The following is a 57,671-nucleotide window of genomic DNA, read 5'->3' as shown; positions in this document are numbered from 1 at the left end:
GCAGAGATAATATACCCCCTAACGCCCCGGCGTTTACTGAACAATTGCATAATCAGCCCTGTAATAGTTTTCACATGAATAAAAATCACCTTTTTTTTCATCTAAATATATGCAGTGCGCTAAAAATACCCGTCCCGGATTTCCTTTTAGTACCGTCTCTGCAACATTAAAGTAAAAAACACTGTTATCTGAACAGCGCATGCCCTCTTTTACGATGAGATCTTTGGCCATCGCAATAACCTGCTTTCTGTATTCCATCGGTACGATGCTAAAACTCTGAATCCGGCATTTTCCTGTATCCCCTAAAGAATAGACCTGAGCCTGCCCCGTCAACAAACGCGGATGATAAAAATCCGTTTTAAAACCGACAAACAACAACGTAAACAGGAGCAGTGCAAAGCACATATACGAGGCGGCTTTAATCACCGCGACCGATACGCTGCTTTTTTCTTGGTCAGGGCGGTTTTCATGGTGATTAACACTGTCGCTGCCATGCTCTTTTTGCGCGTTAACCTCATGGGCAGGGGGCGTTATTCTCTCTATCACAATACGTTCAGACACCATAAATCCAACCCTGGGCACAGTAACAATAACGTCCTCGTCACAGCCCATATTCCTGAATACGGCTCTCAGATCCGAAATATACTTATTGAGACTATGGCTGGAAGTCCGTAATCCATGTGCATCCCAGACATTTTGCAGTATCTCATCCCGATAAACCACACGTTCTTTGTGGTCTAAAAGATATTTAAGCAGACGACTTGTTGTTGCCGTCAACGTGACGCCCGATTCATCATCGAGCCATAGCAGTCCATCATCACTGCGGAAATGAATCGTATCTTGAATTTTGTAGATCATATACTAGCCTTAACAATCATCCTCAGAAGCACACCCCCTCTATACACCTTGGTATATCAAGCATTTTATGCTGAAATTGGTTATATTTTTCTTATAATCCAGATTATAACACCTAAAAAACAAAAAAACAAAATACATATAACCAAATGAAAATGCGATGGTATTATTGTCCTCAGCAAAACGACGGGCTACCTGCCATCCTGTGCAACGCACAGCAGGCATGTCAGCGCAGCGACGCGTTCAACGTATCCGGACGCATTGGCAGTATCTGTCACCATGATGAAAATGAGGACAAAGACATGATCGCATAATAGTCACTCAGGCAATTAACGGCCTGATACAAGAAAGTGTTGCTAATGAGATTTTCCTTAGTGGAATAAAAGAACTAAAAGCAGTGCAAATACTCTTGCGCAAGCATTTTTATCGGGATATTTAAAATTGAGAAAAAGAAAATCTGACATGTTAAGGATAAAAAAATACAGGTCCAGCAGAGAATGTTCCCTAAGAAAAATCCAATATAAAGAGTGTGCCTATTGTTCTGGTTAAAATGATAACCAGCCCCTATCGCATTTTTTATAAAAAACACCAACTTAAGGAAAAATTACGATAGATATATCTGTTTTTTATATAAAAACAAGATTATAACACCACAATAAACCACTCATGCAGACATAAGAACTTTTAGGGCTTCTACCGCATGTGTCATTGATATGGGCGATGATAGATTACTCTCAATTCGCTGAATGGTTTTATTAACGATGAGTTAAAGGTCAACCCAAGGATGAGATTGCGTTCAGATATGAATCTATCAAATAATATTTTATCTAAGGATAAATATTTTACTCTGGGCCTTATTGAATTGCTCGGGGTAGAGTTTATTGACAATTTCTTCCTGATTATAGACCTGGATTGCAACGATCTTACGGGGGCGGAATGGATTTATTTTTCAAATAAGAACATTGTCGCCTTTGCATCCAATGACTTAGCTTTTTATAAGTCTGAACTATTTGAAAAAATAACCGTACTGGACAAAAAGAGTAACACGAAAAGTATCCTGAACTTTTTCCTGAAAAAGGAAATGTCGGGCAATTACCATACAAAATTCCATCTGAGTCTGCGCGAAAAGCAGATGTTAAATATGTTGAGTAGAGGGGAAAGCAACCAGGAGATCGCAGAAGAGTTTGGCGTGAAACTTAAGACTATTTATACGCATCGCCGTAACCTGATGAATAAATTAGGTTGTAAAAACAGGATTATGTTTCAAAAGCTATTTTTTAACAACAAGTGTTTTATTAAGTGAAGCACCGCTTCCGAATTATTTAGTTAACAGGAGATTTATCATGAAAAAATTAGCACTCATCGTTGCTTCAGCACTGTCCCTGAGCTCTGCAGTCGCCCTGGCCGCCGAGTCCACGTCTACCACCGTCAATGGCGGTACGGTGCATTTTAAAGGAGAAGTAGTGAACGCCGCCTGTGCGGTTGATGCTGGTTCTCTCGACCAGACCGTACAGTTAGGCCAGGTGCGTTCGGCAAAACTGGCAAAAGCGGGCGCCACCAGCTCCGCTGTCGGTTTCAACATCCAGCTGGATGACTGTGATACCACGGTTGCAACCAAAGCTTCTATCGCGTTCGCCGGTACATCTATTGACAGCACCAACACCACCGTACTGGCGCTGCAAGGTTCCGCGGCGGGCAGCGCGACGAACGTCGGCGTACAGATCCTTGATCGCACCGGTACTCCGCTGGCGCTGGATGGCGCAACATTCGGCGCTGCCACCACGCTGAACGACGGTACTAACGTCATTCCGTTCCAGGCTCGCTACTACGCAACCGGTGCCGCCACTGCCGGTACTGCTAACGCTGACGCCACCTTTAAAGTTCAGTACGAGTAATTCATCAGGCAGGGAAGCATGTGGGGCCAGGATGGCCCGCTATCCGAATAAACCTGAGGTGATAAAGATGCAAAGGATGAAATCAGGTCTGTTGCTATTTTTGCTGCCACCGCTGGCGCTGGCCGGCAACCAGTGGAACGTCATGCTGCCCGGCGGCAGCATGCGTTTCCAGGGGATTGTCATTGCCGAGTCCTGCCGCGTTGAAGCGGGCGACCGCCAGATGACGGTCAGAATGGGGCAAATCAGCAGCAACCGCTTTCATTCCACAGGGGAAGATACCAATCCCATCCCCTTTGATATTCACCTGCAGGAGTGTAGTACCACCGTGAGCCAGCGCGTTGGCGTCGCGTTTCACGGCATCGCCGATGGTAAAAACCCGGACGTGCTCTCGGTTGGCGAGGGGCCGGGTATCGCTACCGGCATTGGTATCGCGCTGTTTGATAAAACCGGCAGGCAAATCCCGCTGAATGCGCCGCCTGCGTCATGGACACAGCTGCACACCGGCCCGACCACGCTGCACTTTGTCGCCAAATATCGTTCCACCGGGAATCAGGTCACCGGAGGCGCTGCAAATGCTCAGGCCTGGTTCTCCCTGACCTACCAGTAATCAGTACCGGTAACAGGAAATAACAGTGAGTAAGAAAGAGGTAAGCATGAAAAATACACTGGGTACCCTGCGTCGGATGCGCGGTTTACTGGCAGGTCTTTTACTGGCCGCCACAGCGGGCTTCAGCGTTCAGGCGGAAGCGGGCGTATCATTGGGCGCAACGCGCGTCATTTACCCGGCTGGACAAAAGCAGGTTCAGCTGGCGGTGACCAATAATGATGACAAAAGCACCTTTCTGATCCAGTCATGGGTGGAAAATGCCGACGGAGCAAAAGACGGCAGCTTTGTCATCACGCCGCCGCTGTTCGCCATGCAGGGGAAAAAAGAGAGTACCCTGCGCATCCTCGATGCCACCAGTAACCAGTTACCCCAGGACCGGGAAACCCTGTTCTGGCTGAACGTTAAAGCGATTCCGTCCATGGACAAATCAAAGCTTAGCGACAACACCCTGCAACTGGCGATTATCAGCCGTATCAAGCTCTACTACCGCCCGGCGAATCTGCCGCTGCCGCCGGATCAGGCTGCGGAAAAACTGCGGTTTCGCCGCAGCGCGGGCTCGCTGACGCTGATCAACCCTACGCCTTACTACCTGACGGTCACCGAACTTAATGCCGGTACCCGGGTGCTGAAAAATGCACTGGTTCCACCAAAAGGGGAAGCCAGCGTTAGTTTACCGTCCGATGCGGGTAGCGACATTACGTACCGGACGATTAACGACTACGGCGCGCTCACCCCGCGAATGAAAGGCGTAATGCAATAACTGTCCGGGGAGCAGCGTTCTCCCCGGAACGAAAAAATACCGAATGCCGGGCGATTTTGGACCGGAGGGACTATGTCACATCTTAAATATGGACCTGAGCGTTTGGATACCCGCCGTATGACCCCAGGATCTGTTCACCTTTTAGCTCAGATCCCCATTGCTCTTCTGCTTGCCTCCCCGGCTTTTTTCGCCCAGGCAGATCTCTATTTTAACCCTCGTTTTCTGGCGGACGATCCCGCAGCCGTGGCAGACCTGTCCGGCTTTGAAAAAGGGCAGGAACTCCCGCCAGGCACCTATCGTGTGGATATCTATCTGAATGATGGCTATATGACCACCCGCGATATCACCTTTAATGCCGGAGAAAACGGGCACGGGCTGACGCCCTGTCTGACCCGCGGACAGCTTGCCGGTATGGGCGTCAGTACGTCTGCCATTCCGGGAATGAACGCACTGGCGACTGACGTCTGCCTGCCATTAACTGAGCTCATCAAGGACGCAACCACCCGTTTCGACGTCGGTCAGCAGCGGCTCTGGCTGACTATCCCACAGGTGTTTATGGGCAACCGCGCCCGCGGCTATATTCCGCCCGAACTCTGGGATAACGGCATTAACGCCGGGCTGCTGAACTACAACTTTACCGGCAACAGCGTCCACAGCGGCGCAAACGGCAACAGCAACTATGCGTATCTGAATCTGCAGAGCGGGCTGAATATGGGCCCGTGGCGTCTGCGCGACAACACCACCTGGAGCTACAGCAGCGGCGGCAGCGCATCGACCAGTGAAAACAAGTGGCAGCACGTCAATACCTGGCTGGAGCGCGACATCACGTCGCTACGTTCCCGCCTGACGCTGGGCGACAGCTACACCAACGGCGATGTCTTCGACGGCATCAATTTTCGCGGGGCGCAGTTAGCGTCTGATGACAATATGCTGCCGGACAGTCAGAAAGGATTCGCACCAACGATCCACGGGATTGCCCGCGGCACGGCGCAGGTGTCGGTTAAACAAAACGGCTACGAGATTTACCAGAGTACGGTGCCGCCCGGCCCCTTCACCATCAACGATCTCTATGCCGCCGGTAATGGCGGCGACCTGCAGGTGACCATCAAAGAGGCGGATGGCAGCAGCCAGGTCTTCACCGTGCCCTACTCCTCTGTTCCGGTACTCCAGCGTGAGGGACATACCCGCTATGCCCTTACCGCCGGGAAGTACCGCAGCGGCAACGGCCAGCAGGACAAACCAGCATTTTTCCAGGGCACAGTGATGCGCGGGCTTCCCGCGGGCTGGACGCTGTACGGCGGCACGCAACTGGCGGATCGTTACCGCGCGTTCAATGTCGGCGTGGGTAAAAACCTGGGAGAACTGGGCGCCCTGTCGCTGGATATCACCCAGGCGAACGCCACCCTCCCCGATGACAGTGAGCATCAGGGGCAGTCGGTGCGCTTCCTCTATAACAAGTCGCTGACCGATACCGGCACCAATATCCAGCTGGTGGGTTACCGTTACTCCACGCGCGGCTATTTCAGCTTCGCCGACACCACGTATCACCGGATGAGCGGCTACAGCGTCGAAACCCAGGACGGTGTCATTGACGTGAAGCCGACCTTCACCGATTACTACAACCTTGCTTATAACAAGCGTGGAAAAGTACAGCTAAGCGTCACCCAACAACTGGGGCGTACCGCCACCTTCTACCTGAGCGGCAGCCATCAGACTTACTGGGGAACCGGCAAAGCGGACCAGCAACTGCAGGCCGGGCTGAACGCCGCCGTCGACGACATCAACTGGACGCTGAGCTACAGCCTGACCCGAAACGCCTGGCAGCAGGGGCGCGACCAGATGCTGGCCGTCAATGTCAATATTCCGTTCAGCCACTGGCTACGCTCGGACAGCAAATCCGCCTGGCGACACGCCAGCGCCAGCTACAGCATGTCGAACGATCTGAACGGGCGGACCACCAGCCTCGCGGGGCTGTACGGCACGCTGCTGGAGGGCAACAACCTGAGCTACAGCGTGCAGACCGGCTACGCGGGCGGCGGCGATGGCGACAGCGGCGGTAGCGGCTACGCCGCGCTGAATTACCGCGGCGGTTACGGCAATGCCAACATCGGTTACAGCCACAGCGACAGCATTAAGCAGCTTTATTATGGCCTCAGCGGCGGCGTGCTGGCTCATGCCGATGGCGTCACGCTGAGCCAGCCGATGAACGATACCGTCGTGCTGATCAAAGCCCCCGGCGCCGACAATGTGAAGGTGGAAAATCAGACCGGCGTGCAGACTGACTGGCGCGGCTACGCCGTACTGCCCTACGCCACCGAATACCGTGAAAACCGGGTGGCGCTGGACACCAACACGCTGGCCGATAACGTCGATCTGGACGACGCGGTGGCCAGCGTGGTGCCGACCCACGGCGCAATTGTCCGTGCTGAATTTAAAGCCCACGTCGGCCTCAGGCTGCTGATGTCGCTTACCCACAACGGTAAGCCGGTTCCCTTCGGCGCGCTGGTCACGTCAGACAGCAGCCAGGGCGGCAGCATCGTGGCAGACAATGGCCAGGTCTATCTCAGCGGGATGCCGCTGGTCGGCAAAGTACAGGCGAAATGGGGTGAAGGCCCGGGCGCCAGTTGCGTGGCTGACTACCGGCTGCCGCCAGAAAGCCAGAATCAGACGCTGAGTCAGTTGTCAGCCACGTGCCGCTAAGGAAACCCTAATGATGAAAAAAACCTTCTGTCTGTTGAGCGCCCTCGTATCACTGGCGATGGCCAACGCCAGCGCGGCGGACAGCACCATCACCATCAGCGGCTACGTGCGGGATAACGCCTGCGCCGTCGCCGGCGAGTCAAAAGATTTTACCGTCGACCTGATGGATAACGCTGCAAAACAGTTCCATGCGGTGGGCGCCTCCACGCCGCTGGTTCCCTTTCGTATTGTGCTGTCTCCCTGCGGCAGAGCAGTCACCGCGGTGAAAGTGGGCTTTACCGGCGTAGCCGACAGCATCAATACCGATCTGCTGGCGCTCGACAGCGGGGCTTCAGCCGCGGCGGGCATTGGCGTGCAAATCCTTGATGGTCAACAGTCGGCGCTGCCGCTCAACGCCGACTCATCGGCCATTCCGTGGACCACGCTGACGCCGGGCCAGAGTAACACGCTGAACTTTTATGCCCGGCTGATGGCCACTCAGGTACCGGTCACCGCCGGGCACGTTAATGCAACCGCCACCTTCACCCTCGAATTTCAGTAACCGGAGACGCTAATGAAATGGACCTGTACCGGATGGCTTCTGGCAGCCATGCTGGCAACCACCCCCCCGGCGCTGCATGCCGCCGACGTCACCATTACCGTTAATGGCAAAGTGGTGGCAAAGCCGTGCACCGTTTCCACCACTAACGCAACCGTCGATCTCGGGGATCTCTACACCTTCAGCCTGGTCTCCGCCGGTTCTTCCTCGGCCTGGCACAGCGTGGCGCTTAACCTGAGCAATTGCCCGGTGGGTACATCGCGGGTCACCGCCAGTTTCAGCGGCACAGCGGACGCTACCGGCTATTACAAAAACCAGGGCACCGCCGGGAATATCCAGCTGGAGCTGCAGGATGACAGCGGCACCACGCTGAACACCGGCGCGACCAAATCGGTGCAGGTGGATGAGGCAACCCAGTCCGCCAGTTTCCCGCTGCAGGTACGCGCGCTGACGGTTAAGGGCGGCGCCACTCAGGGAACCATTCAGGCAGTGATTAACGTCACCTATACCTACGCCTGAACCAGGAGAAATATGTTATGAAAAAGATAATAACTCTGCTGATTACGCTGTTGCTGGGTGGCTGGTCGCTTAGCGCCTGGTCTTTCGCCTGTAAAACCGCCACTGGCGTGACGATCCCCATAGGAGGGGGCACAGCAAACGTTTACGTTAACCTCGCACCAGCAGTCAGCGCCGGACAAAACCTTGTCGTGGATCTCTCGACGCAAATTTTTTGCCATAACGACTATCCGGATACCATAACCGACTATGTGACGTTGCAACGCGGCTCAGCCTACGGCGGTGTGCTATCAAATTTTTCCGGCACAGTTAAATACAACGGTGTCAGCTACCCATTTCCGACCACCAGCGAAACGGCGAGAATAACGTATGATTCCCTCACGGATAAACCGTGGCCAACCATTCTTTATCTGACTCCCGTCAGCACCGCGGGCGGCGTGGCGATCTCTGCTGGTTCATTAATTGCCATATTGATCTTGCGTCAGACCAACAACAAGGATAGCGACGACTTTCAGTTTGTCTGGAACATTTATGCTAATAACGATGTGGTTGTGCCCACCGGAGGCTGTGACGTCTCTGCCCGCGATGTAACGGTAACGCTGCCGGACTATCCTGGCTCAACGGCAATCCCGCTGACGGTTTACTGTGCTCAAAGCCAGAAGCTGGGCTATTACCTCACCGGCACCACAGCAGACGCCGCCAGCACTATCTTTACCAATACCGCGTCGGCCTCGCCCGCCCAGGGAATTGGCGTTCAACTGACGCGCAGCGGCAGCGTCGTTCCCACCAACAGCATGGTGTCGTTAGGTACCGTGGGCAGCTCGGCGGTCAGTCTGGGTTTAACCGCGAACTACGCGCGGACCAGCGGGCAGGTTACGGCAGGTAACGTGCAGTCGATTATCGGGGTGACCTTTGTTTACGAGTAACCCTTCTGCCCCCGACCGCAGCCCGCCAGTGGACTACATTCTGTCACCCTGCGCGCTGGTCGCCGAAGGCGTAGCGCGAATAATAGAGGAAGGGGGAACGCCAGCCATCGTGCTGCCAACAGAGGCCCCCACACTCTTCACCTGTCCGCGCCGCATGGTGGTATATCTGCCCGATGCCCCCGGCCTGCTGCTCGCAACCCTGCAACAAGCCGCCACATTGCTGGAACAATCCGCAACGCCGCTACCGGTGCTGATCCTTAGCCGCTGCCCGACAAGTTGGCTATGGCACACGCTGTTGCACCAGGTTACGGACTGCCACCGGCTTTCCGCCGTGCGTGCCGTCGCCTCCGATCTGCCGCTCCCTTACCTTTCAGCATTACTGCGGGATGCCCTCTTTGAGGGATATCCATCGCTTGAACAACTGTCAGGCGAAGAGACGCGAATGGGCGGAAAGCGCCCTGCCGGGCTTACCCGGCCTGAGCTGAACGCCATCCTCGGGTTGTTCAACGGATACAGCGCCTTCGAACAGGCAAAACGCCGCGGTATCAGCCATAAAACGCTCTACAATCAAAGAACCGCAGGACTGAAAAAAATGGTGCAACATCACCCTCACATGCGCCCCCGTTTTCCCGGCAGCCAGATAAGAGAACAGAAAAACGCGGCGTTTCCCGCCCTTTCCGCTTTCGAACGCGAATTTGTCCACGCCATTCACAGTCGACACGTTTTCCCGGTCTTTCAGCCCATTACCAGTCAACACCTGCGGCTTCAGGGAATGGAAATCCTCTGTCGCTGGGCGCGCAACGGCGACGTTCTGCTTCCCGGTGATTTTTTACCGCGGATACATTCCGGATATGCATGGCTGGTACTGACCGCGTTTATGCTCCAGCAGGCGGTACAGCATATCAACCGCTATCCTGGCGAGTTTTATTTCTCGGTGAATATTGCCGCCGCTATCGCCGGTCATGAGAACCTGCTCCCCATGATGGAAACCGCGCGCAAACAGATCCATCAGCCGCGAATGGCAGACAGGCTGGTACTGGAGCTGGCCGAAACCACCGACCTCAACCGTCATAGCAAAGCCAGTGAAAATATTGTCCGGTTACACAAGCACGGTTTCCGTATTATGCTCGATGACTGCTTCTCGCAAAGCAGCGTTCTGTTTCCGGTACGCACATGCAGGTTTAGCGCCTACAAGCTGGATATGAGCATCGTGAATGATATGCAGCGCGATCCCCATGCCCTCGCGCTGATTAAGAGCCTGCTTTACTATTGCCAGTTGACCGGCAGCGACTGTATTGCTGAAGGCGTGGACAGCCTGGATAAATTCAATAAACTGAAAGCGCTGGGGATCGCGCATTTTCAGGGATTTTATCTCTCTATGCCCGTGGGCACAGAGGCGATAGCCGGGCTTATACAAAAACTCTCGCCCGGGGTTAATAATCAGTCCAGCGCCGTGATAAACAGTGCGGCACACGATTACCAGCCGCAGACGTTGGTCTCTTCATCAGACTCATAGCCACGAACAATATTAATAAGGTCTTTTACCGCATCAGCCGCCGTTTGCGGTTCCTGAAGCGCGGCCAGGGTAGCAAACTCGCTATCCACCGATACGCCATTATTATTATTCGTGACCGTCAATATAAATCCTTTTTCTTTGGCGTTGTCCGCTGACAGCGTGGAAATAAGCGCTGTCACAGCCTCCACGGCAACATCGGGAATATAAAGCGCCATTGGCTTAAGATACACTTTCTCTTTTTTATCGTTATTATTACAGTTAATAACCGCTAATGAATAACCTCTATTTTCACTGTCCATAATATCCCTCAACCCTCAATCAAAATTGAGGGGTCGACATAAAAATCCACATTAAAAACGGTATCTTCCGTTAACGCCTCAATGCAGTGCCATGTCTCCGGCGGGAAAACGCCAAATTCACCTTCTGCAACCGTCAGGGTGTCCACCGGATCCGGGCTGGTCTCATCAGCATAGCCAAGATAACGTATCGCCCCCCTCATCACCGACAGGCGCGGGTAGACCCCCTGCCGCGTACCGGCATCCAGATGCCGCTTCCAGATTGACGCCGGAGCCGTCTTTGTCGTCCACAGCGGGGTAGTACGTGTATGGACATAGTGGGTTGGAATAATGATTCGCTGCATGATTCTGCCTCTCTCTGCGCACCATCAATACAATCGGAACAAGAATATATGTTGCATATCATATACCCTTTTTAATCCAGAAAGGTATTATTTTTTGGTAAACGTCAATTCTACTCCTGTTTATACCCTAAATTATTCGAGTTGCAGGAAGGCGGCGACGCAGTGAATCCCCGGGAGCGTACTCCAGTACGTGACTGGGGTGAACGAGGAAAGCCAACGCACATGCAACTTGAAGTATGACGGGTATATACTCCATAAGTGTTATATCCGACATACTTTATATTGCATATATATTGACAACGCTCGCACACCGCAGCGAGCATAGCTATCTCTGCTGCCGGGGAATAATTTTATTAATAACAAAAATAATTTTTTTCGCTTTCTGACATATCAGAATCGACTAAAAAGATGAGGCCTATTATTTATTTTCAGACCCGATCAGCGGCTCCGGTTTGCCAATTAAATATCCCTGAACCAAATCGCAGCCTAATACCTGCAATGATTTCAACTGTTCTTCCGTTTCGACGCCCTCAGCCACAATACGCATATGCAGGCTCTTGCCCATACTGATGATCAAACGAACAATATCGAGGTCATCTTTCTGACCCGGGATATTCACGACAAATGAACGATCGATTTTTATCTTATCAAAGGGAAAATAGCTTAAACGTGACAGCGACGAATACCCGGTACCAAAATCATCAATCGAAATTTGCACTCCGAGCGCACGCAGTTGGCTAAGGATCTCCAGCGAACTGGTATTTTCGTTAAACACGTCTGACTCGGTAACCTCCAGATCGAGACGATGCGGATCGAGCCCGGTGCTTTTCAGTATTGAGATAACGGAATCGGTCAGCGAATGGTCAATCATCTGAACAGGTGAAACATTAACCGAAACCTTTAACCGCGATGGCCAACGGGCAGCCGCTTCACAGGCGGTTTTCAGCACCCACTCTCCCAGCGAATTAATCAGGCCGATTTTCTCCGCCACCGGAATAAATTCCGTCGGTGCAACAGTGCCACGCACGGGATGAAACCAGCGAACCAGGGCCTCATAACCGTAAATTTCGCCATTACGCGCATCGGCAATCGGCTGGTAGTAAACCCTGAACTCATCTTTAGCAAGCGCATGTAGCAGATCATCCTCAAAGGATTTATTCTCCTGGAGACGCTCAAGCATACCGGGGCGAAATATCTGCACGTTAGCGGCGCTCTCCTTCTTCGCCTCATACAGCGCCAGATCGGCGCACTTGTACAAATAATCAGTACGACACTCTCCAGTGGAAATCACAATCCCGATGCAGGCATCAATATGGATGAATGAATCGTAAATCTGATACGGCTGGCCGATCTTTTCGCGAATAACGTTCGCCCGTTCCAGGGCCATCTCTTCGCTCAAATCATATGAAATCAGCGCAAACTCATCTCCTCCCAGCCGATAAAGCATCTCAGGCGTTTTGCGGAAAAACGAGAGACGGCGCGCTAGATCCTGCAGCAATTTATCCCCGGCATCATGACCATGGGTGTCGTTAACGTCCTTGAAATTATCCAGATCGAACAGCATCACCACCGCCGACCCCTTATCGAGCCGCGCCTGGTTGACAATTTCCTGCAAACGCTGCCAGAAAGAGAGTCGGTTGGGCATACCGGTCAACGAATCGTGATAGGCATCGTACTGCAGTCGACGGTTCTGTACCTGTAACGTCTCTTTCGACGCCTGAAGATCGTCCGCCAGCAACTTCATCCGCACATGGGCCCTGCGCAGACTGTTATTTTGCCTTAACATCAATACGCCAAGGGTAATGCTAAGAACAATCAACAGAACAGAAATAACCGAATAGATGTAATACAGATTCTGTATTTTATCATGGGTCAGATTAATCGTATTAATGTCATGAGTCAGCGATATTGATGCCATCGAGGTCATCGGCCCGTCGAGGGTGCTCATCTCCTGCAGAATCGCTTTTAACTGCCCGGGATCCATCGTTTCCAGTTGTTTATCCAGTTTGTTCAGGAGACGAATTAAACTGGCAACCGTCGCCTTACGCTGGGCATCTTTAGCAATAAACTTCCCCAGATCGCCCTGCTGAAGCAGCGGAATCTGGCTCATCATGATCTCAAGGCGCAGGCGTACCTCATCGTGGTTGCTGCCCTCAACCCCGAGTCCCATCGCACTTAGCCGCGCTTCAAGACGCATATACTCTGAGACTATCTGGGAAACGGACCACGAATCCGTATAACGGGTCAATTTTTGCAACTCACTTTGCCGCTCATGTACCAGATAAGTAATGTAACCAGTAACAATAAAAAGTGACAAAATAATAACAGTGAGTATTCGATTCAAGATCAAACCCTTACTCAATGATAATCTTCGAAACCTGCCATACCGATCGGGAATAATAAATCTGATTCTGCAATTCCGGGCTGCTGTCATACGGATAAACAATAAATAAAGGCCCTTTATCGCGAATGCGCATATATTCACCGTTCATTTTTAACGCCAAAACAACCGGGAATTTATAAAAATCGTCCAGCGGGATGACTGAGATATAATCATTAAGCGCCACCACCCTGGCTGACTTGCCTTTAGCGCCAACTAACTTCATGAGTTTATTGAGGGAAATACCATCAAAACGAACCTTTCCTGAATACCATGGCGTGGTTGTCACGACCGTTTCCATACCCAGTTTTTCTAATGTCGCCACGTCAAAAATGGCAGTATCACCCTGATTCGTATTCTCAATCTTGCCGGAAATAGTTAAAACGGTTTTACCTGCTGGCATCGGCAGTTTTTCTGCAAATGCGGAAGGCAAAACCATGGCACAAAATAAAACTGCAAAAATTAACCGCATTTAACTCACCATTCCGAAACTGGAGACGCGTTAATTGTAAACCATTTAAGTCATTTGTTAAAAGGCGTCCCTCCCCGATTCAAAAATTAAAATTAAAACAATAAGAGAACGCCGATACTCACCTGCGCGCGAACCGGCAGACCGTTATCCCGCGCAGTCAGGCAGGGGCCAGATCTCGTTATACGCGCAGAACAGGTAAAAATCTTTTCTCTTGCCCTCCGGCGAGGTAGTCTCACTGCAGCCCTGAATCAGGAAAAAATCTCATTCCAATAATTAAACTCAGCAACAGACAGGACAGCTATGGACTCAACGCTTATTTCTAATCGCCCCGGCAAGGAGGCATATTCACTTAATCGCGCCCGCAGGGCGGCCTGGGGCAGCTTCGCCGGGGCTGTCGTCGACTGGTACGATTTTCTTCTCTATGGCATCACCGCCGCGCTGGTGTTTAACCGGGAATTTTTTCCGCAGATCGGCCCGGCGATGGGTACCCTTGCCGCCTTTGCTACCTTTGGCGTTGGTTTCCTCTTCCGCCCGCTGGGGGGCATTATCTTCGGCCATTTCGGCGATCGCCTCGGGCGTAAACGCATGCTGATGATGACCGTCTGGATGATGGGGATCGCCACCGCCTGCATCGGTCTGCTGCCCTCATTCAGCCAGATTGGCTGGTGGGCCCCGGTTCTGCTGGTTCTGCTGCGCGCCGTACAGGGATTTGCGGTCGGTGGTGAATGGGGCGGCGCGGCGCTGATGGCGGTTGAAAGCGCCCCCAAAAATAAGAAAGCATTCTACAGCAGCGGCGTACAAGTGGGATACGGCGTCGGGTTACTGCTCTCCACCGGCCTAGTGTCGCTGATAAGCGCCAGCACCACTAACGAACAATTTCTGAGCTGGGGCTGGCGTCTGCCGTTCTTGTTCAGCGTCGTGCTGGTACTGGTGGCGGTGTGGATCCGCAACGGTATGGCGGAATCCGCTGAGTTCGAACAGCAACTGCGCGAACAGCAGCGGCATCCGCAGAAAAAACGCCTGCCGGTGGTGGACGCGCTACGTCGCCATCCCGGCGCGTTTGTATTGATTATCGCCCTGCGCCTGTGCGAACTGCTGACGATGTATATCGTCACGGCTTTCGCCCTCAACTACTCCACGCAGAATCTCGGCCTGCCGCGGGAACTGTTCCTCAATATCGGCCTGTTAGTCGGCGCCATAAGCTGCCTCACTATCCCCTGCTTCGCCTGGCTGGCCGACCGCTTCGGCCGACGCCGCGTCTACATTACCGGCGCATTGATCGGCGCGCTCAGCGGCTTCCCGTTCTTTATGGCCCTTGAAAGCCAGTCATACTTCTGGATCCTGTTCTTCGCGCTGATGCTGGCGAATATCGCTCACGATATGGTGGTTTGCGTCCAGCAGCCAATGTTCACCGAAATGTTTGGCGCCAGCTATCGCTATAGCGGCGCCGGAGTAGGATATCAGGTCGCCAGCGTCGTCGGGGGCGGATTTACGCCATTTATCGCCGCCGCGCTGGTCACCCTTTCCGGGGGCGCCTGGCACAGCGTCGCGATCTATTTAACTGCGGGCTGTCTGCTCTCGGCCTTCACCGCAATGCTGATGAAAAAAAGCCGCCACGGCAATATAGACGCAGTTTAAGGAGACAGGATGACTCAGCTTCCCTGCTGGCCGACGCGTTTTGATCACCATTCGTTGCCGGTGCAATATTGCGCCGATCCAACGCTGGCTGAGCAACCGCTGCTCGACCGGGCGCGCGCCGGTGACGCTGTCGCTCAGCTCTGGCAGGCCCCGCGGGGGTTTGTGGTGCCCGGAAGCTACCGCAAATTTGCGGCGCTTTCGACGGTGAGCGAGCAGTTTTCCCGTCGGGGATGGCCGATCTGGCTGCGCCGTTCCGGCGGCGGACTGGTGCCGCAGGGACCGGGGATTATCAATCTCAGCCTGGCATGGCCGCTTTATCAGTCGCTGGGAGAAGCCGCAGAGCCGGTTTATCTTTTCCTCTGCGCGCTGCTCCAGCGTACGCTGGCAAGTTTCGGCGTCGCCAGTCATTTCCAGGCAGTCAGCGGTTCATTTTGCGATGGCCGCTATAATCTGGCCTGCGGCGAAGGAGAGCATGCGCGGAAAATCGCCGGTACCGCTCAGTACTGGCGGCCAATGCCGGGCGGTAAAGGGCATGTGGTTCTCGCCCATGCGGTGATATTACTCGACGCCGATCTCCAGGCGGCCCATCTGGCGGCCAACGCTTTTGAGGCCCGGCTCGGCAGCGGCCGGATCTACCGTGCCGATAAAACCGTAACGCTGGCTGAGCTGGCGCCTGCGGCGCCCGCGTTACTTCCTCGCTTTCGCGAGGCGCTGGTGCAACAGTTGCAAAATATCAGCTGAAGGTCGCCTTCAGATAGCGGCTAAAGGTCTCTACCGCCCGCGATACGCGCGGCGCATAGGGGCGAATGACGTAAAGATTTTCGGCAAAGACATCCACCGGTCGCCAGTCCGGCAGCAGTTCCTGCACCAGCCCACGGCCAATCGCCTCTCTGGCGCTGAAATCCGGCAGCAGCGCAATCCCCAACCCCGCCAGTACCGCATCCCGCAGGGATTCGCTATTGTTGGTGGCAAACGGCCCCTGCACCTTCACGCTCACCCGCTCATCGCCGCGTTCAAAGGTCCAGTGCGGGCTTTGCGGCCCGCGCGGATAGGTCAGGCAGTGATGCTGCCGCAATGCCTCAGGCGAGTCCGGGCGGCCAAAGCGGCGAATATAATCCGCCGATGCGACAACCAGCGTCGCCGTCCGGCACAGCGGCCAGGCGACATGCGTTTCCGGCAGCAGTTCACGGCGACAGTGCCGAATGGCGAGGTCAAACCCTTCGCTGGCCAGCGAGATCAGACGGTCAGTGACCTCCAGCTGGAGATGAAGCTGCGGGTGCTGATGCAGAAAGGGCGTGATCGCCGGGACCAGTTGCTGGCGCGAAAATGCTACCGGCGCAGTCAGGCGTAGCGTCCCGCGCAGCGGCCCGCCCTCTTCATCGCAGGTGCCGGTAAAGATCTCACGAATTTGCCCAAAAGGCTCATTAAGCTCCGCCACCAGCCGCAGGCCATCATCGCTGAGGGTGACGCTGCGGGTCGTGCGGTGCACCAGCGTTTTACCGGTCACCCGTTCCAGCTCGCTAATTTTCTGACTAATGGCCGATTTGCTGACCGCCAGCTTTTCTGCGGCGCGGGTATAGCTTTTCTGCTCCTCCAGTACCGTAAGCCAGTACAGATGAGTCCAGTATATTTCAGGACGAATGTCGCTCATATGGATTGTTCACACAGGAAAACAATGAATTCAAATATAGCGGTTTTTACCCGCGTCAGCATTGGTTAGCATCACTTTCAAGAATTATTAACCCGACAATAAGGCGCATCTGCTATGCCATTACTGACATTTGATATCATTGAAGGCCGTACCGAAAGCGAAATCAAAACCCTGCTTGATGCGGCGCACCGGGCTGTCGTGCAGGCATTCAACGTGCCGGCGCGCGATCGCTACCAGATTGTTCACGAAAATAAAGCTCACCATATGATCATTGAAGATACCGGTCTGGGGCTGACGCGGAGTAAAAACGTGGTTGTGGTGAGGGTCTATACCAGCCCACGCAGCGAACAGCAGAAGCAGACTTTTTATGCCGTGCTGCAGGCTGAGCTTCAGGAACACTGCGGGATAAGCGGCGAGGACCTGATGATTTCGGTGATAAGCAACCACAAGGGCGACTGGAGTTTTGCCCACGGCGTTGCACAGTACATCACCGGCGAGCTTTAGGCGGTTTCGTCACTGCGCGCTGGCGTAGCGCCGCCGGGCGATCGCGGAACAATGCACTTTGTCAGCCGTCTGACGGGCACGATGTGCCCTGAGGCTGATGACAAACCTGTATCAGACATTCTTCCCGCGCTTACGCCGGATGGCGGTTAACGCCTTATCCGGCCTGCACCCCCTTCGGCATTCGGCGACGCAGGCCCGCGCCAGTAGCGCCGCGCGCAATTCCTGAAAAGTCACCTTGCCAGCCATCTGAATTCACTCGGTGAATATAATAATTCGCCCGCCTGCCACTCCAGGCTAAACTCACCCTCTTCCACCGGGATTTCCCCACTCTCTGGACTGAAGGTTAAACACATTGAATTACAAAACACACTTAGAAAAAGAAGTGGCATGGGCCTGTCAGAACATGCCGCGCACTCTGCGGCAGGTCGCTGCGCTTCCCGATCTCAGTCAGGTTCGTCTGGCCTGCTGTATGCACCTTGACATGAAAATGATCCCGCTGGTGCAAGGCATTCTGGCAAAGGGAGCCCGGGTTTTCCTCACCACCTGCAACCCAACGACGGTGCAGGATGAGGTGGTTGCCTGGCTGGTGGAACGCGGCGCAGAAGCCTGCGCATGGCGCAATATGAGCGACGCCGACTGGCGACAATCCTGGGAAAAAGCGATTGCCTGGCAACCAACGCACCTGTGTGAAATGGGCGCGGATATTACCACCCTGCTACATCAGCGCGGAGAGTTCGGTAACGTCGTGGCCGGGCTTGAAGCGACCGGCTCCGGCGTCAGTCGCCTGGGCGATATCCGTCCTGGCTATCCCATTTTTAACTGGGATGATTTGCCGGTTAAAGAAGGGCTCCATAACCGTCATATGGTCGGTCTGACCGCCTGGCACACCTTCTTCCAGACGACCCACCTGACCCTGCACGAGAAAAAAGTGCTGGTCATCGGCTATGGTCTGGTCGGCCAGGGCGTCGCGGCGGCGGCTAAAGCCTTCGGCGGTCAGGTGATGGTGGCGGAAATCGACCCGGCGCGGCGATTACAGGCGGCCTACGATGGCTGGCATGTCATTGAACTACAGCAGGCGATTGCCCTGGCGGATGTCGTCGCCACCGCGACCGGCGGCAAAAAAGTGGTTAATCGCGAGGCGCTGGATAAAACTAAAGATGGGGTCTTTATCCTCAACGTGGGTCACGTGGCGGAGGAGATTGACTGCGGGTATCTGCATCAGTTCAGTCATACCGAGGTGATGCCGTATATTAACGCCTACCGGATGGACAATAAAACCCTGTATCTGATGGCTAACGGTTCGATGCTCAACCTGACAGCCGGTTTTGGCGATAGCCTGAACGCTTTCGATGTCACCCTGGCGGTGATGGCCAGCGGCATTCAGCATATCGTTACCGATGGGATGAACGTGCCAGCGGACGTTTATCTGCTGCCGCAGCGCGTATGGCAAAACGCGCTGTAAGCGTACGCCCGGACAATGCCCCGGAAGCGGCGCCTGACACACCGCATCCGGGCGCGTCTGATACTCTCTCCTGCCGCGCCTACAGCAGGGCCAGCAGAAATATCACTTCGCCCAGTTCAATCGCCGCGCCCAGGGTGTCGCCAGTTTGCCCTCCCAGGGTGCGCTTCAGCGCCATGCCCAGTCCCCAGACCAGCACCAGCGTGATCATTGCCGCCCGCAGACCGCTGACCCCAAGCAGCAGCGTCGCCAGTACCACAGCTATCCCCAGGGCGATCAGCGTCTGACGCAGCGTAATTTTGCCGATAAACAGATTACCCAGTCCCTCTTCCCGGGCATAACGCTGACGATACATCAGCGCCACCACCATGCCGCGCCCCACGGCGCAGGCGGACGCCAGCGCAAAAACCGCCGATGTACCACGCAGAGACACTTCGGCGATCGCCAGCACTTTCGCGACCAGTACAAAGATCAGCGCCAGGCCGCCGTGGGTACCTAATCGGCTATCGCGCATAATTTCCAGCATCCGTTCACGACGACGGGCAGAGAAAATGCCATCGCAGGTGTCCGCCAGGCCATCAAGATGGAAGCCGCCGGTCAGCAGCGCCAGCGTCAGCACGCCAAGCAGCGCGGCAAGCGGTCCGCCGCACCACGGCTGGAGCAGCATCGCCACTGCGCCGCTGATGGCCCCCAGCAGCAAGCCGACAAAGGGAAAAGTGACGATACTGCGCTGATATTGTTCGATCTCCAGCCCCTGGGATAAACGTGCCGGCACCGGTAATCGGCTGATAAACGATAATGCGACAAAAAAAGACTTAATCATTGAAAGAGGACCCCCGTCGATAAATTCCACGGTCAGCGGTTATTTATCACCGACCACAATCTGCGTTATCCGCGTTGCGGTTACGCGGAAAAATCTGCGCTGCGCTCTTCCAGACGCCAGTGGGCCAGACGGGTATCACGATGGTGCTGAATGCGGGCGGCGATTTGGTTATCGGAAATCCAGGACGTCGCGATATAGATCGCCGAGACAAAAGAATTGAGTAAAGATTCGGCATCACGGCGTTGGCCGCTACGCGCACCGCCGGTAATCAGTATCATCGCGGCGGGACCTGTTGCAGGAACAGCATAAGATAAACCCTTCCGATATCAATATGTTTACGGCGGGAGTATACCAAATTCCGGCGAAAAGGTTCAGCGCTTGAGGGCGGCTTTTGCCCGGGAGTGAAGAGAGGATGCCGCAGTGAAGGACGGGATTCCGGCAGCGAAAGCCGCCGGAGCGCTAATAACGGATTACTCGCCAGATTTCTCTTCTGCTTTGGCTTCCCCCATCACTTTCAGTTTTTTAGAGATGTCGCGACGTTCTTTGGAGATTTCAGCATTTTTGATGATGTAATCATCAACGCGATCTTCATAATCGCTCTTCATACTGGCAATAATGCCCTGAATAGCTTCAACGCTCATGCCGGGCTTGATGTAGTCACTGAGGTTGTCCAGCAGCAGGACACGTTTTTGGTTATCACGGATCTTTTTCTCAACGTCCTGAATTTCACGCTGCAGTTTGTTCTTACGACGGTACAGACGAACAAACTCCAGTACGTCCTGAAAAGAAGGCTTAGTTGTTTCCATTTTTATACCCCTGATATTTGAGATTCGGATTCGTTAAAGCGGCTACCCTATAGGGCTAACATAACTGTTCGCAGCCGCTGATGACAATATTTTTTCCCTTGCGTTTATCATAACCCTAAATGCGGCTGAATCGAAGCAAGCGACAGGACAAATCACACACATCAGACAACCGACAACGTGTCATTTCGCGGCAATGGCAGCACAACGCACGTTGTCAGTAACCTGATATCTCTCTGATATCTCGTCTTTATTTACGCAATGCCCGACAAATCAAATGCGACAGCAGTTCGAGCTGACGCGCCAGCTCTATGGTTAACCAGACATAGCCGTGGATTGGCGTTTCGGAGAAATTCTCATCCTGCTGCTCTTTAATCAGCTGGCGCAGTTCAGCCACAATTTCATTCAGTTTTTCGTTGTTGGCGAGAATCGGCTGCGGGTTCCCTTCATACAGCGCGTGGGCGATGGTGAGCAACGTTTGCTGAGTCATTTGCTGAGTTTCGCGCAGCGTATGCGCATTAAGCATGACAAAATGGCCGGGACGAGAGGCCCAGTAAGCATTGATTTGCAATTCCAGCATGCATACCAGATTACGGCTGACGGTCTGAATCGCCTCGAAGATAGCTTTCTGAATGTGCGTTTCTTTACTGGCCGGGGTGATCAGACCGCGCATTTTCACCACATCATTGAGCACCTTTTGCAGGTGCTTTTCCAGCCGCGGGCGCTCAACAAGGTTTGGCGAAAATCCTGCCTGATACAGCCGGTTGAAAGCGGTGACGTAGCTGGCCATCTGGATGCGCCAGTGCAAAAACGCCCGCTGCGGCCAGATACCGGTAAACAGCATCGCCAGCAGAGAGCCAAAGATAACGTCGCCGCTTCGCCACAGCGCGGTGGTCATATCTCCCGGCGGCGCGCCCACCACCACCGCCAGCGTAATGCCAATCAGCAGCGCCTGGTAGGGCTTTTTGCCAAGGGCCAGCCAACCGCAGAGGAACATCGCCGCCGCGCACCATAGCAGCATGGCGGGCAGCGCGATAAGCTCCAGCTTCAGCGCCACTAGCCCGAGGGCCGAGCCGAGGATCGTGCCGCCAATACGCTGAAACGCACGCGGTACCACGTTACCCCAGAAAGAGATTGGCCCCATCACCACCACCAGAGTGATGAGAGGCCAGGTCCCTTCCGGTATGTTCAGCAGGCGCACCAGCATAAAGGTGAGCACAAAGGCCAGCGCTATTCGCACGCCATGAACGATGCGGTAATGGCGATACAGCCGAATTTCAAATGGCTTAAGTGATTTATCCGTGCGCACAACCCACTCCGACACAACGAAAAAGCCAATTGTAACCGCTTTTTCACCGCAGGCATCACGCGAATGTAAGAAACCTTGTCGACAGAAGGGATAAATCTCTGCTTCACTGAATGCCGGACTGCGACAACCTTATGTAACCCAATGATAGCATTGACGGTCATCCCATAGCCGCCGGGCGAAATACGAGATGCCGCTCCGGAACGGAGCGGCAGGAGAGTTACAGCTTCTGATGCAGATAATCGCTGAAGCGTGAGAACACACTGCCCTTGCCAACGCTTTCCAGCGTCACCAGCGGCCAGTGCGCCACCTCTTTATCCCCATCGTAGAGCGAGATTTCGCCGACCCGCTGATGAGCGGCAATCGGCGCTTCCAGCTCTTTTTTATCCAGCACATATTTCGCTTTGATGCGCGGCACCTCCGACTTTGGCAACGCCAGCCAGAAGTCCTGATCGGTCCCCAGCTTAATCCGCTCTTTATCGCCATACCAGATGCGCTCAACGCCGACCTGTTTACCGTTTTGCAGCACCTGCACCGTGTCGAAGTTTTGCTGGCCCCAGTGCAACAGCTTCGCCGCCTGCTGTTCACGCCCTTTTGCGCTGTCGGCGCCCATGACTACCGCTATCAGCCGACGATGACCGTCCACCGCCGAAGCGATCAGATTAAATCCGGCCCCGGAGGTATGGCCGGTTTTCAGGCCATCGACGTTCATGGTTTTGTCCCACAGCAGCCCGTTGCGGTTCTGCTGAGTGATACCGTTCCACGTCAGGCTTTTCTGGCTGTACATATGGTACACCTCAGGTTCGCCGTGAATGATCGCCCGGGAAAGCACGGCCAGATCGTAGGCCGAGCTGTGCTGCCCCGGCGCATCCAGGCCGTGGACGGTTTCGAAATGGGTATCCTTCAGATGCAGTTTTTCCACGTAGTGATTCATTAGCGCGACAAACTGCGGCTGACCGCCCGCAACATAGTCCGCCAGCGCCACACAGGCGTCATTGCCGGAATCAACGATCAGCCCACGGCTTAAATCACGCACGCTGACCCGATCGCCCGGTTTAAGGAACATCAGCGAGGAGCCGTTAAATACCGGGTTACCTTGCGCCCAGGCATCTTTTCCTACGGTGACAATGTCATCAAACGTGATGCGGTGGCTATCGATGGCGCGATCCACCACGTAGCCGGTCATCAGTTTGGTCAGGCTGGCAGGATTGCGCTGTTGGTGCTCGTTACCGGCGGTCAGCACCTGACCGGTCGTATAATCCATCAGCACCCAGGACGCGGCCTGAGTGGCGGGTGGCGCCAGGTTGACGGGAAAATCATTGGCGGCAAATGCGCAAGAAACGCTCGTAGCGAGCAAAGATACAGCAATAAACAAACGGCCTTTCAACAGCATATCCTCTAAATTGATAGATTCGCCGTCCTTTTTACGGAACTTCTCGTTTTATATCAGGGATTAATTGCAAGAAAATATGACACCGCAGACGCGCGGCAAAGCCGATGCCCTTCTGATGGCCCGGTAAATCGTTTACCATGATGGCTGCTTGCCACCAGGAATAACGAACAGATTATGCAAGATAGCGCCAACCAGCCCGGATTTTTGTTCCACGACTACGAAACCTTCGGCACCCACCCTGCACTCGACCGCCCGGCGCAGTTTGCTGCCATCCGCACCGATGAAGATCTCACTATCATCGGCGAACCAGAAGTCTTCTACTGTAAGCCTGCCGACGATTATCTGCCGCAGCCGCAGGCGGTGATGGTGACCGGGATTACTCCGCAGGAGGCCCTTGCCAAAGGCGACAACGAAGCCGCCTTTGCCCGCCGCATTCACGATCTGTTCACGGTGCCGAAAACCTGCGTTGTCGGCTACAACAACGTGCGCTTCGACGATGAAGTGACGCGTAATATTTTCTATCGTAATTTTTACGATCCTTACGCCTGGAGCTGGCAGCACGACAACTCGCGTTGGGATCTGCTGGACGTGATGCGCGCCTGCTATGCGCTGCGCCCGGAAGGGATTAACTGGCCGGAAAATGAAGAGGGCTTACCGAGCTTCCGTCTGGAGCATCTGACCGTCGCTAACGGCATTGAGCACAGTAACGCCCACGACGCCATGGCGGACGTTTACGCCACTATCGCGATGGCGAAACTGGTCAAAACCCGGCAGCCGCGTCTGTTTGACTATCTGTACGCCCATCGCAACAAACGTAAGCTGGCGACGCTGATTGACGTGTCGCAAATCAAACCGCTGGTGCATGTTTCCGGCATGTTCGGCGCAGCGCGCGGCAATACCAGCCTGGTGGCCCCGCTGGCGTGGCACCCGGATAACCGTAACGCGGTGATTATGGTCGATCTGGCGGGGGATATTGCGCCGCTGCTGGATCTGGACGCCGATACGTTGCGTGAACGGCTGTATACGCCAAAAAGCGATCTGGGCGAACTGGCGGCGGTGCCGATTAAGCTGGTGCACCTCAATAAATGCCCGGTGCTGGCGCAGCAAAATACCCTGCGTCCACAGGATGCCGATCGGTTAGGCATCAATATTCAGCGCTGCCTGGATAACGCGCGGCAGCTGCGGGCCAATCCGCAGGTACGCGAGAAAGTGGTGGCGATTTTTGCCGAAGCCGAGCCTTTTGTGCCGTCCGCTAACGTCGATGCGCAGTTATATAACGGCTTTTTCAGCGATGCCGATCGTGCGGCGATGAAAATCGTGCTTGAGACCGAGCCGCGTAATCTGCCGGCGCTGGATATTACCTTCGCCGATGCGCGCATTGAGCGACTGCTGTTCAACTATCGCGCGCGTAATTTCCCCGGCACTCTTGATGAAGCCGAGCAGCAGCGCTGGTTAGAACATCGCCGGGAGGTGTTTACACCGGAATTTCTACAGGCCTATGCCGATGAGCTGCAACTGCTGTATCAGCAGCACGCGGACGATAAAGAGAAGCTGGCGCAACTGAAGGCGCTGTGGCAGTACGCGCAGGATATTGTTTAATTTGCGGCTCCGGGCCTGGATTTATGGGGTTACAGGTCACGCCAGCCGCCACCTGGCAGGAATGCGGGCATGGTAGCGAAAACCGGCCTGTTATCCTCCGGTGGCGCCTCATATTCCGGTTCCGTGGGCTGTTCCGTTCACCGTCAGTACGAGGATATATGTTATCTCCACAGCCGGTGAACGGCATGGGGGCGTTTCGCTCGCCCCCATGACCCCCGGCATTGCGCTGGAAACCTGCCGCTGCGCGGTCCGCTCCACTCCGGCTTCATCTGGCGGACCGGGCGCGACTCGTGATTACTCGTCCCATCCCTGGGACTCGCCCTTTCAGGGCCAGCGCAAGCGCTGTTCAAAATTGCTCCGGGCAATTTTGTCCTGTCACGACTCAGCCTCTGGCCGCCGTCCTGGCGGCCAGTCCTGGATGCGCGCCTGCGTTCCCGCCAGGTTTCCCTGATGCGCCCAACCCCCATGCGGTGAGCCCGCAGTAAACCTGCAACTGCCTGACCGCTGAAGGTAATAAAACACAGGTTTTCTATTTTCTATTAAGCAGCGACGAATACCCTGCTGAAAGCACAAAACCCGCAGCGATGCCCTGGTGCCCGCTGAAACCGGCGAACCGGAGACCCGAAGACAAGGGCTGGACGCCAGGGATGGCGGCCAGAGGCGAATCGAGACAGGCCGTCGAGTTGAGCCGACCGCAGGCTGAGGGCCGGGAGGTGAGCGCAGTGCGCAGCACCGGTTTCTTTGCGGGACCGCGGGGATTGTAAAGGGGGAGACGGTTTTCTCCCCCTTTACCCGTTCACGGGCGACGGTAGTTCATTTTCTGCGGGATTACGGTGAACGGAACCGGTGGCGCAGGGCTTATATTTATGGGGTTTGTAGGTCAGTGTAGGTCAGGTAAAACACCATCCGCCACCTGACAAAAATACGGGCATGGTAGCGAAAACCGGCCTCTCATCCCCCGGTGGCGCTGCGCTTACCGGGGCTACGGGTCCTCAGCCATCTGAAAGACGGGAGCCCGGTATTCATGAATTTCCAGGTCAGGTAAGGCGTAGCCGCCACCCGGGAACGTTATTTAGCCTTTCGCCCGACTGGCGATAATCGCCTCCGCCACGTTACGCGGCGCTTCCGCATAATGATGGAACTCCATGCTATAGGTCGCCCGCCCCTGAGACATTGAACGCAACGTTGTGGAATAGCCAAACATCTCGGCCAGCGGCACGTCGGCGCGGATAATCTGGCTACCGAAACGCGCCTCCATCCCCTGTACCATCCCCCGGCGGGAAGAGAGATCGCCCATGATATTCCCGGCGTACTCTTCCGGCGTTTCCACTTCCACATGCATCACCGGCTCAAGGATCACCGGGTCCGCTCTGCGCGCCCCCTCCTTGAAACCGAATATCGCCGCCATGCGGAAAGCCATTTCCGAAGAGTCGACCTCATGATACGAGCCAAAGGTCAGGGTCGCTTTGATATCCACCACCGGGTACCCCGCCAGCACGCCGCTGCCCATCGCTTCGCGCAGCCCTTTTTCCACGGAAGGAATATACTCGCGCGGCACCACGCCGCCTTTCGTGGCATCTTCAAACACAAAGCCGCTCCCCGGCGCCAGCGGTTCAAGGGTCAGCACCACGTGACCATACTGCCCTTTCCCGCCGGACTGGCGAACAAACTTGCCTTCCACCTCTTTGACCGTTTTGCGGATCGTTTCGCGATAGGTCACCTGCGGACGGCCAATATTCGCGTCAACGGCAAACTCACGTTTCATCCGGTCAACGATAATCTCCAGATGCAACTCGCCCATCCCCGAAATAATCGTCTGACCGGACTCCTCGTCCGTGTGCAGACGAAACGACGGATCTTCCGCCGCCAGTCGTTGCAGGGCGATGCCCATTTTCTCCTGATCGGCTTTGGTCTTCGGTTCAATCGCCAGCGAAATCACCGGTTCCGGAAACGCCATCCGCTCCAGCGTGATGATCGCATCCGGGTCGCACAGCGTATCGCCGGTGGTGACATCCTTCAGGCCGACACAGGCGGCAATATCCCCGGCGTGCAGTTCATCCACCTCATGGCGATCGTTGGCCTGCATCAGCACGATCCTGCCGATGCGCTCTTTCTTCTCTTTCACCGGGTTCCACACCGCATCGCCTTTTTTCAGCGTGCCGGAATAGACGCGGATAAAGGTCAGTTGCCCGACATAGGGGTCGGTCATCAGTTTAAAGGCCAGCGCCGAGAACGGTTCGTCATCGCCAGGATGACGTTCGGCGGGCCGCCCTTTCTCATCCACGCCCTGAATCGCCGGAATATCCAGCGGCGACGGCATCAGCTCAACCACCGCATCAAGCATCCGCTGTACGCCCTTATTTTTAAACGCGCTGCCGCACAGTACCGCCTGGATTTCGCCCTTCACGGTACGCTGACGCAGCCCGGCAACGATTTCCGCCTCGCTCAAATCGCCGGTTTCCAGATACTTATCCATCAGTTCATCGCTGGCTTCCGCGGCGGCGGAAACCATTTTTTCCCGCCACTGCCGGGCGGTATCCAGAAGCTCATCGGGCACCGGAACATAGCTGAAGGTCATCCCCTGTGTGGCGTCATCCCACAAAATGGCGCGCATCGTGATCAGATCCACCACGCCGGTGAAGTGATCTTCCGCGCCTACCGGAATAACAATCGGCACCGGATTCGCTTTCAGGCGATCTTTCATCATCTGCACCACGCGGAAAAAATCCGCGCCGGGACGGTCCATCTTGTTAACAAAGGCCAGCCGCGGGACGTGATATTTATTCGCCTGCCGCCAGACGGTTTCCGATTGCGGCTGTACGCCGCCAACGGAGTCGTAAACCATTACCGCGCCGTCGAGTACCCGCATGGAACGCTCCACTTCAATGGTGAAATCCACGTGCCCGGGGGTGTCGATAATATTAATGCGATGCGGCGCGAAGCGGCGGTCCATGCCGGGCCAGAAACAGCTTACCGCCGCGGAAGTAATGGTGATCCCACGCTCCTGCTCCTGCGCCATCCAGTCGGTGATTGCCGCGCCATCGTGTACTTCCCCCAGCTTGTGGCTCATCCCGGTGTAAAACAGGATACGCTCGGTGGTGGTGGTTTTACCGGCATCGATATGCGCGGAGATACCGATGTTGCGATAACGTTCGAGGGGGATGGGTCGGGGCATGATGCGTCCTTAGTCATTTTGACTGTCAGTTAGCGGCCGGATACGCCGCGATTTATTCAACCGCATCTATCATAGTACAATTGTACGAGTATATTCGAACTATTTTTGCTATCGTAACTATCGGTAAAGCTGCGACGACGCCCGTGGCGTTAGAACCGCAGTTTGAGTATATTACCGGCCAGCCGCCGATACGGGCCGCCGCTTGCAGAGCGGCGCAACCGCCGACACAGGAATATTATGATCGCCAATCACCCCGAACCTGAACAAATTCGCCTCGAAAATGTCCTTTTCGCCCTCGGTAATCCGCTCCGTCTGGAGATTATTCGCATCCTTGCCGACGGCAGCGAGCAGAGCTGTAACGCTCTGCGTCATGAGGATGTGGCCAAATCGACCATGACCCACCACTGGCGCGTACTGCGCGACAGCGGCGTGATCTGGCAACGGCCTCAGGGGCGGGAAAACTTGATTTCGCTGCGCCGGGAAGATTTAAACGCGCGTTTTCCCGGCCTGCTGGATACGCTGCTCAGGGTGATGCAGCAAGAAGAATAAACCGCTGGCGCAGCCTCTTGCCCGCCCGCCGTTGCCTCGCGCTACTCTTCGCCGGCCAGCCGCTGATACTGCCTGAAGCGGTCCCGGGCATCCTCTTCGGTTTTACTGAAAAGCGCATCCGCCAGTTGCGGCGTCGTTTTGTGCAAAGAGGCATAGCGCACTTCCCCCAGTAAAAAGTCGCGGAAGCTCTCTTCCGGCTCTTCGGAATCCAGCACGAACGGCGTTTTGCCTTCCGCTTCACGCTGCGGATGATAGCGCCACAGATGCCAGTAGCCTGCCTCAACCGCCCGCTTCGCCTCACGCTGGCTACAGCGCATCCCGGCTTTCAGGCCGTGGTTAATGCAGGCGGCGTAAGCAATCACCAGCGACGGCCCCGGCCAGGCTTCGGCTTCCGCGATAGCCCGCAGCGTTTGATCTTTATCAGCGCCCATGGCGACCTGCGCGACATAAACGTTGCCATAGCTCATCGCCATCATGCCGAGATCCTTTTTGCGCGTGCGTTTCCCCTGCGCGGCAAATTTAGCGATTGCCGCCACCGGGGTCGATTTCGACGACTGTCCGCCGGTATTAGAGTAAACCTCAGTATCAAACACCAGAATATTCACATCCTCGCCGCTCGCCAGCACGTGGTCGAGGCCGCCGAAGCCGATATCGTAGGCCCAGCCGTCGCCGCCGAAAATCCACTGTGAGCGGCGAATAAAATAGTCACGGTTCTGCCAGAGATGCTCCAGCAGCGGCTCCCCGGCTTTTTCCACCGCCAGCAGTTCACTTAGCCGATCCGCACGCTCGCGGCTCCCTTCGCCGTCATCCTGATGGGCCAGCCACTGCCGCATCGCGTCAATAAGTCTGTCGCTTAACGGCAACGACAGGGCGGCGGTCATGTCGTCGGCAATCTGTTTGCGCACCGCCTGCCCGCCCAGCATCATGCCGAGGCCAAATTCGGCGTTATCTTCAAACAGCGAATTCGCCCATGCAGGACCATGACCGCGATGGTTAGTGGTGTAAGGCATCGACGGCGCGCTGGCCCCCCAGATAGAAGAGCAGCCGGTGGCGTTAGCAACCATCATCCGGTCGCCAAACAGTTGGGTGATCAGGCGGGCGTAAGGGGTTTCCCCGCAGCCCGCGCAGGCGCCGGAAAACTCCAGCAGCGGCGTTTCAAACTGGCTGCCTTTAACCGTTGTTTTGCGAAACGGGTTACTTTTTGGCGCCAGCGACTGCGCGTAATCCCAAACCGACGCCATCTGGCGCTGGCTATCGAGAGATTGCATTTTTAGCGCCTTACCGCGCGAAGGACAGATATCCACGCAGTTGCCGCAGCCAGAACAGTCCAGAGGGGAAATCGCCAGGTGGTAGTGATACGCTTTCGCCCCCTGAGCGGGCTTACTTAACAGCGCTACCGGCGCGGCGTCCTGCTCTTCAGGACTGAGCAACGCCGGACGGATCGCCGCATGGGGGCAGATAAACGCGCACTGGTTACACTGCGTACAGCCGTCCGGTTGCCAGACCGGGACCTCCAGGGCAATGCCGCGCTTCTCCCAGGCCGCGGTGCCCGACGGGAAGGTGCCATCCTCCATACCGACAAACGCGCTCACCGGCAGTTGGTCGCCGCACTGGCGGTTCATCGGTTGCAGAATATCGCGAATGAAGTCCGGCATCATGGCGGACGCTTGCGCTTCAGGCTCTTCCAGAGTCGCCCAGTGCGGCGGAATCGTCACCTGATGCAGCGAAGCCATCCCCAGGTCGATCGCCCGCTGGTTCATCTCAATAACGCTCGCCCCTTTACTGCCGTAGCTTTTTTCCACCGCCTGTTTGAGATAGTCCGAGGCGGTTTGCGGGTCAATAATCGCCGCCAGCTTAAAGAACGCCGCCTGCATCAGCATATTAAACCGCCCGCCAAGACCGAGCTCACGGGCGATATCGACGGCATTAAGGGTGTAAAAGCGGATATTTTCCCGCGCCAGATAACGCCGGAAGCGGGCAGGCAAATGCTGCTCCAGCGCCGCATCGGACCAGTTGCAGTTCAGCAAAAAGGTTCCGCCCGGTTTCAACCCGTCCAGCAGCTCATAGCGTTCGACATAGGATTGTTGCGAGCAGGAGATAAAATCGGCCCGGTGAATCAGATAGGGCGAAGTTATGGGCCGGTCGCCGAAGCGCAGGTGTGAAACGGTGATGCCGCCGGATTTTTTCGAGTCATAGGAGAAATAAGCCTGCACGTAGAGAGGGGTCTTGTCGCCAATAATTTTAATGGCGCTTTTATTCGCGCCAACGGTGCCATCTGAGCCCATGCCCCAAAATTTACAGGCGGTGATCCCGGCATGCGATACCGCCATCGCGCCCTGATACGGCGGTAATGACGTAAAGGTGACATCATCGACAATACCCAGCGAAAAGCCATCTATCGGCAGCGGTTTGTTCAGGTTGTCAAACACCGCGGCAATATCGCCGGGCAGGACATCCTTGCCGCCCAGCCCGTAACGGCCACCGACAATCAGCGGCGCAGCGTCATGGTGATAAAATGCGTTTTTAACATCGAGACACAGCGGCTCGGCCTGGGCGCCAGGCTCTTTCGTGCGGTCCAGTACCGCAATCCGCTGCACGGTTTTTGGCAGTTGCGCAAAGAAGTGCGCCAGTGAAAAGGGGCGAAACAGATGCACGCTGAGTAACCCGACCTTCTCCCCTGCGCTATTCAGCGTATCCACCACTTCCTGAATGGTGTCGCAAACCGAACCCATGGCGATGATGACCCGTTCGGCATCCGGCGCGCCGGCGTAGTTAAACAGATGGTATTCCCGTCCGGTGAGGGCGCTAATTTGCGCCATCGTGTTTTCAACAAGCTCAGGAAGCGCCTGATAAAAACGGTTGCCCGCTTCCCGTTCCTGAAAATAGATATCCGGGTTTTGTGCGGTTCCGCGAATAACCGGATGATCCGGATGCAGCGCGTTACGCCGGAAACTGTCCAGCGCGGAGCGGTCGAGCAGCGTTGCCAGTTGCTCATATTCCAGCACCTCGATCTTTTGAATTTCATGCGAGGTACGAAAACCATCAAAAAAGTTAACAAACGGGATGCGCCCCTTAATCGCCGCCAGATGGGCGACCGCGGAGAGATCCATCACCTGCTGAACGTTGTTCTCCACCAGCATGGCGCAGCCGGTCTGACGAACCGCCATCACATCCTGGTGATCGCCAAAAATATTCAGCGAATTGGTGGCCAACGCCCGGGCGCTGACGTGAAAAACCCCCGGCAGCAGTTCACCGGCAATCTTGTACAGATTGGGGATCATCAGCAGCAGCCCTTGCGAAGCCGTGTAGGTCGTGGTGAGCGCCCCGGCCTGTAGCGCGCCGTGTACCGCGCCTGCCGCACCGGCCTCTGATTGCATCTCCATTAAGCGCACCGGCTGACCAAACAGGTTCTTTTTCCCCTGCGCCGCCCATTCGTCGACGTTTTCCGCCATCGGCGTAGAGGGAGTAATAGGATAGATCGCGGCAACATCGGTAAAGGCATAGGAAACCCAGGCCGCCGCGGCGTTGCCATCCATTGTTTTCATTTGTCCGGACATTGTTCAATCCTCGAAGGTGAGAGGCATCTTCGCCGCGTCGGAAAGCGGCAAACCCAGTGATGGCCTCAAGCACAGCCTGTGCCAGCTCGCGCATAACAAAATAGTTACTGTAAATTCAGTACGTTATTTAAATAACCGCCCGGTATTGCGCAGAGAGATTGCGCGGAATAAGACACAGCACGCGACAAGCTGTTGAACAGGCGACAAAGCGCCACAATCGGTCCGACGCGTGGAATTGTTCTGTTTCTCACATTTGGTCGCCTTATTGTGCCGTTTTGTTTTACCCCTGCCGCAGGGATTTTAAGACAATTTCATGTATATCAATGTGTTAATCAATCAGGCACGACTGGTATGTTCCCTGCACTTCTCTGCTGGCAAACACTCAACAACAGGAGAAGTCACCATGACCATGCGTCAATGCGCTATCTACGGTAAAGGCGGTATCGGCAAATCCACCACCACGCAGAACCTCGTCGCCGCGCTGGCGGAGCTGGGCAAGAAAGTGATGATCGTCGGCTGCGATCCCAAAGCGGATTCCACCCGCCTGATCCTGCACGCTAAAGCACAGAACACCATTATGGAGATGGCCGCCGAAGTGGGGTCGGTCGAGGATCTGGAGCTGGAAGATGTTCTGCAAATCGGCTACGGCAACGTGCGCTGCGCGGAATCCGGCGGTCCGGAGCCAGGCGTCGGCTGCGCGGGCCGCGGCGTTATCACGGCAATCAACTTCCTGGAAGAGGAAGGCGCCTACGAAGATGACCTCGATTTCGTCTTCTATGACGTGCTCGGCGACGTAGTTTGCGGCGGCTTCGCCATGCCGATCCGCGAAAACAAAGCCCAGGAGATCTACATCGTCTGTTCCGGCGAGATGATGGCGATGTACGCCGCCAACAATATCTCCAAAGGGATCGTCAAATACGCCAAATCCGGCAAGGTGCGCCTCGGCGGCCTGATCTGTAACTCGCGCCAGACCGACCGCGAAGACGAACTGATTATGGCCCTGGCGGAAAAACTCGGCACGCAAATGATTCATTTTGTGCCGCGCGACAACATCGTGCAGCGCGCGGAAATCCGCCGGATGACGGTTATCGAGTACGACCCGACCTGTAATCAGGCCAATGAATACCGCACTCTGGCGCAAAAAATCGTCAACAACACCATGAAGGTGGTACCGACCCCCTGCACCATGGATGAACTGGAATCGCTGCTGATGGAATTCGGCATCATGGAAGAAGAAGACACCAGCATCATTGGTAAAACCGCCGCCGAAGAAAACGCGGCCTGATCACAGGATAATGACCATGACCAACGCAACAGGCGAACGTAATCTGGCGCTCATCCAGGAAGTCCTGGAGGTGTTCCCGGAAACCACGCGTAAAGAGCGTAAAAAGCACATGATGGTCAGCGATCCGCAAATGGAAAGCGTTGGCAAGTGCATGACCTCCAACCGCAAATCGCAACCCGGCGTGATGACCGTGCGCGGCTGCGCGTATGCGGGTTCCAAAGGGGTGGTTTTTGGGCCAATTAAAGATATGGCTCATATTTCCCACGGGCCGATCGGCTGCGGCCAGTACTCGCGCGCCGGACGACGCAACTATTACACCGGCGTCAGCGGCGTCGAGAGTTTTGGCACGCTGAACTTCACCTCAGATTTCCAGGAGCGCGACATCGTCTTCGGCGGCGATAAAAAACTCAGCAAACTGATTGAAGAAATGGAGCTGCTGTTCCCGCTCACAAAAGGCATCACCATTCAGTCGGAATGTCCGGTGGGGTTGATTGGCGATGATATCAGCGCCGTGGCGAATGCCAGCAGCAAAGCGCTGAATAAACCGGTGATCCCGGTTCGCTGCGAAGGCTTTCGTGGCGTATCGCAGTCGCTGGGGCACCATATCGCCAACGACGTGGTACGCGACTGGGTGCTGAACAACCGCGAAGGGCAGCCGTTTGAAGCCACGCCTTACGATGTGGCGATTATCGGCGACTATAACATCGGCGGCGATGCCTGGGCTTCGCGCATTCTGCTTGAAGAGATGGGGTTACGGGTCGTTGCGCAGTGGTCCGGCGACGGTACGCTGGTCGAAATGGAAAATACGCCATTCGTGAAGCTGAACCTCGTCCACTGCTACCGTTCGATGAACTACATTGCCCGGCATATGGAGGAAAAGCATCAGATTCCGTGGATGGAGTACAACTTCTTCGGGCCAACCAAAATCGCCGAATCGTTGCGCAAAATCGCCGACCAGTTTGACGACACCATTCGCGCCAACGCCGAGGCGGTGATCGCCCGATACGAAGCGCAAATGGCGGCGATCATCGCCAAATATCGTCCGCGCCTGGAGGGGCGCAAGGTGCTGCTCTATATGGGCGGCCTGCGGCCACGCCACGTTATCGGCGCCTATGAGGATCTGGGCATGGAGATCATCGCTTCCGGGTATGAGTTTGGCCATAACGATGATTACGACCGCACCCTGCCGGAACTGAAAGAGGGAACCCTGCTGTTCGATGATGCCAGCAGCTATGAGCTGGAGGCCTTCGTCAAAGCGCTGAAGCCCGATCTGATCGGCTCCGGTATCAAGGAAAAGTACATCTTCCAGAAAATGGGCGTGCCGTTCCGCCAGATGCACTCGTGGGACTATTCCGGCCCGTACCACGGCTACGATGGTTTCGCTATTTTCGCCCGCGATATGGATATGACCTTAAACAACCCGGCGTGGAGCGAACTGACCGCTCCGTGGCTGAAGTCTGCGTGATTGCCCACTCACTGTCCCGTCTGTTCACCGATTTGTGGCGCGGGAGGAGAACACCATGAGCCAAACAATTGAGAAAATTAATAGCTGCTATCCGCTATTTGAACAAGATGAATATCAGCAACTGTTCCGCAATAAACGCGGTATGGAAGAGGCGTATGACGCGCAGCGCGTGCAGGAGGTCTTCGACTGGACGACCACCGCCGAATATGAAGCGCTCAATTTCCAGCGCGAAGCCCTGACCGTCGATCCGGCGAAAGCCTGCCAGCCGCTGGGCGCGGTGCTCTGCGCGCTCGGATTTGCCAACACCCTGCCCTATGTACACGGTTCCCAGGGGTGCGTGGCCTACTTTCGCACCTATTTTAACCGCCATTTCAAGGAGCCGATCGCCTGCGTTTCCGACTCAATGACCGAAGACGCGGCGGTTTTCGGCGGCAACAACAATATGAACAAGGGCCTGCAGAACGCCAGCGCGCTATACAAACCGGAGATCATCGCCGTCTCGACCACCTGCATGGCGGAAGTTATCGGCGATGACCTGCAGGCGTTTATCGCCAACGCCAAAAAAGATGGTTTTGTCGACAGCAGCATCGCCGTGCCGCACGCCCATACGCCAAGCTTTATCGGTAGCCACGTCACCGGCTGGGACAATATGTTTGAAGGGTTCGCCAAAACCTTTACCGCCGACTACCAGGGGCAGCCAGGTAAACTGCAAAAGCTCAATCTGGTGACCGGTTTTGAAACCTATCTCGGCAACTTTCGCGTATTAAAGCGGATGATGGAACAGATGGCGGTGCCGTGCAGCCTGCTTTCCGACCCGTCAGAGGTGCTCGATACCCCTGCCGATGGGCATTATCGGATGTATGCGGGCGGCACCAGCCAGCAGGAGATAAAAGAGGCCCCGGACGCCATTGATACGCTGCTGCTGCAACCGTGGCAGTTGCTGAAGAGTAAAAAAGTGGTTCAGGAGATGTGGAATCAGCCCGCGACTGAAGTGGCGATCCCGCTGGGGCTGAGCGCCACCGACGAACTGCTGATGACCGTCAGCCAGCTTAGCGGCAAACCGATTCCCGACGCCCTCACCCTTGAGCGCGGACGGCTGGTGGATATGATGCTCGATTCCCACACCTGGCTGCATGGCAAGAAATTTGGCCTCTACGGCGATCCGGATTTTGTCATGGGGCTGACTCGCTTCCTGCTGGAGCTGGGCTGCGAGCCGACGGTTATTCTGAGCCATAACGCCAACAAACGCTGGCAAAAAGCGATGAAGAAAATGCTTGATGCCTCGCCCTACGGGCGTGAAAGCGAAGTGTTTATCAACTGCGATCTGTGGCACTTCCGTTCGCTGATGTTCACCCGGCAGCCGGACTTTATGATTGGCAACTCCTACGGCAAGTTTATTCAGCGCGATACCCTGGCAAAGGGCAAGGCCTTTGAAATACCGCTCATCCGCCTCGGCTTTCCGCTGTTTGACCGTCACCATCTGCACCGCCAGACCACCTGGGGCTATGAAGGCGCAATGCAGATTGTGACAACGCTGGTCAACGCGGTACTGGAGAAACTGGATAGCGATACCAGCCAGTTGGGTAAAACCGATTACAGCTTCGACCTCGTCCGTTAACCATCAGGTGCCCCGCATTATGCGGGGCCAGGAGGGAATATGCCCATCGTGATTTTTCGTGAGCGCGGCGCGGATCTGTATGCCTATATCGCCAAACAGGACCTGGAAGCGCGTGTGATACAGATTGAGCATAACGACGCCGATCGCTGGGGCGGCGCCATTTCGCTGGAAGGAGGACGCTGTTATTACGTTAATCCTCAGCCTGCACGGCCTGTCTTCCCGGTAAGCCTGCGCGCGACCCGCAATACGCTGCTATAAGGAGCTGAAGATGTCCGACAACGATACCCTTTTCTGGCGTCTGCTGGCGCTGTTTCAGACTTTACCGGACCTGCAACCGGCGCAAATCCTGGACTGGCTGGCGCAGGAGAGCGGAGAGACGCTGACGCCATCGCGGCTGTCCACCCTGACGCAAACGCAATTAGCCGCCCGCTTTCCCTCGCCTGATGCGGTGATGTCTCCCGCCCGCTGGTCACGGGTGATGTCTTGTCTGCGAGGCGAACTGCCCGCCCATTTACGTATCATTCGCCCCGCTCAGCGCACGCCGCAGCTGCGGGTCGCCTTTTGCTCGCAGGATGGTCTGGCGATTAACGGTCATTTCGGTCAGGGGCGGCTGTTTTTTATCTATGCGTTCGATGAGCAAGGCGGCTGGCTGTACGATCTGCGCCGCTATCCCTCCGCGCCCGACCAGCAGGAGCCCGGCGAAGTGCGCGCCCGGCTTGTGGACGACTGCCAGTTGCTGTTTTGTCAGGAGATTGGCGGGCCAGCCGCCGCCCGGCTGATTCGTCACCGGGTACATCCGATGAAAGCGCAGCCCGGTACCACTATTCAGGCCCAGTGCGACGCGATCAATACGCTGCTGGCAGGGCGTTTACCGCCATGGCTGGCGAAGCGACTTAACAGGGATAACCCTCTGGAGGAGCGCGTTTTTTAATCCCTGTATTGTGCCTGTTGCCCGCTGACCCCGCGGGCTTTTTTAGCGTTACCGGGAGCGGTGGAATGCGTGCCGTCTACGCGGCCCATGCCGTCGGGTAATTGCTGACAACGTGCGTTTTTCAGCAATTGCCCGGCGGCGCTTCGCTTGCGCGGGCCTACGTCGCTTGATCGGTTCTACAGAGTGAGTAGGTCGGGTAAGGCATCAGCCGCCACCCGGCAAAATGCGGACGCAATATCTCATGCAGATTCGGCATCACGCTCAAACCTGCTTCACATTCTGGTTCAGTGAGTAGGCCGGGTAAGGCGTCAGCCGCCACCCGGCAAAATGCGGGCATGGTAGCGAAAACCGGCCTGTTATCCCCCGGTGGCGCCTCATATTCCGGTTCCGTGGGCTGTTCCGTTCACCGTCAGTACGAGGATATATGTTATCTCCGCAGCCGGTGAACGGCATGGGGGCGTTTCGCTCGCCCCCATGCCCCCCGGCATTGCGCTGGAAACCTGCCGCTTCGCGGTCCGCTCCACTCCGGCTTCATCTGGCGGACCGGCTGAGACGCGGCATCCTTGCCGCGACTCAGCCTCTGGCCGCCGTCCTGGCGGCCAGTCCTGGATGTGCGCCTGCGTTCCCGCCAGGTTTCCCTGATGCGCCCACCCCCCCGGCGGTGAGCCCGCAGTAAACCTGCAACTGCCTGACCGCTGAAAGTGATAAAAAACTGGGGAAAATACCGCCCTCATCTGAAAGACCGACAGCGACGAATACCCTGCTGAAACCACAAAACCCACAGCGATGCCCTGGTGCCCGCTGAAACCGGCGAACCGGAGACCCGAAGACAAGGGCTGGACGCCAGGGATGGCGGCCAGAGGCGAATCGAGGCATGACGCCGAGTTGAGCCGACCGCAGGCTGAGGGCCGGGAGGTGAGCGCAGTGCGCAGCACCGGTTTCTTTGCGGGACCGCGGGGATTGTAAAGGGGAGACGGTTTTCTCCCCCTTTACCCGTTCACGGGCGACGGTAGTTCATTTTCTGCGGGATTACGGTGAACGGAACCGGTGGCGCAGGGCCTGTATTTATGGTTTTCCAGGTCAGGTAAGGCGTCAGCCGCCACCCGGCAAAAATGCGGACGCAATATCTCATGCAGATTTGGCATCACGCTCAAACCCGCTTCACATTCCGGTTCAGAGGGTTGTTCCGTTCACCGTCAGTACGAGGATATTCGTTATCTCCGCAGCCGGTGAACGGCATGGGGGCGTTTCGCTCGCCCCCATGACCCCCGGCATTGCGCTGGAAACCTGCCGCTGCGCGGTCCGCTCCACTCCGGCTTCATCTGGCGGACCGGGCGCGACTCGTGATTACTCGTCCCATCCCTGGGACTCGCCCTTTCAGGGCCAGCGCAAGCGCTGTTCAAAATTGCTCCGGGCAATTTTGTCCTGTCACGACTCAGCCTCTGGCCGCCGTCCTGGCCGCCAGTCCTGGATGTGCGCCTGCGTTCCCGCCAGGTTTCCCTGATGCGCCCACCCCCCCGGCGGTGAGCCCGCAGTAAACCTGCAACTGCCTGACCGCTGAAAGTGATAAAAAACTGGGGAAAATACCGCCCTCATCTGAAAGACCGACAGCGACGAATATCCTGCTGAAAGCACAAAACTCACAGCGATGCCCTGGTGCCCGCTGAAACCGGCGAGCCGGAGACCCGAAGACAAGGGCTGGACGCCAGGGATGGCGGACAGAGGCGAATCGAGACAGGCCGTCGAGTTGAGCCGACCGCAGGCTGAGGGTCAGGAGGTGAGCGCAGTGCGCAGCACCGGTTTCTTTGCGGGACCGCGGGGATAGTAAAGGGGGAGACGGTTTTCTCCCCCTTTACCCGTTCACCGGCGACAGTCATCCATTTTCTGCGGGATTACGGTGAACGGAACCCGTGGCGCAGGGCCTGTATTTATGCGGTTTCCAGGTCAGGTAAGGCGTCAGCCGCCACCCGGCAAAAATACGGGCATGGTAGCGAAAACCGGCCTGTTATTCCCCGGTGGCGCCTCATATTCCGGTTCCGTGGGCTGTTCCGTTCACCGTCAGTACGAGGATATATGTTATCTCCGCAGCCGGTGAACGGCATGGGGGCGTTTCGCTCGCCCCCATGACCCCCGGCATTGCGCTGGAAACCTGCCGCTGCGCGGTCCGCTCCACTCCGGCTTCATCTGGCGGACCGGGCGCGACTCGTGATTACTCGTCCCATCCCTGGGACTCGCCCTTTCAGGGCCAGCGCAAGCGCCGTTCAAAATTGCTCCGGGCAATTTTGTCCTGTCACGACTCAGCCTCTGGCCGCCGTCCTGGCCGCCAGTCCTGGATGCGCGCCTGCGTTCCCGCCAGGTTTCCCTGATGCGCCCACCCCCCCGGCGGTGAGCCCGCAGGAAACCTGCAACTGCCTGACCGCTGAAGGTAATAAAACACAGGTTTTCTATTTTCTATTAAGCAGCGACGAATATCCTGCTGAAAGCACAAAACCCGCAGCGATGCCCTGGTGCCCGCTGAAACCGGCGAACCGGAGACCCGAAGACAAGGGCTGGACGCCAGGGATGGCGGACAGAGGCGAATCGAGACAGGCCGCCGAGTTGAGCCGACCGCAGGCTGAGGGCCGGGAGGTGAGCGCAGTGCGCAGCACCGGTTTCTTTGCGGGACCGCGGGGATTGTAAAGGGGAGACGGTTTTCTCCCCCTTTACCCGTTCACGGGCGACAGTCATCCATTTTCTGCGGGATTACGGTGAACGGAACCCGTGGCGCAGGGCCTGTATTTATGCGGTTTCCAGGTCAGGTAAGGCGTCAGCCGTCACCTGACAAAAATACGGGCATGGTAGCGAAAACTCGCTCGTCACCCCCCGGTGGCGCTGCGCTTACCGGGGCTACGGGGCCTCAGCCGTCTGAAGGAGGCAAGCCAGGACCAGGCTTTAGCCGCACTTAACAGCGTCTGGCAGACACCTTTTCATCAACAAAACCTAACGTTATCGCGGTAAGTGATAAAAACCCCCTTCCCCCCACCACGGCATTGTCTGATTGTTGGCTTTGTCGCAAAGCCAACAACACTTTTCCCTTAAAAATCAATGCACCTTTTCTGGAGCGCGAATTGCATCACCTCGTTATCCCCCACCGTCAACGAGGTCACTATGAAGGGAAATGAAATTCTGGCGCTGCTGGATGAACCGGCCTGTGAACACAACCATAAGCAAAAATCCGGCTGTAGCGCCCCCAAACCCGGCGCCACTGCTGGCGGCTGCGCGTTCGACGGCGCTCAGATAACCCTGCTGCCCATCGCCGATGTGGCGCATCTGGTACACGGCCCCATCGGCTGCGCCGGCAGCTCGTGGGATAATCGCGGCAGCGTAAGCTCCGGGCCAACCCTCAACCGGCTCGGATTCACCACCGATCTCAACGAACAGGATGTGATTATGGGCCGCGGTGAACGCCGCCTGTTTCACGCGGTACGCCATATTGTCACGCGTTATCATCCGGCGGCGGTCTTTATCTACAACACCTGCGTACCCGCGATGGAGGGCGACGATCTGGAAGCGGTATGCCAGGCCGCGCAAACCGCCACCGGCGTACCGGTCATCGCCGTTGATGCCGCCGGTTTTTACGGCAGTAAAAATCTCGGCAACCGGCTGGCGGGCGACGTAATGGTTAAACGGGTGATTGGTCAGCGCGAACCCGCCCCCTGGCCCGAAACATCGCCGTTTCCCCCGGAACACCGTCACGATATCGGCCTGATTGGCGAATACAATATCGCCGGTGAGTTCTGGCATATTCAGCCGCTGCTGGATGAGCTGGGCATTCGCGTGCTCGGCAGCCTCTCCGGCGATGGCCGTTTTGCCGAGATCCAGACCATGCACCGTGCGCAGGCGAATATGCTGGTCTGCTCGCGGGCGTTAATCAATGTCGCCAGAGCGCTGGAGCTGCGCTACGGCACGCCGTGGTTCGAAGGCAGTTTTTACGGTATCCGCGCCACCTCCGACGCGCTGCGTCAGCTGGCGACGTTGCTTGGCGATGATGATTTATGCCGCCGCACCGAAGCGTTAATCGCGCGGGAAGAGCAGGCGGCGGAACAGGCGCTTATCCCGTGGCGCGAGCAGCTTCGCGGACGCAAAGCGCTGCTTTATACCGGCGGGGTCAAATCATGGTCGGTGGTGTCGGCGCTACAGGATTTGGGCATGACCGTGGTGGCGACCGGCACACGTAAATCCACCGAAGAGGATAAACAGCGTATCCGCGAACTGATGGGCGATGACGCGGTCATGCTGGAGGAAGGCAACGCCCGCAGCCTGCTGGATGTGGTTTATCGCTATCAGGCTGACCTGATGATCGCCGGTGGACGCAACATGTACACCGCGTATAAAGCCCGCCTGCCGTTTCTCGATATCAATCAGGAGCGCGAACACGCCTTCGCTGGCTATCAGGGAATCGTCACTCTCGCCCGCCAGCTCTGTCAGACCCTCGACAGCCCCATCTGGCCACAAACCCATTCCCGCGCCCCCTGGCACTAAGGAGAACAGCATGGCAGACATTTTCCGCAGTGATAAACCCCTGGCGGTCAGCCCAATCAAAACCGGTCAACCGCTCGGGGCGATCCTCGCCAGTCTCGGGATCGAGCACAGCATCCCCCTGGTCCATGGAGCACAGGGATGCAGCGCCTTCGCCAAAGTCTTTTTTATTCAGCACTTTCACGACCCGGTGCCGCTGCAATCGACGGCCATGGACCCGACCTCGACGATTATGGGCGCCGACGGCAATATTTTTACCGCCCTCGATACCCTGTGCCAGCGTAACAACCCGCAGGCCATCGTGCTGCTGAGCACCGGCTTGTCGGAAGCCCAGGGGAGCGACACTTCCCGCGTGGTTCGCCAGTTTCGCGAAGAGTACCCCCGACACAAAGGGGTCGCGATACTGACGGTCAATACCCCGGATTTTTACGGCTCCATGGAAAATGGCTATAGCGCGGTACTGGAGAGCGTTATTGAGCAGTGGGTTGCGCCTGAACCGCGCCCCGGTCAGCGTAATCGCCGGGTCAATCTGCTGGTCAGCCATCTCTGTTCCCCGGGCGATATCGAATGGCTGCGCCGATGCGTCGAAGCCTTTGGCCTGCAGGCGATTATTCTGCCGGATCTGGCGCAATCGATGGACGGCCACCTGGCGCAGGGCGATTTCTCACCGCTGACCCAGGGCGGAACGCCGTTGCGTCAGATAGAGCAGATGGGGCAAAGCCTGTGCAGCTTCGTCATCGGCGTCTCCCTGAGTCGGGCTTCATCGCTGCTGGCCCAGCGCAGCCGCGGGGAGGTGATGACCCTGCCGCACCTGATGACCCTCGAACGTTGCGACGCCTTCATTCAGCAACTGGCGAAAATTTCCGGACGCGGAGTACCCGCATGGCTTGAACGCCAGCGCGGCCAGCTACAGGATGCCATGATTGACTGTCATACGTGGCTGCAGGGCCAGCGCATGGCGATGGCGGCGGAAGGCGATCTGCTGGCGGCGTGGTGCGATTTCGCCAACAGCCAGGGGATGCAGCCCGGCCCGCTGGTGGCGCCCACCGGCCATCCCAGCCTACGCCAGCTGGCGGCTGAACGGGTAGTTCCTGGCGATCTGGAAGATCTGCAAACCTTGTTATGTTCCCAGCCTGCCGACCTGCTGGTGGCCAACTCCCACGCACGCGATCTGGCGGAACAGTTTGCGCTGCCGCTGGTGCGCGCCGGCTTTCCGATTTTTGACCGGCTCGGCGAGTTCCGTCGGGTACGCCAGGGATATTGCGGAATGCGCGATACGCTGTTTGAACTGGCGAATCTGCTGCGCGAGAGACACCACCATCTTCCCCTCTACCGCTCGCCGCTTCGCCAGCACGTGGACCCCTCACTCACCGCAGGAGCCGCTTATGCCGACCATTAACCGTCAGTTTGATATGGTCCACTCCGACGACTGGTCAATGAAGGTCGCCTTCGCCAGTTCCGACTACCGTCACGTCGATCAGCACTTCGGCGCCACGCCGCGGCTGGTGGTATACGGCGTCAAAGCGGATCGGGTCACCCTGATCCGGGTGGTTGATTTCGCTGTCGAAAATGGCCATCAGGCGGAGAAGATCGCCCGGCGGATCCACGCCCTTGAGGGGTGCGTCACCCTGTTCTGCGTGGCGATTGGCGATGCGGTTTTCCGCCAGTTATTACAGGTTGGCGTTCGCGCCGAACGCGTTCCGGCGGACACCACCATCGTCGGTCTGCTACAGGAGATCCAGCTCTACTGGTATGACAAAGCGCAGCGTAAAAGCGCCCGCCAGCGCGACCCGGAACGTTTTGTCCGGCTGCTGCAGGAGCAGGAGTGGCAGGAGGATCTGGATCCACGCCGCTAACCATGTCGTTTCTGTGACAAACCCCACAATAAATAACGACAGTGTCGGCCGCGGGTTGTCAGGTTAAACCGTTAACCCATTAAGAATTAACGTATTTACGCATTGGTACTGCATTTGCTTGTTGGTTATCACCACCGCATTTTTTGCGGTGGACCGCGCCCCGGCGTTTTCCGTCATCATCCCTGGAGCTGACAGCATGTGGAATTACTCCGAGAAAGTGAAAGACCATTTTTTTAATCCCCGCAACGCGCGCGTGGTGGACAACGCCAACGCGGTAGGCGATGTGGGTTCATTAAGCTGCGGCGATGCGCTGCGTCTGATGCTACGCGTTGACCCGCAAACCGAAATTATCCAGGAGGCGGGCTTCCAGACCTTCGGTTGCGGGAGCGCGATCGCCTCCTCTTCCGCCCTGACCGAACTGATTATCGGCCATACCCTTGATGAAGCCGGGCAAATCACCAACCAGCAGATCGCCGATTATCTCGACGGCCTGCCGCCGCAAAAAATGCACTGCTCGGTGATGGGCCAGGAGGCCCTGCGCGCGGCCATCGCCAACTTTCGCGGCGAAAGCCCGGAAGCGGAGCATGAAGAGGGAAAACTGATCTGCAAATGCTTCGGCGTCGATGAAGGGCATATTCGCCGGGCGGTGCTGAACAACGGCCTGACCACCCTCGAAGAGGTAATCAACTACACCAAAGCGGGCGGCGGCTGCACCGCCTGCCATGAAAAAATCGAGCTGGCGCTGGCGGAAATCCTCGCGCAGCAGCCGTCGACGCCCCTCCCGATCACCAGCAGCAAAGATCCGCACTGGCAGAGCGTCGTCGATACCATTAATGAACTGCGCCCGCATATCCAGGCCGACGGCGGCGATATGTCTCTGCTCAACGTCGCCAATCATCAGGTGACCGTCAGCCTGTCCGGCAGCTGTAGCGGCTGCATGATGACCGATATGACGCTGGCCTGGCTGCAGCAAAAGCTGATGGAGCGCACCGGCTGTTATATGGAAGTGGTGGCGGCATAGGCCGCGGTTAACTGACCCAAGGGGGACAAGATGAAACAGGTTTATCTCGATAATAACGCCACCACGCGCCTGGACCCGATGGTTCTGGAAGCGATGATGCCCTTTTTGACCGATTTTTACGGCAACCCGTCATCGATACATGATTTTGGCATTCCGGCCCAGGCGGCTCTGGAGCGCGCACATCAGCAGGTTGCGACGCTACTGGGCGCGGAATATCCCAGCGAGATAATCTTTACCTCCTGCGCCACCGAGGCCACCTCCACCGCTATCGCCTCGGCGGTCGCCCTGATGCCGGAACGTCGCGAAATTATTACCACCAGCGTCGAGCATCCGGCGACGCTGGCGGTCTGCGAACATCTGGAGCGTCAGGGCTACCTGATTCACCGGATCGCGGTAGATAGCGAAGGCGCGCTGGATATGACGCAGTTCCGGGCGGCGCTCAGCCCGCGCGTCGCGCTGGTCAGCGTGATGTGGGCCAATAACGAAACCGGGGTGATTTTCCCGGTGGTCGACATGGCGGATCTGGCCCATGAACAAGGGGCGCTGTTTCACTGCGACGCGGTGCAGGTGGTGGGAAAATTGCCGATAAACGTCAGTAAGACCCGCATCGATATGCTCTCCTGTTCGGCACATAAGTTCCACGGGCCGAAAGGCGTCGGCTGCCTCTGGCTGCGCCGGGGAACGCGCTTTCGTCCGCTGCTGCGCGGCGGCCATCAGGAACACGGTCGGCGAGCCGGAACCGAAAACATCACCGGCATCGTCGGCATGGGCGCGGCCTGCGAACTGGCGCACATTCATCTGCCGGGAATGGGGCACATCAGCCAGTTGCGCGATCGCCTGGAACAGGGCCTGTTGGCTGACGTTCCCTCCGTGATGGTGATGGGCGGCAACCAGCCGCGCGTGCCGGGCACGGTAAATCTGGCTTTCGAGTTTATTGAAGGCGAGGCCATTCTGCTGCTGTTAAATAAGGCCGGGATCGCCGCGTCCAGCGGCAGCGCCTGTACATCAGGTTCGCTGGAGCCTTCCCACGTGATGCGGGCGATGAATATTCCCTACACTGCGGCCCACGGTACCATCCGTTTTTCCCTCTCGCGCTACACTCGGGAAAAAGAGATTGATTACGTCATCGCCACCCTGCCGCCGATTATCGACCGGCTGCGTGCGCTGTCGCCCTACTGGCAAAACGGCAAGCCGCGCCCGGCGGATGCGGTATTCACGCCAATTTACGGCTAAGACGGGGTCGCGATGGGACGCATACTGATTAACGATACCACCCTGCGCGATGGTGAGCAGAGCCCCGGCGTGGCCTTTCGCACCAGCGAAAAGGTCGCCATTGCCGAGGCGCTGTATGCCGCGGGAGTAACGGCGATGGAAGTGGGCACCCCGGCAATGGGGGACAAGGAGATTACGCGGATCCAACTGGTGCGCCGCCAGTTGCCTCACGCCACCCTGATGACCTGGTGCCGGATGAACGCGCTGGAGATCCGTCAAAGCGCCGATCTGGGCATCGATTGGGTGGATATCTCCATTCCGGCGTCGGACAAACTGCGACAGTACAAACTACGCGAGCCGTTAGCGGTGCTGCTGGAGCGGCTGGCGAAATTTATCCATCTTGCCCATACCCTCGGTATGAAGGTATGCGTGGGTTGCGAGGATGCCTCGCGGGCCAGCGAACAGACCCTGCGCGATATCGCCCTGGTGGCGCAGCAAGCCGGTGCCGCCCGCCTGCGCTACGCCGATACGGTCGGCATACTTGACCCGTTTACCACCGTGACGCAAATCTCCGCCCTGCGTAACGTCTGGCCCGGCGAAATCGAAATGCATGCGCACAACGATCTTGGCCTTGCCGCCGCCAATACCCTGGCGGCGGTCAGGGCTGGCGCCACCAGCGTCAATACCACCATTCTTGGTCTTGGGGAACGGGCGGGCAACGCGGCGCTGGAGACCGTCGCGCTGGGTCTTGAACGCTGCCTCGGCGTCGAGACTGGCGTTCAGTTTGCGGCGCTGCCCGCGCTCTGTCAGAAAGTGGCGGATGCATCCTTGCGCCCCATCGACCCGCAGCAACCGCTGGTGGGCGAGCTGGTTTTTACCCATGAGTCCGGCGTCCACGTGGCGGCGCTGCTGCGCGATAGCGAAAGCTATCAATCCATTGATCCGGCGCTGATTGGCCGCCGCTATAAGCTGGTACTGGGGAAACACTCCGGGCGTCAGGCGGTCAACGGCGTGTTCGACCAGATGGGGTATCACCTGAGTTCGGCGCAAATTAATCAACTGCTGCCCGCGATACGCCGCTTTGCCGAAAACTGGAAGCGCAGCCCGAAAGATTACGAACTGGTGGCACTCTATGATGAGATCTGCGCTGAACCCGTACTGCGAGCGAGGGGGTGATCATGGAGTGGTTTTATCACATACCCGGCGTTGACGAACTGAGCTCCGCCGAATCCTTTTTTCAGTTTTTTTCCGTCGCCTATCAGCCGGAGCGCCTTGCGCCCTGCTGTCTGCCGGTGCTGGCTACATTTCATCGCAAACTGCGCGCTGCAGTTCCGCTACGCAACCAACTGGAGGAAAACGCCCACGCACACTGGCTGCTGGCGCGGCGCTTGCTCGCTGAGAGCTATCAGCAGCACGTTCAGGAGAGCGGCACATGAGACCGAAATTCACCTTCAGCGACGAGGTCCGCGTGGTACGCGCGATTCGTAATGATGGCACCGTCGCGGGCTTCCCGCCGGGCGCGCTGCTGGTCAGGCGCGGCAGCACCGGGTTTGTGCGCGACTGGGGCATTTTTTTGCAGGATCAGATCATCTACCAGATCCACTTTCCCGACAGTGACCGGATTATCGGCTGCCGCGAACAGGAACTGATCCCCATCGCTCAGCCCTGGTTGGCCGGGAATTTGCAATATGGCGATACCGTCACCTGTCTGATGGCGTTGTCGGTCAACGGCGATGTGGTCGTGGCCGCCGGTCAGCGGGGACGCATTGAAGCCACCGATCAGGGGGAGTCCGGCGACGACTATACCGTCGACTTTAGCGGCCGCTGGTTCAGGGTCCCGGTACAGGCCATCGCCCTGGCTGAGGAGAGAGAATCATGAACGCATGGGAACGTTTTGGTCGACAGCGGCTGGCGCGCAGCCGCTGGAACCGTGAACTGAGCGCATTAAACGCAGCCGACAGAGAGGCTTTTGAGCAGGCCTGGCAGCGCCAGCACCAGATGGAACAGGCGATCGTCGCGCTGGTCCCGCCAGGCGATATTACCGCCGCGCTAAAAGAGAACATTGCCGCTTCCCTTAGCGTCTGGCTCGACGAGGGAGAGTTTACCCCACCAGAACGCGCGGCCATCATCTTGCATCACGCCCGGCTGGAGATCGCCTTTGCTGATATTGCCCGACAGGCGCCACAGCCGGACCCTTCCACGGTACAGGCCTGGTATCTGCGCCATCAGACGCAGTTTGTACGCCCGGAGCAGCGTCTGACCCGTCATCTGCTGCTGACCGTCGATGATGACCGCGAAGCGGTTCACCAGCAAATCCTGCGTTTTTATCAGCAAATCGACGCTTCCCGCGACGCCTTTGCCCTGTTGGCGCAGCGCCATTCCCAGTGTCCGAGTGCGCTGGAGGGCGGGCGTTTAGGCTGGATTAGCCGGGGCTTACTTTACCCGCAACTGGAAGAGGCGTTGTTTTCGCTGGCGGAAAACGGGCTGAGTCAGCCGGTCGCCAGCGAGCTGGGCTGGCATCTGTTATGGTGTGAAGCGATTCGCCCTGCCGAACCGATGGCGCCGCAGCAGGCGCTGCAGAGCGCCCGGGATTATCTCTGGCAGCAGAGTCAACAGCGCCACCAGCGCCAGTGGCTGGAACAGATGATCTCCCGTCAGCCGGGGCTGTGCGGGTAGCCGCGTCCGGGCTGTTGCCCCTCAGGCGACCGGAAACCCGTAGCCCCGTTAAGCGCCACGCCGCCGGGGGATAACAAGCCGGTTTTCGCTACCATGCTCGCATTCTTGTCAGGTGGCGGCTAGCGCCTTACCCGGCCTACAAATTGATGAATACCAGGCCCCCTCCTTCAGGCGGCTGAGAACCCGTAGCCCCGGTAAGCGCAGCGCCACCGGGGGATAACAAGCCCATTTAGCTACCATGCCCACATTTTGCCGGGTGGCGGCTAACGCCTTACCCGGCCTACTCGGTTGTGTTTTATCACCTTCAGCGGTCAGGCAGTTGCAGGTTTACTGCGGGCTCACCGCCGGGGGGTTGGGCGCATCAGGGAAACCTGGCGGGAACGCAGGCGCGCATCCAGGACTGGCCGCCAGGACGGCGGCCAGAGGGCGGGTCGAGACAGGGCCGTCGAGTCGCGCCCGGTCCGCCAGATGAAGCCGGAGTGGAGCGGACCGCGAAGCGGCAGGTTTCCAGCGCCATGCCGGGGGTGCAGGGGGACGAGCGAAACGTCCCCCTGCCCGTTCACACGTAACGAACAGAAAAAATGACCGCGTACTGACAGTGAACGGAACAGCCCTCTGAACCAGAATATGAGGCCCCAGAGCTGCGCCACCGGAGGATAACAGGCCGGTTTTAGCTACCATGCCCGCATTCTTGTCAGGTGGCGGCTGACGCCTTACCCGGCCTACAAATTGATGAATACCAGGCCCCCTCCTTCAGGCGGCTGAGAACCCGTAGCCCCGGTAAGCATAGCGCCACCGGGGGATAACGGGCCGGTTTTCACTACCATGCCCGCATTTTGCCGGGTGGCGGCTGACGCCTTACCGGACCTGGAAAACCATAAATACAGGCCCTGCGCCACCGGTTCCGTTCACCGTAATCCCGCAGAAAATGAACTACCGTCGCCCGTGAACGGGTAAAGGGGGAGAAAACCGTCTCCCCCTTTACTATCCCCGCGGTCCCGCAAAGAAACCGGTGCTGCGCACTGCGCTCACCTCCCGACCCTCAGCCTGCGGTCGGCTCAACTCGGCGTCATGCCTCGATTCGCCTCTGTCCGCCATCCCTGGCGTCCAGCCCTTGTCTTCGGGTCTCCGGCTCGCCGGTTTCAGCGGGCACCAGGGCATCGCTGCGGGTTTTGTGGTTTCAGCAGCGTATTCGTCGCTGTTCGTTTTTTCAGGGGAGGTTCTGTGTTTTATCACTTTCAGCGGTCAGGCAGTTGCAGGTTTACTGCGGGCTCACCGCCTGGGGGTTGGGCGCATCAGGGAAACCTGGCGGGAACGCAGGCGCGCATCCAGGACTGGCCGCCAGGACGGCGGCCAGAGGCTGAGTCGTGGCAAGGATGCCGCGTCTCAGCCGGTCCGCCAGATGAAGCCGGAGTGGAGCGCACCGCGCAGCGGCAGGTTTCCAGCGCCATGCCGGGGGTGCAGGGGGACGAGCGAAACGTCCCCCTGCCCGTTCACACGCTGTGGAGATAACATATATCCTCGTACCGGCGGTGAACGGAACAGCCCACGGGACCGGAATGTGAAGCAGGTTTGAGCGTGATGCCGAATCTGTATGAAATTATTGTGCCCGCATTTTTGCCGGGTGGCGGCTAGCGCCTTACCCGGCCTACTCACTCTGAGCGCCCGTAGCCCCGGTAAGCGCAGCGCCACCGGGGGATGAGAGGCCGGTTTTCGCTACCATGCCCGCATTCTTGTCAGGTGGCGGCTGACGCCTTACCTGACCTGGAAAACCATAAATACAGGCCCTGCGCCACCGGTTCCGTTCACCGTAATCCCGCAGAAAATGAACTACCGTCGCCCGTGAACGGGTAAAGGGGGAGAAAACCGTCTCCCCCTTTACTATCCCCGCGGTCCCGCAAAGAAACCGGTGCTGCGCACTGCGCTCACCTCCCGGCCCTCAGCCTGCGGTCGGCTCAACTCGACGGCCTGTCTCGATTCGCCTCTGTCCGCCATCCCTGGCGTCCAGCCCTTGTCTTCGGGTCTCCGGTTCGCCGGTTTCAGCGGGCACCAGGGCATCGCTGCGAGTTTTGTGCTTTCAGCAGCGTATTCGTCGCTGCTTAAAGAAACGGTGTTTTATCACCCTCAGCGGCCAGGCAGTTGCAGGTTTACTGCGGGCTCACCGCAGGGGGGTTGGGCGCATCAGGGAAACCTGGCGGGAACGCAGGCGCGCATCCAGGACTGGCCGCCAGGACGGCGGCCAGAGACTGAGTCGTGGCAAGGATGCCGCGTCTCAGCCGGTCCGCCAGATGAAGCCGTAGTGGAGCGGACCGCGCAGCGGCAGGTTTCCAGCGCAATGCCGGGGGTGCAGGGGGACGGGCGAAACGTCCCCCTGCCCGTTCACACGTAACGAACAGAAAAAATGACCGCGTACTGACAGTGAACGGAACAGCCCTCTGAACCAGAATATGAGGCCCCAGAGCTGCGCCACCGGAGGATAACAAGCCCATTTAGCTATCATGCCCGCATTCTTGCCGGGTGGCGGAAATACAGACACAATATCTAATATCGGCTTACCATCAATCTCAAACGCCTACAGTACGGCACTTTTAATCTCCTCCAGCCAGGCCGCCACACGCGCTTCGGTCTGATCGAACTGGTTATCCTGATCGAGCACCAGCCCAACAAATCGCTCTCCGTCCAGCGCCGCGGAAGCGCTAAATTCATAACCTTCATTCGGCCAACTGCCTATCACCTGCGCGCCTGCGGCGCACAACGCGTCGTACAGGGGACGCATGCCGCTGACAAAATTATCAGGATAGCCCTTCTGATCGCCGAGACCGAACAACGCCACGGTTTTCCCGCTCAGGCTCACGCCGTCAAGTCCGCTAATAAATTCGCTCCATGATTCGCTTTCGCACCCGGCGTCCAGCCCCGGCAACTGGCCGTCGCCGAGAGTCGGCGTACCCAGCAGCAGAACCGGATAGGCCATAAAATCCTCCAGCGTAATGCGGTTAATGTTGACCGGGGCATCCGCTACATCGCCCAGCCGCTTGTGGATCATTTTCGCGATTTTGCGGGTTTTACCGGTATCGGTGCCAAAGAAAATACCAATATTCGCCATTGTTGTGCTCCTGTCGGGAAAGGTGTCTGAAAACACGAGTTACCGCAGGGGTATTGCGAAGGCTGTGCCAGGTTTCTTTGCACTACAACGGCTCACCCCTGCCCCATAACGATCGCACCTGCGCCGCCATCACCGGCCGCAGCGGGCGCGCCGGGCCGACATCCCGCCAAAAATGCCTGGTTTTCCCCGATCGGATCAATGTTTCTGCAGGTCGCGCTGACAAAGGCGCATTGTTTGCATGGTTATCTACATTGAGATAAAACCGCGCCATCTCTGTCGCGGTGTCAGACAAATTGTCATAACTGCGACACAGGAGTTTGTAATGACCCTGAATATGATGCTCGATAACGCCGTGCCGGAAGCCATCGCTGGCGCACTGACGCAACAACATCCGGGGCTGTTTTTTACCATGGTGGAGCAGGCATCGGTGGCGATTTCACTCACCGATGCCCGGGCAAATATTATTTACGCCAACCCGGCGTTTTGCCGCCAGACCGGGTATTCTCTGGCGCAATTGTTAAATCAAAATCCGCGCCTGCTGGCCAGCAGCCAGACGCCGCGCGAAATCTATCAGGAGATGTGGCAAACCCTACTCCAGCGCCAGCCGTGGCGCGGCCAGTTAATTAATCGGCGCCGGGACGGCGACCTGTATCTGGTGGATATCGACATCACGCCGGTGCTTAACCCGAAGGGCGAACTGGAGCATTATCTGGCGATGCAGCGGGATATCAGCGTCAGCTACACTCTGGAGCAGCGGCTGCGCAACCATATGATGCTGATGGAGGCGGTGCTCAATAATATCCCCGCCGCGGTGGTGGTAGTGGATGAGCAGGATCGGGTGGTGATGGATAACCTCGCCTATAAAACCTTCTGCGCGGACTGCGGCGGTAAAGAGTTACTGGTTGAGCTACAGGTTTCACCACGCAAAATCGGCCCCGGCGTGGAACAGATCCTGCCGGTGGTGGTGCGCGGCGCGGTCCGCTGGCTGTCGGTGACCTGCTGGGCGCTGCCTGGCGTTAGCGAAGAAGCCAGCCGTTATTTTGTCGATAGCGCCCTGGCGAGAACGCTGATAGTGATCGCCGACTGCACCCAGCAGCGTCAGCAGCAGGAGCAGGGTCGCCTCGATCGCCTGAAACAGCAGATGACCGCCGGTAAGCTGCTGGCCGCCATCCGCGAGTCGCTGGACGCGGCGCTGATTCAGCTTAACTGCCCGATAAACATGCTGGCGGCCGCCCGGCGGCTGAACGGCGAAGGCAGCGGCAACGTCGCGCTGGACGCGGCGTGGCACGAAGGCGAAGAAGCAATGGCGCGGCTACAGCGCTGCCGCCCCTCCCTGGCGCTGGAAAGCAATACCGTCTGGCCGCTTCAGCCGTTCTTTGACGACCTGTGCGCCCTGTACCGCACCCGCTTTGACGATCGCGCGATGCTGCAGGTAGGCATGGCTTCGCCGCATCTGGTCGGCTTTGGCCAGCGCACGCAGCTACTGGCCTGTTTAAGTCTATGGCTCGACCGCACGCTGGCGCTCGCGGCAGAGTTGCCCTCCGTGCCGCTGGAGATCGAACTCTATGCCGAAGAAGAGGAAGGATGGCTGGCGCTGTACCTCAATGATAATGTCCCGCTGCTGCAGGTACGTTATACCCACTCCCCCGATGCCTTAAACTCGCCCGGCAAAGGGATGGAACTGCGGCTGATACAGACGCTGGTAGCCCACCATCGCGGCGCCATTGAGCTGACGTCCCGTCCCCAGGGCGGGACCTGTCTTATTCTGCGTTTCCCGCTCTTTAACACCCTGACCGGAGGTGAACAATGATCCATAAATCCGACTCGGATACCACTGTCAGGCGTTTTGATCTCTCACAACAGTTTACCGCCATGCAGCGGATCAGCGTGATCCTGAGTCGCGCCACCGAGGCGAGCAAAACGCTTCAGGAGGTGCTGAGCGTTTTACACAACGATGCTTTTATGCAGCACGGGATGATTTGCCTGTACGATAGCGAACAGGAAATTCTGAATATCGAAGCTCTGCAGCAGACGGAACACCAGATGCTGCCCGGCAGTACACAGATTCGCTACCGGCCAGGGGAAGGGCTGGTCGGCACCGTGCTGGCGCAGGGCCAGTCGCTGGTGCTACCGCGCGTCGCCGACGATCAGCGTTTTCTCGATCGTCTGAGCCTGTACGATTACGACCTGCCCTTTATCGCGGTTCCATTGATGGGGCCTCATTCCCGGCCCATTGGCGTACTGGCGGCGCAGCCAATGGCGCGTCAGGAAGAGCGGTTGCCCGCCTGCACGCGGTTTCTGGAAACCGTCGCTAATCTGGTCGCGCAGACCATTCGGCTGATGATCCTCCCGACATCGGCGTCGCAACCGCAGCCTCCCCGGGTAGAACGGCCGCGCACCTGCACGCCATCGCGGGATTTTGGCCTGGAGAATATGGTCGGGAAAAGCCCGGCGATGCGGCAGATTACAGAAATCATTCGTCAGGTCTCCCGCTGGGACACCACGGTGCTGGTGCGCGGCGAAAGCGGTACCGGGAAAGAGCTTATCGCCAACGCGATTCACCATAATTCGCCGCGCGCCGCCGCCGCGTTCGTCAAATTTAACTGTGCGGCACTGCCGGATACGTTGCTGGAGAGCGAACTGTTTGGCCACGAGAAAGGCGCGTTTACCGGCGCGGTTCGCCAGCGCAAAGGCCGCTTTGAGCTGGCTGACGGCGGCACCCTGTTCCTTGATGAAATCGGCGAAAGCAGCGCCTCGTTTCAGGCCAAGCTGCTGCGTATTCTGCAAGAGGGCGAGATGGAACGGGTCGGCGGCGATGAAACCCTGCGTGTGAACGTGCGCATCATCGCGGCGACCAACCGTCATCTGGAAGAGGAAGTGCGGCTGGGGAATTTCCGCGAGGATCTTTACTATCGCCTGAACGTGATGCCCATCGCCCTGCCCCCGCTGCGGGAACGCCAGGAGGATATTGCCGAACTGGCGCACTTTCTGGTACGTAAAATCGCCCGCAATCAGGGAAGAACGCTGCGGATCAGCGATGGCGCGATCCGCCTGTTGATGGAGTACAGCTGGCCGGGCAACGTGCGCGAACTGGAAAACTGTCTCGAACGCTCGGCGGTAATGTCGGAAAGCGGGCTGATCGATCGGGACGTGATCCTGTTCAATCATCGCGATAATCCGCCAAAAGCGCAGCCCATCAGCGCGCCGACGGAAGACAGCTGGCTTGATAACACGCTGGATGAACGCCAGCGGCTGATTGCCGCCCTGGAAAAAGCAGGCTGGGTGCAGGCCAAAGCGGCGCGGCTGCTCGGGATGACGCCGCGCCAGGTCGCTTACCGGATTCAGATAATGGACATTACCATGCCGCGACTCTGAGCCGCTGTGTAAGGTTCAGTACATTGTCGCCAGCGCGGCGGAATTGCGACAATTTATCGCCGAGAATAATGATAAAAATCTATATTTTTCAGTAAATTGAAAAAGTCATCTCTGGTATAGCATTTGCAGCAGGAAGGTATCGCCCAACTACGAAGGTACGATCATGACTTCCTGCTCTTCTTTTCCCGGCGGCAGAGCCTGCGGCGCTGCGGATAACAGCTCGTTAACGCCGCTGGTTGCCGATAAGGTTGCCGCACACCCCTGCTATTCTCGTCATGGGCATCACCGTTTTGCGCGGATGCATCTGCCGGTCGCGCCCGCCTGCAATTTGCAGTGTAACTACTGTAATCGTAAGTTCGATTGCAGTAATGAATCCCGACCCGGCGTGTCGTCAACGCTGCTGACGCCGGAGCAAGCGGTCCTCAAAGTGCGTCAGGTCGCGCAGGCGATCCCGCAGCTTTCGGTCGTCGGCATCGCCGGTCCCGGCGATCCGCTGGCCAACCTCGCCCGGACCTTTCGTACGCTTGAACTCATCCGTGAACAGCTTCCGGACCTGAAATTATGCCTGTCGACGAATGGCCTGATGCTGCCGGACGCGGTCGACCGCCTGCTGGATGTCGGGGTTGATCACGTAACGGTCACCATTAATACGCTGGATGCGGAGATTGCCGCGCAGATCTACGCCTGGCTATGGCTGGACGGCGAGCGCTACAGCGGGCGCGAGGCCGGAGAAATACTTATCGCCCGCCAGATGGAGGGGGTGCGCAGGCTGACCGCTAAAGGCGTGCTGGTGAAAATTAACTCGGTGCTGATCCCTGGCATTAACGATAGCGGCATGGAGGAGGTCAGCCGCCAGCTTCAGGCCAGCGGCGCGTTTATCCATAATATTATGCCGCTGATTGCCAGGCCGGAGCACGGTACGGTATTTGGTCTCAACGGTCAGCCGGAGCCGGATGCCGACATGCTCGCGGCGATTCGCAGCCAGTGTGGTGAAGTGATGCCGCAGATGACCCACTGCCACCAGTGCCGAGCCGACGCTATCGGGATGTTGGGCGAAGACCGCAGCCAGCAGTTTACGCAACTTCCGCACCCGGCGAGCCTCCCCGCCTGGCTGCCGATCCTCCACCAGCGCGCGCAGCTTCATGCCAGCATTGCCACGCGCGGGGAATCTGAGGCTGATGACGCCTGTCTGGTCGCCGTGGCCTCAAGCCGGGGAGATGTGATTGATTGCCATTTTGGCCACGCCGACCGGTTCTATATTTACAGCCTGTCGGCCGCCGGAATGGTGCTGGTCAACGAACGGTTTACGCCCAAATATTGCCAGGGGCACGATGATTGCGAGCCGCAGGATAACGATGCCCGATTCACGGCGATCCTCGACCTGCTGGCAGATGTGGCGGCCGTGTTCTGCGTACGCATTGGTCATGCGCCATGGCAAAAACTGGAACAGGCGGGAATCGAGCCGTGCATCGACGGCGCATGGCGTTCAGTGTCAGAAGTGCTTCCCGACTGGTGGCGGCAGCGTCGGGGTAACTGGTCCGCTTCGCAAACGCATAAGGGGGTCGCCTGATGCATCCACTCGACTGGTTAACACGCTTATGGCGGTTATATCACGCGGGGAAAGGGAGTTTTCCGCTGCGCATGGGGCTGAGCCCGGACGAGTGGCAGGCATTGCAGCAACAGCTGGGGGAAGTAGAAACGCCGCTGGATGGCGAGACGTTAACCCGTCGGCGCCTGATGACGGAGCTGAACGCCACCCGTGAAGAAGAGTGCCAGCAGTTAAGGCTGTGGCTGGCGAGCTGGATGCAGCAGGACGCCGGACCGATGGCGCAGATCGTTGCCGAGGTGTCGCTGGCGTTTAACCATCTCTGGCAGGATCTGGGGCTTGAGTCGCGGGGGGAATTGCGTCTGTTGATGAGCGACTGTTTTCCGCAGCTGGTTGTGATGAACGAGCATAACATGCGCTGGAAAAAGTTCTTTTATCGTCAGCGCTGTTTGCTGCAGCAAGGGGAAGTGATCTGCCGCTCGCCTAGCTGTGACGAATGCCTGGAACGCAGCGTCTGTTTTGAATAACGGCGTCGAGGAGGCGGCGCGATGCGCCTGAAACAAAAAGCCGGAGTCCGGCCAACCTTCTGATTGATGACCTTTGGGTATCGTACCCGTATTTTTGCCGGGTGGCGGCTGGCGCCTTACCTCACCTGGAAAACCATAAATACAGGCCCTGCGCCACGGGTTCCGTTCACCGTAATCCCGCAGAAAATGGATGACTGTCGCCCGTGAACGGGTAAAGGGGGAGAAAACCGTCTCCCCCTTTACAATCCCCGCGGTCCCGCAAAGAAACCGGTGCTG

47 protein-coding genes and 1 pseudogene (1 of these 48 running past the window's edge) are annotated in these 57,671 nt (G+C 57.3%); 33 read left to right on the top strand and 15 right to left on the bottom strand.

Going from position 1 to position 57,671, the window contains the following annotated elements; all coding sequences use genetic code 11:
* Together ABK821_RS16760 and ABK821_RS16755 are read right to left on the bottom strand one after the other, a co-directional pair.
* A protein-coding gene (locus tag ABK821_RS16760) for a hypothetical protein (protein ID WP_343178988.1) crosses the window boundary here: on the bottom strand, positions 1-50 show its beginning. It extends 436 nt beyond the left edge of the window; only the first 50 of its 486 coding nucleotides appear in the window; the start codon lies at positions 48-50; the stop codon falls past the left edge of the window.
* Positions 34-858, bottom strand: coding sequence for a helix-turn-helix domain-containing protein (locus ABK821_RS16755; protein ID WP_343178989.1), 825 nt, complete (start codon positions 856-858; stop codon positions 34-36). The genes ABK821_RS16760 and ABK821_RS16755 overlap by 17 nt, the downstream gene beginning before the upstream one ends.
* 799 nt (positions 859-1,657) lie before the next feature.
* On the opposite strand from ABK821_RS16755, the gene ABK821_RS16750 reads away from it, so the two are divergent.
* The 9 genes from ABK821_RS16750 (at position 1,658) to ABK821_RS16710 (ending at position 10,313) form a co-directional block, all read left to right on the top strand.
* Entirely contained in the window at positions 1,658-2,158 is a 501-nt protein-coding gene (locus ABK821_RS16750) for a LuxR C-terminal-related transcriptional regulator (protein WP_138361727.1), read from the top strand.
* Positions 2,159-2,198: 40 nt separating this feature from the next.
* Complete coding sequence (gene fimA, locus ABK821_RS16745) at positions 2,199-2,750, top strand: type 1 fimbrial major subunit FimA (protein WP_138361726.1); 552 nt, start codon at positions 2,199-2,201, stop codon at positions 2,748-2,750.
* A gap of 67 nt (positions 2,751-2,817) precedes the next feature.
* Positions 2,818-3,357 carry a fimbrial protein gene (locus tag ABK821_RS16740; RefSeq protein ID WP_138361725.1) on the top strand — a complete coding sequence of 180 codons (540 nt, stop codon included), beginning with the start codon at positions 2,818-2,820 and terminating at the stop codon, positions 3,355-3,357.
* Between the two features lie 46 nt (positions 3,358-3,403).
* On the top strand, positions 3,404-4,117 hold the full coding sequence (locus ABK821_RS16735) for a fimbria/pilus periplasmic chaperone (protein WP_171034896.1): 714 nt from the start codon (positions 3,404-3,406) through the stop codon (positions 4,115-4,117).
* 72 nt (positions 4,118-4,189) lie between these two features.
* Positions 4,190-6,817 (top strand): fimbrial biogenesis usher protein, encoded by a 2,628-nt coding sequence (locus tag ABK821_RS16730; RefSeq protein ID WP_343178990.1) that lies wholly within the window; start codon positions 4,190-4,192, stop codon positions 6,815-6,817.
* A 13-nt stretch (positions 6,818-6,830) separates the two neighbouring features.
* On the top strand, positions 6,831-7,358 hold the full coding sequence (locus ABK821_RS16725; protein ID WP_343178999.1) for a fimbrial protein: 528 nt from the start codon (positions 6,831-6,833) through the stop codon (positions 7,356-7,358).
* A 12-nt stretch (positions 7,359-7,370) separates the two neighbouring features.
* Positions 7,371-7,874 carry a fimbrial protein gene (locus tag ABK821_RS16720; protein ID WP_138361721.1) on the top strand — a complete coding sequence of 168 codons (504 nt, stop codon included), beginning with the start codon at positions 7,371-7,373 and terminating at the stop codon, positions 7,872-7,874.
* A 17-nt stretch (positions 7,875-7,891) separates the two neighbouring features.
* On the top strand, positions 7,892-8,797 hold the full coding sequence (locus tag ABK821_RS16715; protein ID WP_138361720.1) for a fimbrial protein: 906 nt from the start codon (positions 7,892-7,894) through the stop codon (positions 8,795-8,797).
* A gap of 28 nt (positions 8,798-8,825) precedes the next feature.
* A complete protein-coding gene (locus ABK821_RS16710; RefSeq protein WP_343178992.1) occupies positions 8,826-10,313 on the top strand; it encodes an EAL domain-containing protein in 1,488 nt (495 codons plus the stop codon).
* On the opposite strand, the gene ABK821_RS16705 is transcribed toward ABK821_RS16710, so the two are convergent.
* From ABK821_RS16705 to ABK821_RS16690, 4 genes are all read right to left on the bottom strand, one after another.
* Positions 10,274-10,612 carry a DUF1869 domain-containing protein gene (locus ABK821_RS16705; RefSeq protein ID WP_138361719.1) on the bottom strand — a complete coding sequence of 113 codons (339 nt, stop codon included), beginning with the start codon at positions 10,610-10,612 and terminating at the stop codon, positions 10,274-10,276. The two genes, ABK821_RS16710 and ABK821_RS16705, sit on opposite strands and share 40 nt — an antisense overlap.
* A gap of 8 nt (positions 10,613-10,620) precedes the next feature.
* Positions 10,621-10,953, bottom strand: coding sequence for a DUF1971 domain-containing protein (locus ABK821_RS16700; protein ID WP_343178994.1), 333 nt, complete (start codon positions 10,951-10,953; stop codon positions 10,621-10,623).
* Positions 10,954-11,371: 418 nt separating this feature from the next.
* A complete protein-coding gene (locus ABK821_RS16695) occupies positions 11,372-13,297 on the bottom strand; it encodes an EAL domain-containing protein (protein ID WP_308563676.1) in 1,926 nt (641 codons plus the stop codon).
* A gap of 10 nt (positions 13,298-13,307) precedes the next feature.
* Positions 13,308-13,805 carry a molybdopterin-dependent oxidoreductase gene (locus ABK821_RS16690; RefSeq protein ID WP_343178995.1) on the bottom strand — a complete coding sequence of 166 codons (498 nt, stop codon included), beginning with the start codon at positions 13,803-13,805 and terminating at the stop codon, positions 13,308-13,310.
* 300 nt (positions 13,806-14,105) lie between these two features.
* Between ABK821_RS16690 and shiA the strand changes: the two genes are divergently transcribed.
* Together shiA and ABK821_RS16680 are read left to right on the top strand one after the other, a co-directional pair.
* Positions 14,106-15,443, top strand: a complete 1,338-nt coding sequence (gene shiA / locus ABK821_RS16685; RefSeq protein ID WP_308563673.1) for a shikimate transporter — start codon at positions 14,106-14,108, stop codon at positions 15,441-15,443.
* Positions 15,444-15,452: 9 nt separating this feature from the next.
* Positions 15,453-16,184: a lipoate--protein ligase family protein gene (locus ABK821_RS16680; protein WP_343178996.1), complete on the top strand. Its 732-nt coding sequence runs from the start codon at positions 15,453-15,455 to the stop codon at positions 16,182-16,184.
* Here ABK821_RS16680 and ABK821_RS16675 read toward each other — a convergent pair.
* The gene (locus ABK821_RS16675) at positions 16,177-17,094 is read right to left on the bottom strand and encodes a LysR family transcriptional regulator (protein ID WP_343178997.1); all 918 of its coding nucleotides are present in this window, start codon (positions 17,092-17,094) and stop codon (positions 16,177-16,179) included. The two genes, ABK821_RS16680 and ABK821_RS16675, sit on opposite strands and share 8 nt — an antisense overlap.
* Positions 17,095-17,208: 114 nt before the next feature.
* On the opposite strand from ABK821_RS16675, the gene ABK821_RS16670 reads away from it, so the two are divergent.
* Complete coding sequence (locus tag ABK821_RS16670) at positions 17,209-17,598, top strand: tautomerase family protein (protein WP_138361712.1); 390 nt, start codon at positions 17,209-17,211, stop codon at positions 17,596-17,598.
* 352 nt (positions 17,599-17,950) lie between these two features.
* Positions 17,951-19,060 carry an adenosylhomocysteinase gene (locus tag ABK821_RS16665; RefSeq protein ID WP_308563666.1) on the top strand — a complete coding sequence of 370 codons (1,110 nt, stop codon included), beginning with the start codon at positions 17,951-17,953 and terminating at the stop codon, positions 19,058-19,060.
* A 79-nt stretch (positions 19,061-19,139) separates the two neighbouring features.
* Here the strand turns inward: ABK821_RS16665 and cobS are convergent, their stop codons facing one another.
* From cobS to dacD, 5 genes and pseudogenes are all read right to left on the bottom strand, one after another.
* Entirely contained in the window at positions 19,140-19,880 is a 741-nt protein-coding gene (gene cobS / locus ABK821_RS16660; RefSeq protein WP_138361710.1) for an adenosylcobinamide-GDP ribazoletransferase, read from the bottom strand.
* A gap of 101 nt (positions 19,881-19,981) precedes the next feature.
* Positions 19,982-20,158: pseudogene (locus ABK821_RS16655) on the bottom strand (bifunctional adenosylcobinamide kinase/adenosylcobinamide-phosphate guanylyltransferase); the annotation flags it as partial.
* A 192-nt stretch (positions 20,159-20,350) separates the two neighbouring features.
* Complete coding sequence (locus ABK821_RS16650) at positions 20,351-20,686, bottom strand: DUF496 family protein (RefSeq protein WP_138361708.1); 336 nt, start codon at positions 20,684-20,686, stop codon at positions 20,351-20,353.
* Positions 20,687-20,933: 247 nt separating this feature from the next.
* On the bottom strand, positions 20,934-21,992 hold the full coding sequence (locus tag ABK821_RS16645) for an FUSC family protein (RefSeq protein WP_138361707.1): 1,059 nt from the start codon (positions 21,990-21,992) through the stop codon (positions 20,934-20,936).
* Between the two features lie 217 nt (positions 21,993-22,209).
* Positions 22,210-23,376: a serine-type D-Ala-D-Ala carboxypeptidase DacD gene (gene dacD, locus ABK821_RS16640; protein WP_343179001.1), complete on the bottom strand. Its 1,167-nt coding sequence runs from the start codon at positions 23,374-23,376 to the stop codon at positions 22,210-22,212.
* Between the two features lie 180 nt (positions 23,377-23,556).
* Between dacD and sbcB the strand changes: the two genes are divergently transcribed.
* Positions 23,557-24,981: an exodeoxyribonuclease I gene (gene sbcB, locus ABK821_RS16635; protein WP_343178998.1), complete on the top strand. Its 1,425-nt coding sequence runs from the start codon at positions 23,557-23,559 to the stop codon at positions 24,979-24,981.
* A gap of 1,072 nt (positions 24,982-26,053) precedes the next feature.
* Here sbcB and fusA read toward each other — a convergent pair.
* Positions 26,054-28,156, bottom strand: coding sequence for an elongation factor G (gene fusA, locus ABK821_RS16630; RefSeq protein WP_138361704.1), 2,103 nt, complete (start codon positions 28,154-28,156; stop codon positions 26,054-26,056).
* A 237-nt stretch (positions 28,157-28,393) separates the two neighbouring features.
* On the opposite strand from fusA, the gene ABK821_RS16625 reads away from it, so the two are divergent.
* Entirely contained in the window at positions 28,394-28,705 is a 312-nt protein-coding gene (locus ABK821_RS16625) for a helix-turn-helix transcriptional regulator (RefSeq protein WP_138361703.1), read from the top strand.
* Between the two features lie 41 nt (positions 28,706-28,746).
* Here the strand turns inward: ABK821_RS16625 and nifJ are convergent, their stop codons facing one another.
* A complete protein-coding gene (gene nifJ / locus ABK821_RS16620; protein ID WP_138361702.1) occupies positions 28,747-32,262 on the bottom strand; it encodes a pyruvate:ferredoxin (flavodoxin) oxidoreductase in 3,516 nt (1,171 codons plus the stop codon).
* Between the two features lie 403 nt (positions 32,263-32,665).
* Between nifJ and nifH the strand changes: the two genes are divergently transcribed.
* The 14 genes from nifH to nifM all read left to right on the top strand — a co-directional run bounded on the left by nifH (position 32,666) and on the right by nifM (position 48,844).
* On the top strand, positions 32,666-33,547 hold the full coding sequence (nifH, locus tag ABK821_RS16615; RefSeq protein ID WP_138361701.1) for a nitrogenase iron protein: 882 nt from the start codon (positions 32,666-32,668) through the stop codon (positions 33,545-33,547).
* A 16-nt stretch (positions 33,548-33,563) separates the two neighbouring features.
* Positions 33,564-35,012, top strand: a complete 1,449-nt coding sequence (gene nifD / locus ABK821_RS16610) for a nitrogenase molybdenum-iron protein alpha chain (RefSeq protein ID WP_138361700.1) — start codon at positions 33,564-33,566, stop codon at positions 35,010-35,012.
* Positions 35,013-35,067: 55 nt separating this feature from the next.
* Positions 35,068-36,630, top strand: a complete 1,563-nt coding sequence (nifK, locus tag ABK821_RS16605; protein ID WP_343179177.1) for a nitrogenase molybdenum-iron protein subunit beta — start codon at positions 35,068-35,070, stop codon at positions 36,628-36,630.
* A 39-nt stretch (positions 36,631-36,669) separates the two neighbouring features.
* The gene (nifT, locus tag ABK821_RS16600; protein ID WP_138361698.1) at positions 36,670-36,888 is read left to right on the top strand and encodes a putative nitrogen fixation protein NifT; all 219 of its coding nucleotides are present in this window, start codon (positions 36,670-36,672) and stop codon (positions 36,886-36,888) included.
* Positions 36,889-36,898: 10 nt separating this feature from the next.
* Positions 36,899-37,561, top strand: coding sequence for a NifB/NifX family molybdenum-iron cluster-binding protein (locus tag ABK821_RS16595; protein WP_343179175.1), 663 nt, complete (start codon positions 36,899-36,901; stop codon positions 37,559-37,561).
* Positions 37,562-40,708: 3,147 nt separating this feature from the next.
* Complete coding sequence (nifE, locus tag ABK821_RS16590; protein WP_142502211.1) at positions 40,709-42,082, top strand: nitrogenase iron-molybdenum cofactor biosynthesis protein NifE; 1,374 nt, start codon at positions 40,709-40,711, stop codon at positions 42,080-42,082.
* 10 nt (positions 42,083-42,092) lie between these two features.
* The gene (gene nifN / locus ABK821_RS16585; RefSeq protein ID WP_138361695.1) at positions 42,093-43,478 is read left to right on the top strand and encodes a nitrogenase iron-molybdenum cofactor biosynthesis protein NifN; all 1,386 of its coding nucleotides are present in this window, start codon (positions 42,093-42,095) and stop codon (positions 43,476-43,478) included.
* Positions 43,465-43,935: a NifB/NifX family molybdenum-iron cluster-binding protein gene (locus ABK821_RS16580; RefSeq protein WP_138361694.1), complete on the top strand. Its 471-nt coding sequence runs from the start codon at positions 43,465-43,467 to the stop codon at positions 43,933-43,935. Before nifN ends, ABK821_RS16580 begins: the two co-directional genes overlap by 14 nt.
* A gap of 196 nt (positions 43,936-44,131) precedes the next feature.
* Complete coding sequence (gene nifU, locus ABK821_RS16575; RefSeq protein ID WP_395033988.1) at positions 44,132-44,956, top strand: Fe-S cluster assembly protein NifU; 825 nt, start codon at positions 44,132-44,134, stop codon at positions 44,954-44,956.
* Between the two features lie 30 nt (positions 44,957-44,986).
* Positions 44,987-46,189 carry a cysteine desulfurase NifS gene (gene nifS / locus ABK821_RS16570; RefSeq protein ID WP_395033987.1) on the top strand — a complete coding sequence of 401 codons (1,203 nt, stop codon included), beginning with the start codon at positions 44,987-44,989 and terminating at the stop codon, positions 46,187-46,189.
* Positions 46,190-46,201: 12 nt separating this feature from the next.
* Positions 46,202-47,344: a homocitrate synthase gene (nifV, locus tag ABK821_RS16565; RefSeq protein WP_395033986.1), complete on the top strand. Its 1,143-nt coding sequence runs from the start codon at positions 46,202-46,204 to the stop codon at positions 47,342-47,344.
* A complete protein-coding gene (locus ABK821_RS16560) occupies positions 47,344-47,604 on the top strand; it encodes a nitrogenase-stabilizing/protective protein NifW (protein ID WP_171034898.1) in 261 nt (86 codons plus the stop codon). Before nifV ends, ABK821_RS16560 begins: the two co-directional genes overlap by 1 nt.
* Positions 47,601-48,047, top strand: coding sequence for a nitrogen fixation protein NifZ (locus ABK821_RS16555; RefSeq protein ID WP_138361689.1), 447 nt, complete (start codon positions 47,601-47,603; stop codon positions 48,045-48,047). The genes ABK821_RS16560 and ABK821_RS16555 overlap by 4 nt, the downstream gene beginning before the upstream one ends.
* Entirely contained in the window at positions 48,044-48,844 is an 801-nt protein-coding gene (gene nifM / locus ABK821_RS16550; RefSeq protein WP_395033985.1) for a nitrogen fixation protein NifM, read from the top strand. The genes ABK821_RS16555 and nifM overlap by 4 nt, the downstream gene beginning before the upstream one ends.
* Before the next feature lie 2,572 nt (positions 48,845-51,416).
* Here the strand turns inward: nifM and ABK821_RS16545 are convergent.
* On the bottom strand, positions 51,417-51,947 hold the full coding sequence (locus tag ABK821_RS16545; protein ID WP_138361746.1) for a flavodoxin: 531 nt from the start codon (positions 51,945-51,947) through the stop codon (positions 51,417-51,419).
* 322 nt (positions 51,948-52,269) lie between these two features.
* On the opposite strand from ABK821_RS16545, the gene nifL reads away from it, so the two are divergent.
* The 4 genes from nifL to ABK821_RS16525 all read left to right on the top strand — a co-directional run bounded on the left by nifL (position 52,270) and on the right by ABK821_RS16525 (position 57,395).
* On the top strand, positions 52,270-53,757 hold the full coding sequence (gene nifL, locus ABK821_RS16540; RefSeq protein WP_395033984.1) for a nitrogen fixation negative regulator NifL: 1,488 nt from the start codon (positions 52,270-52,272) through the stop codon (positions 53,755-53,757).
* On the top strand, positions 53,754-55,322 hold the full coding sequence (gene nifA / locus ABK821_RS16535) for a nif-specific transcriptional activator NifA (protein WP_138361748.1): 1,569 nt from the start codon (positions 53,754-53,756) through the stop codon (positions 55,320-55,322). The genes nifL and nifA overlap by 4 nt, the downstream gene beginning before the upstream one ends.
* 163 nt (positions 55,323-55,485) lie before the next feature.
* The gene (gene nifB, locus ABK821_RS16530) at positions 55,486-56,892 is read left to right on the top strand and encodes a nitrogenase cofactor biosynthesis protein NifB (protein WP_395033983.1); all 1,407 of its coding nucleotides are present in this window, start codon (positions 55,486-55,488) and stop codon (positions 56,890-56,892) included.
* Positions 56,892-57,395 (top strand): nitrogen fixation protein NifQ, encoded by a 504-nt coding sequence (locus tag ABK821_RS16525; protein WP_142502216.1) that lies wholly within the window; start codon positions 56,892-56,894, stop codon positions 57,393-57,395. The genes nifB and ABK821_RS16525 overlap by 1 nt, the downstream gene beginning before the upstream one ends.
* The last annotated feature ends 276 nt before the right edge of the window (positions 57,396-57,671 follow it).

The organism is Klebsiella sp. KE9456 (genome assembly GCF_043832615.1).
GTDB classification, from domain to species: Bacteria; Pseudomonadota; Gammaproteobacteria; order Enterobacterales; family Enterobacteriaceae; genus Klebsiella; species Klebsiella indica.
Note: the sequence above shows the minus strand (reverse complement) of the source record. Positions and strands in the feature narration are given on the sequence as shown.

Coding starts and splice junctions, on each gene's coding strand:
- ABK821_RS16755 (WP_343178989.1), bottom strand. CDS start 858: ATGATCTACAAAATTCAAGATACGATTCATTTCCGCAGTGATGATGGA.
- ABK821_RS16750 (WP_138361727.1), top strand. CDS start 1,658: ATGAATCTATCAAATAATATTTTATCTAAGGATAAATATTTTACTCTG.
- fimA (WP_138361726.1), top strand. CDS start 2,199: ATGAAAAAATTAGCACTCATCGTTGCTTCAGCACTGTCCCTGAGCTCT.
- ABK821_RS16740 (WP_138361725.1), top strand. CDS start 2,818: ATGCAAAGGATGAAATCAGGTCTGTTGCTATTTTTGCTGCCACCGCTG.
- ABK821_RS16735 (WP_171034896.1), top strand. CDS start 3,404: ATGAAAAATACACTGGGTACCCTGCGTCGGATGCGCGGTTTACTGGCA.
- ABK821_RS16730 (WP_343178990.1), top strand. CDS start 4,190: ATGTCACATCTTAAATATGGACCTGAGCGTTTGGATACCCGCCGTATG.
- ABK821_RS16725 (WP_343178999.1), top strand. CDS start 6,831: ATGAAAAAAACCTTCTGTCTGTTGAGCGCCCTCGTATCACTGGCGATG.
- ABK821_RS16720 (WP_138361721.1), top strand. CDS start 7,371: ATGAAATGGACCTGTACCGGATGGCTTCTGGCAGCCATGCTGGCAACC.
- ABK821_RS16715 (WP_138361720.1), top strand. CDS start 7,892: ATGAAAAAGATAATAACTCTGCTGATTACGCTGTTGCTGGGTGGCTGG.
- ABK821_RS16705 (WP_138361719.1), bottom strand. CDS start 10,612: ATGGACAGTGAAAATAGAGGTTATTCATTAGCGGTTATTAACTGTAAT.
- ABK821_RS16700 (WP_343178994.1), bottom strand. CDS start 10,953: ATGCAGCGAATCATTATTCCAACCCACTATGTCCATACACGTACTACC.
- ABK821_RS16690 (WP_343178995.1), bottom strand. CDS start 13,805: ATGCGGTTAATTTTTGCAGTTTTATTTTGTGCCATGGTTTTGCCTTCC.
- shiA (WP_308563673.1), top strand. CDS start 14,106: ATGGACTCAACGCTTATTTCTAATCGCCCCGGCAAGGAGGCATATTCA.
- ABK821_RS16680 (WP_343178996.1), top strand. CDS start 15,453: ATGACTCAGCTTCCCTGCTGGCCGACGCGTTTTGATCACCATTCGTTG.
- ABK821_RS16675 (WP_343178997.1), bottom strand. CDS start 17,094: ATGAGCGACATTCGTCCTGAAATATACTGGACTCATCTGTACTGGCTT.
- ABK821_RS16670 (WP_138361712.1), top strand. CDS start 17,209: ATGCCATTACTGACATTTGATATCATTGAAGGCCGTACCGAAAGCGAA.
- cobS (WP_138361710.1), bottom strand. CDS start 19,880: ATGATTAAGTCTTTTTTTGTCGCATTATCGTTTATCAGCCGATTACCG.
- ABK821_RS16650 (WP_138361708.1), bottom strand. CDS start 20,686: ATGGAAACAACTAAGCCTTCTTTTCAGGACGTACTGGAGTTTGTTCGT.
- sbcB (WP_343178998.1), top strand. CDS start 23,557: ATGCAAGATAGCGCCAACCAGCCCGGATTTTTGTTCCACGACTACGAA.
- fusA (WP_138361704.1), bottom strand. CDS start 28,156: ATGCCCCGACCCATCCCCCTCGAACGTTATCGCAACATCGGTATCTCC.
- ABK821_RS16625 (WP_138361703.1), top strand. CDS start 28,394: ATGATCGCCAATCACCCCGAACCTGAACAAATTCGCCTCGAAAATGTC.
- nifJ (WP_138361702.1), bottom strand. CDS start 32,262: ATGTCCGGACAAATGAAAACAATGGATGGCAACGCCGCGGCGGCCTGG.
- nifH (WP_138361701.1), top strand. CDS start 32,666: ATGACCATGCGTCAATGCGCTATCTACGGTAAAGGCGGTATCGGCAAA.
- nifD (WP_138361700.1), top strand. CDS start 33,564: ATGACCAACGCAACAGGCGAACGTAATCTGGCGCTCATCCAGGAAGTC.
- nifK (WP_343179177.1), top strand. CDS start 35,068: ATGAGCCAAACAATTGAGAAAATTAATAGCTGCTATCCGCTATTTGAA.
- nifT (WP_138361698.1), top strand. CDS start 36,670: ATGCCCATCGTGATTTTTCGTGAGCGCGGCGCGGATCTGTATGCCTAT.
- ABK821_RS16595 (WP_343179175.1), top strand. CDS start 36,899: ATGTCCGACAACGATACCCTTTTCTGGCGTCTGCTGGCGCTGTTTCAG.
- nifE (WP_142502211.1), top strand. CDS start 40,709: ATGAAGGGAAATGAAATTCTGGCGCTGCTGGATGAACCGGCCTGTGAA.
- nifN (WP_138361695.1), top strand. CDS start 42,093: ATGGCAGACATTTTCCGCAGTGATAAACCCCTGGCGGTCAGCCCAATC.
- ABK821_RS16580 (WP_138361694.1), top strand. CDS start 43,465: ATGCCGACCATTAACCGTCAGTTTGATATGGTCCACTCCGACGACTGG.
- nifU (WP_395033988.1), top strand. CDS start 44,132: ATGTGGAATTACTCCGAGAAAGTGAAAGACCATTTTTTTAATCCCCGC.
- nifS (WP_395033987.1), top strand. CDS start 44,987: ATGAAACAGGTTTATCTCGATAATAACGCCACCACGCGCCTGGACCCG.
- nifV (WP_395033986.1), top strand. CDS start 46,202: ATGGGACGCATACTGATTAACGATACCACCCTGCGCGATGGTGAGCAG.
- ABK821_RS16555 (WP_138361689.1), top strand. CDS start 47,601: ATGAGACCGAAATTCACCTTCAGCGACGAGGTCCGCGTGGTACGCGCG.
- nifM (WP_395033985.1), top strand. CDS start 48,044: ATGAACGCATGGGAACGTTTTGGTCGACAGCGGCTGGCGCGCAGCCGC.
- ABK821_RS16545 (WP_138361746.1), bottom strand. CDS start 51,947: ATGGCGAATATTGGTATTTTCTTTGGCACCGATACCGGTAAAACCCGC.
- nifL (WP_395033984.1), top strand. CDS start 52,270: ATGACCCTGAATATGATGCTCGATAACGCCGTGCCGGAAGCCATCGCT.
- nifA (WP_138361748.1), top strand. CDS start 53,754: ATGATCCATAAATCCGACTCGGATACCACTGTCAGGCGTTTTGATCTC.
- nifB (WP_395033983.1), top strand. CDS start 55,486: ATGACTTCCTGCTCTTCTTTTCCCGGCGGCAGAGCCTGCGGCGCTGCG.
- ABK821_RS16525 (WP_142502216.1), top strand. CDS start 56,892: ATGCATCCACTCGACTGGTTAACACGCTTATGGCGGTTATATCACGCG.